The following is a 54,388-nucleotide window of genomic DNA, read 5'->3' on the forward strand; positions in this document are numbered from 1 at the left end:
TCAAGCATGAGCTACCTTCGGAGCGGGATGGAAATCTGGAAGGCTTTCTGTCAGGCATTCTCAGTGCAGGTATTCTGTTCGTGCTGATCTGACTGTACTCTTCCCGCTTTCTATAGCGGGGCATTAGCTATCTTTTAAAAAAAGCCTCACTCATTCTGCCGCTGCTGTATAGTGACCCCAAAAGTCTAACTTTTTGGGGTCACTATACAGGGCTAAACAGGTGCGTGAGGCCTTTTTACTGTGGTGCAAGCTTATAAATATTGGCAATGTTACTTGCTTAGAGTAAGTTTTTCAGTTCGCTGATATTATGAATGATCTTGTCGGCTGCTGATAATTCGCTTCCTTGCCCAAAACCATATGTGCAGCCGACAGCATGCACACCCTCCACTTCTCCTGCTTCGATATCTTGAAAACGGTCGCCCACAATCAGTAACTCTCCTTTGTAGTCGTCTTTAAACAGCTCAACAATCTCTTTTTTGCTTTTCTTGAACGCGTACTGCTCAGAGCAGTAAAAGGCATCAAAATAGTAATTTAGACCAAAGGCTTGCCGGTGGCGTTCCATGTAGCTTACTGAGCAGTTACTCAAGAAAATCAATTGGTAGCCCTTGTCTTTCAAATAGTCGAGGGTCTGTATCGCTTCCGGATATAATGCCGCTTGCCCCTCCTCTATTTTTTCAAGCATAGTCTGGCCGATGATATTAGAAGCCTTTGTCTGAAAAGCTGCTTCCAAGTCCGGCATAAACGCTTCCCACATCTCTTTTTTACTATAACCAAGCCAGCGCGTGATATCCGCTTCTTCCCATTCTTCAGGTTCAGCTTTGCCTGCCTTTACCAGATACTGATAGGCTTTCAGAAAAGCCGGAATGTAAATGCGCCTGCTGTCATGAAGCGTTCCGTCATAGTCAAAAATAACCGTCTGCACTCCATCAAAAGGTGTCATGCTTACAGCTTCTTCATCAGGTTGGCCATTTCGATTGCACCAACAGTGACTTCTGACCCTTTGTTTCCGGCTTTGGTTCCTGCCCGTTCAATCGCCTGTTCAATTGTGTCGACAGTCAGTACACCAAACAGTACCGGTACACCCGTGCTGCTAGCTGCATGAGAGACGCCTTTAGCTACTTCTGCACAGACGTGGTCATAGTGAGACGTCGCTCCACGAATGACCGCTCCCAGAGTCACCACCGCATCGTACTGTCCCGAGGCGGCCATTTTCTGAGCAGCCATTGGGATTTCGAAAGCGCCCGGCACCCAAGCGACAGTAATATCATCTTCATTCATGCCATGACGTTTCAGGGTATCAACTGCCCCGTCCAGTAGGCGCGAGCCAATAAAGTCGTTGAAGCGGGCCACAACGATCCCGATTTTTAAATCCTGTGCAGTTAAGTGTCCTTCAATCATTTTCATTTTATATATCCTCCAATAGATGTTTTTATAGTATTTTATTGCCAAAAATCGGTATTAGTATTCCAGGTAATGTCCCATCTTGTCCTGCTTGGTCTTCAGGTAATCCCTATCCTCAGCGAATAAATCCATCTGGATCGGCAGACGTCTTTCAACCGTCAGTCCGTATTTATCAAGACTGGAAACTTTCAGCGGGTTATTGGTCATCAGGTTCAACCGACTGATACCCAAATCGTCAAACATCTGCTTACACTCATAGTACTCCCTTGAATCGACCGGCAAACCGAGCTTCAGATTGGCTTCGATTGTATCATGCCCCTGATCCTGCAGGGCATAAGCCTTAATTTTATTGACCAGTCCAATCCCACGTCCTTCCTGACGCATGTAAAGCAGTACACCACGGCCCTCTTCAGCAATTTTCTCCATCGCCGCATCCAATTGCTGTCCGCAGTCACACTTTTTGGAGCCAAAGACATCTCCGGTCAGACATTCCGAATGAATCCGGCACAGGACCGGTTCACCGTCTGATACATCTCCCTTGACCAGTGCCACATGATGCTCGCCGGTGAACTTGTGCTCATAGGCGTAAATGTCAAATTCACCAAATTTGGTTGGCAGTTTTGCCTTAGATTCCCTGAAAATAACTTGTTCGTGCGCTTTGCGGTATTCGATCAGTTCACTTATGGTGGCCATTTTCATGTCATGTGTTTTTGCAAAGGCCTCCAGGTCATCACGTCTGGCCATCGACCCGTCATCATTCATGATTTCGCAGCACAGGCCAACGGGCTTGAGTCCGGCCAGGCGCATCAAGTCAACCGTTGCTTCCGTGTGTCCGTTTCTGGACAATACACCCCCATCAACCGCTTCAAGCGGAAACATATGCCCTGGCCGCTTGAAGTCTTCAGGCCGGGTACCTTCCTCAACGGTCTTGATTGCAGTCAGTGAGCGCTCCATGGCTGAGATACCGGTGGTTGTGTCCACATGATCGATTGATACAGTAAAGGCCGTCGTATGCTCGTCTGTATTGTAAAGACTCATCTGAGACAGGCCGAGTTTTTTAGTGTAATCTCTGGTCATCGGAATACAGATCAGTCCCCGGGCATACTTTGCCATGAAGTTGACATTCTCCGGACTGGCAAATTCGGCCGCACAGACAATGTCCCCTTCGTTTTCCCTGTCTTCGTCATCTACAATAATCACATTTTTTCCCTGTTTCAGATCTTCCAGCAGGTCTTCGATTTTGTCAAACATCTTGTCACTCCTCTTGTCATTCACTGTCTGCATCAGGCAAAACCGTTATGTTTCAGGTAAGTCTCAGTCAGTTTTTTCTGGTTGTTTTCTTCACTGGATAAGCCCAGCAGTTTTTCCACATATTTTCCAATCAGGTCACATTCCAGATTGACCCGATCTCCTACCTTGTGCTGAAGCAGGGTTGTTTCATCCGCCGTATGCGGAATAATCGACACCTGGAAATCTCGGCCGGAGACTTTAGCAACCGTCAGGCTGATCCCGTCGATTGCAATCGATCCTTTTTCAATAATGTACTTGAGTAGGGACGGATCGGCCTGAACTGTCACCCAGACGGCATTGTCATCTTTTCTGAAATGACTGATGACTCCCGTTCCGTCAATATGGCCGGAGACCATATGTCCGCCCAACCTAGTTTGCAGATTCAAGGCCCGTTCGAGATTCAGACGGCTGCCGTTTTTTAATGCGCCTAGGGCCGTCCGGTCAAGTGTTTCTGACATGACATCAGCCTTGAACGTCTGGCTGTCCATGTCCGTAATGGTGAGACAGACACCATTGGTCATAATGCTGTCTCCAATATGAGCATCCTCAAGTACCTTCTGAGCCTTTACGGTAAGGACACTGGATTTAGCTCCTTTTTGAATACTGCTGATGGTGCCTATCTCCTCTACAATTCCGGTAAACATATTTGACTCTCCTTTGTTCTTTAGTACAGATTAATAGGCGTCACTGCGCCTCTCTTTTATATAAGCCTCAATAAATACATCTTCTTCAATACGGCTGACTTCCATATTACTAATGCCGTATGCCTCATGCATATGTTGGACCCCTTCACCTCTCACCGGGTACAGAGCTTTGTCACCCCCAAGTAGTTTGGGCGCCAGGTAAATATGAAGCTTGTTGACCACTTTAGCTTTTAGAGCAGATGCATTCAGGGTGCCTCCACCTTCCAGTAGAATACTGTCAATCCCTCTGGTCCCACTCAACTGCAGTACTTTTTGGAGATCAACTTGGCCATCTCTTTCAGCAGTTACGATGACTTCGATTCCCATCGACTGCAGGTGCTGTCGTTTACTTGAATCAGCCTTTTCTGTCGTAAAAATAAGCGTTTTAGCTGTGTCCTGTTCTTTCAAAACGGCCGCATCAAAGGGAATTTGGAGCCTGCTGTCCAGAATCAGACGGGTCGGGCTGCTGTAGTCCTCCAGACGGCAGGTCAGCCTCGGATCGTCTGCGAGCACTGTATTGATTCCGACCATAATGGCTGATAAGGTTCCTCTAAGTTTATGCGCATGGATTCTCGAAGATTCAGAGGAAATCCACTGGGATTCCCCGCTTTTAGTTGCGATTTTTCCGTCCAGCGTCATCGCATATTTCATGACAACATAAGGTCTGCCGGTTGTGATGTAGTGATTGAACACCTCATTCAGCTTCAGGCTTTCGGCTTCCAGGACGCCTGTAGTCACGTCGATGCCAGCCTCCTCGAGGCGCTTAATCCCTCTGCCGGCAACGAGGGGGTTCGGATCTTTAGCCGCAATCACTACACGCTTAAACTGCTCTTTGACCAGCAAGTCGGCACAAGGGGGTGTACGGCCGACATGTGAGCAAGGTTCAAGCGTGACATAAATAGTTGCCCCCTTAACAGACTCCTTAGCTGAGCGGACAGCCAAGACTTCCGCATGCGCTTCCCCGGCTTTGTGATGATAGCCTTCACCAATAATTCGGCCATCCTTAACGATCACAGCCCCGACCAGCGGGTTGGGTGAGGTTTGGCCTCTGGCTTTTTCAGCCAGCTTTAATGCTTTTTTCATGTAATCTGTGTCGGTATACATGCTTTCACCTCTAAAATAACCCTGAATCACAGACGGATTCAGGGCTTGGTTTGTTTGTTCACTGGCACACAAAATAATCGCGGCTTCTGCTCAGCTGCCTTGTCCGTAAAAAAAGCCCTGGAATACAATGATTCCAGGGCTCGAGTCAAGACTGCAGCCGTACTTTAATACACCAGACCCAAAGGTCTGACTGCAGACGGATTTTATCTGTGTGTCTCTTGTCTTCTTTCATCCAGACTGTAACTGTCGGCTTCGGAATCTAACCGAATCTGCCTTGCGGCTCGTGGGCTGTACCACCGGTAGGGACTTGCACCCTGCCCTGAAGACTATTTATATGTGTACTTAAAGGATAAATTGAAATCCGTTTTTTGTCAACTGTTAATCATTCGAATTCAGGATTCTTTACTAGTACAGCAACGCCCATGCCGCCTCCGATACACAATGAGGCCAGTCCGTACTTCAGTTTTCTGGCTTTCATCGCATGCACCAGAGTGACCAGAATCCGGTTGCCGCTGGCACCTACAGGATGTCCAAGCGCAATGGCTCCCCCGTTCAGGTTGGTACGCTTTAGCATGTATTCCTTGCTAACACCGAAAGCTTCCGTGATCTCCTGAATGACCCCCAGACTCTGGCTGGCAAAGGCTTCATTCAGTTCAAAGACATCAATGTCCCTGAACTCAATCCCAGCTCGCTTGACTGCCTGTCTGATAGCGGGCGTTGGTCCCAGCCCCATAACAGCAGGGTCTACACCCCCCTGACCGATACCAACGATTTCAGCCAGTGGCTTGAGACCCTGTTCTTTCATGACTTGCTCGCCGACAATCAACGTGGCGCTGGCACCGTCATTGATCCCGGAGGCATTTCCGGCCGTTACCGATCCGTCTTTCTTGAAAGCCGGCCTCAGGCTGTTCAGCTTTTCTTCTGTCGTTTTTCGGTTCGGGTATTCATCCGTATCTACCGTGACCGTCTCTCTTCTTACCTTGGTCTCAACCGGCACGATTTCTGCCTTAAAGGCTCCGCTGTCCAGGGCTTCAATCGCCCGGCTCTGAGATGTAAAGGCGAAAGTATCCTGCTCTTCTCTTGAAAGTGTGTAGCGCTCCACAATATTCTCAGCCGTCACCCCCATGTGGTAGCCTTCGAAAGCATCTGTCAGGGCATCATCCAGCATATGATCTCCCGTCTGATAGCCACCCATCTTGTGTCCGGTCCGAGTATTTCCGGGAATCAGGTAGGGAGCCTGACTCATTGATTCTGTCCCACCAGCAATGATGGCCTGATATTCCCCTGCTTTAATCCCTAAATAAGCCTGCATCACTGTTTTCAGACCACTCCCACAAACCATATTAAGTGAATAAGCCGGTACTTCGACCTGAATCCCAGCTTTGACCGCTGCCTGCCGGGCAACGCCCTGCCCCTGTCCTGCCGGCAGTACATTCCCCAAAACTACTTCATCAATAGAATCAGGAGCGATACCGCTCTGTTCTAGCACCCCTTTTACGGCCAGACTGCCCAGATCCGAGGCAGATACATCTTTCAATGCCCCTAAGAATGCTCCGATTGGGGTACGCTTGGCTCCTGCTATAAATACTTTTGTCATGTTGTACTTCCTTCCTGTTTAAAAGTAAAAAAAGACCACAATCTCATTATTGACGAAGATTGTGATCAAGTAAAGGCATAGGCTGTAACCTTAGGATTTTCTTAAGGTATTTTAGTCTTCAGCGGGTAATACTGCTCCATCCCAAGTGTCCAGGATATACTCCTGTGTTTCTTCAGAACGTAAGACTTCAACCAGTCTTGCAACCAGCTCGTTATCTTCGTCTTCTGAACGAACAGCAACGATGTTGGCGTATGGCGAGGAGCTGTCTTCCAAAGCGATAGAATCATCGATTGGGCTGATGCCCTGGTCCACTGCAAAGTTGGAGTTGATAAAGAATACATCTCCCTCATCTTGATCATAAAGTGTGGTCATCAGGGCAGCATCATACTCGTATTCAAACTGCAGGTCGCGCTCATTTTCCACGATATCGTCAAAAGTCGCATCAACCAGATCGATGGACTCGTCAATTGTGATCAGTCCGGCTTCCTGAAGAATTCCCAAGATACGGCCGTGGTCAGCAACACTGCTTGAAGCGAGGATTGTTGCGCCTTCTGGCAGATCGTCCAGGGAATCGTGGCGGTTGGAGTAGGCACCCATTGGTTCGATGTGAATACCACCCGCGTTGACAAAGTCATAGTCGTTTTCGGCAATCTGTGATTCAAAGTATGGCACGTGCTGGAAGTAATTGGCATCGATGTCACCGTCCTGCAGAGCCATGTTCGGAATCACATAGTCATTGTAGGTTTCGATCTGCAAGTCGATTCCTTCCTCTTCCAGTGTGGGCTGAACAAATTCAAGGATTTCAGCGTGAGGAACATTGGATGCCCCCACTCTAAGTGTTTGTGTTTCTTCTCCTGCACTGTCATCCCCATTGCCGCAGGCCGAAAGCAGTAAAGCTCCGCTCAAAAGTCCCAATCCAATTGTCTTTTTCATGTTATTTCTCCCCTATTCTTTTTTAGTCTGTTTTTTATAAAGTTTGTTCCTAATTGAAGTATGCTGGTCTGTTCTATTGGGTCAGCGCTTATCGATATAGGCGACCAGTCGGTCTCCGATAAACTGAATCACAAAAACGATCAGCAGAATGACAGCTGTTGCCACGAGTGTGACGTTGGCCCGGCCACGTTGGAAACCTTCAAGATAGGCGAGGTTTCCCAGTCCGCCGGCTCCAATCACACCGGCCATGGCTGTAAAGCCGACGATGCTGATGGTCGTGACGGTGATACCGGCCACAATCGACGGTAGGGTTTCTGGTATATAAACCTTCCAAATCAGTTCCAGTTTGGAAGCCCCCATGGATTTGGCAGCTTCGATCACACCCTTGTCCAGATCGCGTAAGGCCGTTTCGACCATCCGTGCATAGAAGGGCGAGGCTGAAAAGACCAGTGCTGGCAGGCCGGCTGTCGGTCCCGTCATGCTGTCGACGATTGCTGTGGTAAATGGTATCAGCAGGACAATCAGGATGATAAACGGGATCGAACGGAAAACGTTGACCAGAACGGACACCGTCTTATACAGAGCCACCGACCAGATGGTCTGATGCTGGCGCGTTTCGTAAAGCAGCAGGCCGAGGATCAGGCCAAGGACAAAGACTATTGCCACTGACACCCCGGTCATGTACAGCGTTTCTGTTGTCGCATTCCAGACCCGATCCCAGCGGACATCCTCAAATCCGGTATATTCTGATAAAATACCTGTTGCAAGTATCTGTCTGATCATTTAAATCACCTCTACTTCCACTGGATACGTTCGAAACAGCTCCAGTGCTTTGTCTTGTTTAGCTTGGTCTCCAAGGATCTGAACCGTCAAGCTCCCGATTGGTGCATTATGGGTGGAGCGGATGCTTCCATGGATAATATTAATATCGGTATCGACCTGGCGGCTGACCTTGGTAATGATTGGAGCCCCTACGTGATCGCCCTGGAAAAGGATGCGCAGAATCTGTCCTTCTGGATAAGCCACTTTGAGCTCCTTCAGAACCAGCTGCGTTTCTTTTTCATCCACTTCTGTATCCTGCTTGATAAAGCGCCGCGTAATTTCCTGCTGTGGGTCTCTGAAAACCTGGAGTACCGGCCCTTCTTCTACAATTTCACCTTTGCTCATCACAGCCATTCGGTCACAGATTTTACGAACAACTTCCATCTCATGCGTGATCATGACAATGGTGACTTTAAGCTGGTCGTTGATTTTAGCTAGCAGTTCCAGTACCTCATCTGTTGTCTGAGGATCTAAAGCGCTGGTCGCTTCATCGCACAGCAGGACTTTCGGATTATTGGCCAAAGCCCGGGCAATCCCTACCCGCTGCTTTTCGCCTCCGGAAAGCTGGGCCGGATAGGCTTTTTCCTTGTCAGCAAGGCCGACCAGCTTGATCAGTTCTCTCGCCCGTTTAACCCTCTCATCTTTGCTGACACCGGCAATTTCAAGCGGAAAGCAGACATTGTCTATAACCGTCCGGCTCCACAGCAGATTAAAGTGCTGAAAAATCATTCCAATCGACTGGCGTTCTTTCCTGAGCTGTTTGTCACTTAAGGGAGACAGCTCCTGTGAATCAATTTCGATTGTTCCAGATGAAGGACGTTCCAGTCCGTTCAGCAGTCGCAGCAAGGTACTTTTACCTGCTCCGGAGTAGCCGACGATGCCGTATATTTCTCCTTTTTTGATGGTCAGGCTAGTATCCTTGACCGCTTCAAATGATTGCTTGTTATTTAAAAATGTCTTCGTTACATTTTTTAAAGTGATCATGCTTGATCTACTCCTTTCTTTTGTAAAGCAGTTACTATAATGTTGAAGGCAGCAAGCTGCCTTCTTCCTGTTCTGCTTAAGTGACTTGAGATTTCAGCTCTCACGGTTTAATCTTTACCTAAACAGGACTATAATCGGTACTTACGCTGTCTGCTTTGATTCAGCTTTAGTGAAACATTGGCGCTTTAGACCTTGAAAGGCCAGTCTTCAACAGTTTACAGTAAGTTGAATCATTTCCATAAAAAAACGCCCTTTTTCGAGCTTTGCACTCAAAAAAGGGCGAATAGGTCTATTCGCGGTTCCACCTTTGTTTACCACTCCATCACTGAAGTGGCCTCTTCCAGTACTTAGATCGTTCTGTTTGCGGACTGACGATTTTATTGAAAATACGTCAGCCGCTGACAGTTCATCTGCATACTTAGGCACGTTACCGGGTGCAACCGGGATAGGCTTATGTTTCCACTCACCTATCCAGCTCAAAGACCATTTTCCAGGCAGACTGTCATGCTCCTTTCCACCATGTAGGAGCTCTCTGAGATGACTTGCTGTTCTGTACTTATCTTTTCATCGCTTACTTATCTATAGTGTTTACTGTTTCTCTGATTGAATAGAAGTCTATCAGAGGCTGAAGATACTGTCAACATTTTTTTTAACAAAATATACCCGCGAGTCGTCTTGATAGCTGTCTCAGGATACTGAAACAGCTGGAAGTGTATATATGCGTATGTTTAGCAGCTGCTTGACTGGCAGTATAGGCAGCTTAGGCAGTTGTGCAGTGGGGCAAGTTGACTCTCGCGGCTATTTTCGTTTGAGTTGGTACGCTGGAGCAGCAGCGGCACAACTCGCGCACCTGATCCCTTCTCAGTTGGAACACTGGCGCGGCAGCGACACAACTCGCGCGGCTGCTCCCTTCTCAGTTGAACTTCCAATATTTCGCGCTCGATTCTTATCTTTTTGATCATCCATGTACCTAGAAAGCATCTTTTTTTTCTTGCCAGTCGGAAACAAGATGCCTTTACTGTCGTTGTGTCCATCGGCAGAGACGATTCTTTCAATCAATTTCCTTTTTCTGTTCTGCTGCTATTTTAACCGCTCCACATCACGGGCAATCATTACTTCTTCATCTGTCGGTATAAGCAAGATTGATACATCCGAATGTTCTGAAGAAATCAGCTTCTCCACTCCCCGACAATCATTTCGCTCCGGGTCGATAAAAGCATTCAGGTAGCTGAGCCCGTTGATTATATGCTCGCGTGTTTGAATATCGTTCTCACCTATACCCGCAGTGAATACAATGGCATCGACCCCATTCATTAAAGCTGCATAGGCGCCGATATACTTTTTGACCCGGTCCTCGAATATCCTTAATGCCAGTGCGGCCTGGGGATCGTCTGCTTCTTTAGCGTGAAGATCCCGCATGTCACTGGACAGACCGGACACTCCTTTAAGACCGGAATCTCTGTTAAGAATCTCGATCATATCACTGATTGCAGTGATTCCCTCTTTCTCCATCAAAAACGGCAGCAGAGAGACATCGATATCTCCTGCGCGAGTCCCCATGGTCAGTCCCGCCAGTGGTGTGAATCCCATTGATGTGTCTACTGACTTGCCGCCGTCTACTGCACAGACAGATGCCCCATTCCCAAGATGGCAGGAAATGATTTTCAGCTCCTCCAGTGGACGATCCAGCATCTCAGCCGCTCTCTGGCTCACATACTTGTGACTTGTACCATGATAACCGTACTTTCTGACATGGTGTTTTTCGTAGAAAGCATACGGGATGCTATAAAGGTACTGAACCTTGTTCATCGTCTGATGGAAAGATGTGTCAAATACTGCCACACTGACAATATCTGGCAGCAGGTTTTTGAATGCCCGGATACCCATGGCATTAGCTGGATTATGCAAAGGCGCCAGCTCCGCCAGCTTTTCGATCTCTGCGAGCACCTCATCTGTCACGACAACCGAATCGGAAAAAGACTCTCCTCCAGCAGCGACCCGGTGTCCAACGCCTGTAATTTCCTTAAAATCTTTAATAATTTGCTGTTCGATCAGCTGCTTCAGCAGCAGCTGTACCGCTTGGTCATGGTCAGCTATATCAGCTGTTTTTTTCACAGTCTCCCCATCCCCATCCGTCACAGAAAACAGTGATTCTGGCAGTCCGATCCTGTCTACCATGCCGGAAGCCAGAACAGACTCCTCCGGCATTTTGTATAACTTCCACTTCAAACTGGAACTTCCCGCATTGATTGCCATTGTCTTGAACATAAGCGACCCCTCTTTAAATAGTTTAAGTAAACGCCTTCATAAAACCAGTCTAGCACAGTCTAATAGGCAAACAATTAGCAAGTATTTATAGGAGCTATTAGAAAAACTTTAGCCTGTCCCCACAGTTGGATTTTACAGACTCAGTACTGTCCTGTTTCCATTTAATGCACATGGTCTGCAACTGCAAAAAAAAAAAGACCTCCGAAGTAAACTCTGCGGAGATCTTTACGTCTATTTAGAAACGAATTTAATAATGCGGGTGCCGTGAAACTGATCTGCATGGATAAGGCGGCTGGCTTCCAATAGATTGGCATAGTGGATGCCACCGCCCGGCAAGATATGCATTTCAGAACCCGCTGCTTTAATCAGCTGATTGATCCAGTCAGCATGTTCAAGGGCTGTTCCCGACAGGCCTCCTCTAGTCAGTAAGCGGCTGATGCCAGCAGCAGCGAGATTCTTGACTGCCTCCATTTGGACCTCTCTGGAGAGCTGATCAAAAGCCATATGAAAAACGGCCTGTCTGTCTCCTGAAAGAGCAGTCAGCTCTTTAATAAAAGGCCAATCCACATCCCCCTCATTTGTCAGTGCGCCAAAAACAATGCCATCCACACCTGCCTGAAGAGCTTGCCTGGCCTGCTGTTTCATGACTGCTTTTTCAGCATCCGAAAAGATGAAGTCTCCGCCTCTTAGACGAACGATCGAAACGACTTCAACCTGATGCAAGTGAGCAAACCGGGTTACGGTTTCTATTGTTTTTGTTTGGGGGGTGAGTCCACCTAGAGCCAGCTGGTCACACAGTTCAATGCGTCTTGCGCCGCCTGCGATGGCCTGCACCAGGCCTTCACCGTTTTCACAGCAGAATTCCTTTAACAGCTTATTCGTGACCAAGCTTGTTGCCGTTTCTTATGGCATACAGGTAGCCAAAGACACATACCAGTGCAGAGAAAAGAATGAAGACTGGCATGTAGACCGGATTGGAGAACCAGCCGCCGAGAAGAATTGTCAGCGACCCGACTGTTCCCATAATTGGAGCAAAAGCTCCAAGGAACCAGTTGTTAATGACTTTCTTTCTGCCTAGCTGCAGGACTTTTATATACAAAATAATGTAAAGGACATAACTGAAAACAATGGCGATTTCACTGATATCTCCGCCTGCCAAGATATCCCAGCGCTGCGTAATGTAGTGAATGATCAGCCAGAAAACCGTCAATCCGTATGCAGTCAGCGCTGCGTAAGGTGACAGTCCCTTTTCTTCATTACGGACACTGATTTTTGAACTCATCGGCATCATATTTTTAGCGGCCAGCGTATAAGGCAGACGAATGTAGCCCAGACTGATCCCATTAACCACACCCATGATTGAAATCAGCACAAAGCTCAGCAAAATCCGTTCGCCATAAATACCAAACAGAGACTGCCCTGCCTGAGCGATTGCTTGGTCTCCAGCTGACAGAATAAATTCAACGCCTACAATGGCAATCAGGCCGAGAAAGAAGGCTAGATAAACAGCCAAAACAATCAGAGGCCCCACTGTCAATGCAATCGGCATCGTTCGGCGGTGTCTTCTGACTTCTTGCGTGATGGTCGTGGAGACGATCCAGCCGTCAAAAGAAAAGGCCACAGGTACCAGAGCTCCTAGCCAAGCCCAGCCGACATCACTTGACTGGACCAGGCTGACGCCTTCAGGCAATGATGGAGCTGACTGTGTCCAGAAAACACCGGCCAGGCCAATACCAATTAGCGGGATCATTTTCAGAACTGTCGTGATATTTTGAAAGCGTCCGCCAAATTTGTAGGACAAGTAGTTCATCCCAAAGAAAAACGTCATATAGAAAAAGCCAAGTAGGACCTGAAGTTCCAACGTGTTCGGCAAATCAAACAAAATCAGCGTATAGATACCTGAAACCCAACTGACGATCGCTGTAATCGTCGGGAAGTAAATAAATAGCTGGAACCAGCCGAAAGCATTCGCCGCTCTTGGAGATACGAATTCTTCATAATAAGAGACGACCCCTCCTCTCATAGATGATAAACTGGCTAGCTGGGACAGCGTAATGCTCCCGAAAATGACACAGAGTGCACCGATAATAAAAACTAAAATACCTAAACCGACATTTCCTCCGGTAGCAATCAGTATTTCATCAGCCTTGAAAAAGATTCCCGAACCGATACTGATCCCTACAATCATAGAGACGGCAGTGCCCAAACCGTAATGCGTTTTTTCTTTCATCATGATTCCCTCCTTTTTTAGCCCTTAGGCAAATAAAATCACATTACATCACTATAGCAAAGTCGCCTTTTAAAATAAAGACAGAACTCCCCCATTTTTCACTTTGTATAGAAGAGATAATGCTGATCGGATCACAAGCTATCCTGGGCTTTTTTATTTCTACTGTTCATTTGCTCTGTTCATTTAAAAAATAAAACATGTTAAAGCAAACGATAGTAAATTAAGTTATTTATAGTTTAATTTATCTTTTTGACCATAAAGTAATATTTCTCACTTTTATTATTGTCTGTTTTTTTATAGCCCATCTTTTCATACAGGTGAATGGCACGGTTGTTGCCCTTGAGTACAAAAAGTGTCAGCTTCGTCAGTCCCCCATCCTGTTCTAAACGTTCGGCTAGCTGGTTCATAATGAAATGACCGATTCCCTGATTCTGAGAAGCATGGCCGACCGCTATAAAATCGATATAGACCTCTCCTGTTTGAGGGAGATGACTGGTTTCCAGGGCAACTTGCATAAAACACAGAAAAGATTTCAGACCGATATGCTTGATGACTGCCAATGTCTTAGCCAGCAGGCGCAGACTGACTCTATTTTCCTGATGCTTTGTCACTCCGAAGGCTGCTACAATATGGTTATCCTGCCAAACAGTATAGACAGTCATTCCGTACTGCTCAGCTTCCTGGATCCAAAGCAGCTTTAAAATAGTTTGTACCTTGTATTTGCTAAGTTCCGCCTTTACGGTGAGCTTGTCATAAAATGCATCGGTTACGAGCTCGCTGACCTTTTCGATGTCTCTCTCATTCATTCTTTCTATGCGCATAAGCACAGCTCCTCTCCTTTCCGGTCCTCTACTATCTTTGTCTTCAGTTTAGCAAGTCTGCCCACATTTTGCTTTCTTGACAGCTCTAAGGATTTTTTTTGAAGCCTTCCTTGCCTGTGCTATACTGATAGAGAATCAAACACAAGGAGTAGAGATCATGACTGCAGAAACTACCCACTACCGACCGATTGAAAAGAAAGATTTTAAGGCTTTGATAGAACTGATTTGCAAAACCTGGAACTATGAGACCTTAACCACTCCCTTTATTGCCAGCAAACTGGCAGCGGTATTTCTCTTTTCAAGTCTGGCCCATCACAGCTACAGCCAGGTCGCTGTTAAAGACGGACAGATTGTCGGTCTAATCGCCGGACGAGATAACGATGTGCCCTTTGAACACAATGCCTATTACTTGCTCACCGCCTGGAACATCTTTCTCCTGCTCTTCTCAAAAAGTGGCCGTGAAGCTTTTCAGTCCTACAAGCGTTATTTAAATATCAGCGAGTCCTTGCTGAAGCAGACGCATGAATCCTACGACGGCGAGCTACTCATGTTTGCTGTAGGCGATGCGGTCAGAGGTACGGGTATCGGTTCCCGCTTGTTCAGCCTATATCTGGACTTTTTAAGAAATAAAGGAGCACGTACGTTCTCTCTTTTTACAGATACTCAGTGTAACTACAGCTTTTACGAAATGAAAAAGCTCAAGCGGATTGGTGTCGTCAGCCGAAAAATGCCTTTTCTTAACCAGGAAATAATTTTTTTCCTTTATCGTGGCGATCTCAAGACTATCTTACCTTCCACCAATATGGACTAATAGCAAACAGGCGTGCAGCAGCGTCGGCAGTTTTTGAGCACCAGGCTCTTATCTGACGACAGCCGCTGCGCGCCTGTTTTATGATTGTTTATTCAGTTGACTTGCCTGTTTGCCTGTTTGGGCCAAACTTCACCAATCCAAAAATAAGGAATGCCAGAGCAATCACTGACGAAATAATCAGGAAAACTACAGGACCAAACTGGTACATAAAGGGCAGAGAAGCAGCCGTCACTAGTCCCCCTCCGACGAATGGCTCAAATAAGATTTGTTTGTAGCCAAAGCCCATTAAAGCAGGAGTCTGGTACTCTGGGTCTGCAATCTTCATCAGTAACAGACCTGTTGCGGTCATCCCGGTAGCCTGACCGAAGTCTCCGAGACCTCTTTCAAACCAGTATTCAGGTATCATTCTTGGTCCCAGATAAAGGAATGCGAAAACGTTCCAGGCTGTCGCAACAATCGCCAGCAGGATGAAGGGCAGGAAATTGTCGCCGATGACCTGTAGCGACAGAGTCGCCAGGGCCGATACCAGCAGGACGTCCAGTGCAAAACCAGAAATTTTCGAAATCAGACTCTGATCGATATACATATGGATATCCAGCCGGTCAAAGACGACTTGCACAATCACCCCACCGATCATAGCGAGCGGGAAAAGTGGGACATAAGGAAATAGCAGAACGTCGGTCCATGCTCCCCAAGTGCTGGCTTCCAGCAGAATCAGTCCCTGCTGAAGGATGTAGCCGATCATGATCGCTACAGCAATGAGAGACAGGTGCAAGGCAAGCGGTTCAATCGCTTTTGCTTCCTTGACTTCCGGTTCCATTTCAAAACCGTAGGATTCACCCAAACGTTCCTTTTCTTCCTCCGTAAAGTATTCCTTTCCGCCGACATGCTTGGCAAAGCCTTTACGGTAGCCGATATTAATAATCAGAATACCAGCCACGACACCGACCAGGATTCCAATGGTGGCCAGCCCCAGAGCCAGGTCTGCTCCTTCAGAAAATCCAAGACTGTCGAACGTATTCGCTAGTCCAGCAGCAGTCCCGTGACCGCCGACAAAGCTGATCTCAATCAGTGCTCCAGCGAGCGGATTTGTTCCAAAAAGAGGGGTAAGGACCAAAAGTGTCAGCAAAATACCAATCACATACTGTCCCCAAGAAACGGTCTGACCCATAACAATCTGAGGTCCGGCTACACGCCAGATTTTTTTAACACTGGGTACTTTTTTACCTAAAAATAGTGCCGCAAAGACAATATTAATAAACATTCCTGGAAGTGGACGCCACACATCCAGTATAAACTCTGGAATCAGTCCATTATAAAAAAGCGAGCTTTCCGACAGAAACTGAGAAGTCAGCCTTCCCAGCAAGTCCGGTCCAACAATCAACGCAATGAAGCCGGCAATGATTGAACTCGGTAGGAACAGATCACGCAGCCACTTTGTATGTAATCGCACAACCTTCCCTATGATCAAGAAGACCCCAATCATCATAAAGCTAAAACCCACCATATTTGGTGACATAAATCATTCCTCCTATAAATAAACACACATAAATGTAGTCATGTTTTTTTATTATAATCTAATTTTTCAGTGCAGACAACTTTTGTGATTTTGTAAACGAATAAAATAACGGAACAGGTCTTTTGCCGGACACTTTTTGTCCACAAAAAAAGCTAACAAGCTGCTTGGACAGATCCTAAAACAGAGACCTAAAGAGTGCCTTCAGTCTGTCTTTCAAGTTGTCTTCATACAGTTGCCAACTTTATCCGTCAGTACAAAAACTGACTGGTTGTCTGTTTCTGACTATTCTCATTTTGAGTTTTTAGTTCTCAGTTTTTGCTCATATCGTCTTCCCTGAATGAGGCCCGCTCTTCACGCTGTTCTTTTGTCCGCTGCAGTTTCAACTCAGATAGATACTCGATTACTTCTTTTGGTTTTCTAGTATCAAAATTCTCAATTGGTTCAGGCCCGCGCATCGTTTCACGCCGGATTCGAAGGTTACCATTTTCGTCCACTTTCTCTTTCCAGCGGACCAGACGAATCATTCCCTCAGTTAGTTCCAGGGCGGTAATACTAGCCGGATAAATACCACATCCAGTATTAAAATAAGGAATTTCCTTGTTTTTAGGAAATTTAAAACGGTGGGTGTGTCCACAAATCAATACCCGACGGTGCTTCTCAATCCATTTGCTGTAATTCCGTTCGATTTTATGGCGCTTGCTGACATTCTTAACCGGACTGGCAGGATTTTTGATCCCGACACGATGAAAAAAACGCCAGAAATACTTAATAGACAGCATGGTGAAGAACCAGAACTGATCGTTGGGCGCATCTCCCTGATGCCCGTGAATCACAAACAGTTCCTGACTGGTCATCCTGTGCTTGAGCACAACAGATTCCAGCGGCTGAATGCCTTTTAAAAAATCGAAAAATTCCTCATTGTACTCATCATAGTTGATGTAAAGGTTTTTTCGTACATATTTGGGATTATCGAGATAGATATCATGATTGCCAAATATACGTATATAGCGGCCTTTGTCGAAAAACTTTTTAATGACCTTGTACGTATCCACATGGGCATTCTTGATATGTTCCATGTGAGGATACTCCAGCAGCTCCTCTCCATCTCCGACTTCAAAAAAAGTATAATTGTTTTCGTAATACTCGTTTAAAGCATGTGCAAACAAATTGCGACTTTTCAGAAATTCATCTGATGTGCTGCCGTCTCCTCTATGAGCATCGCTCATAAAGACGATTCGAGACTGGTCGTCAAAATACATTTCTTTTGCCTGCTTATAAGCCTCAGTAAGCCTTTTTTGTGTAAACATCTGCCTGCACCTCCACTATTCTTGCTTCCATTCCAGTATACGCTATTATTCTATTAAAAAGAAAATACAATGCGCAGAGATTTACAGAAACCCAATGACAGAATCAAATGAATGTGTTAAGGTGTGTTTGAGCTAAAATGATTGGAGTGGGCCAATGAGAGACAACTTGAATACGTTTAATAAGCATCAGCCAACCAGTAGCATCCAACAAAGACAGTCTGTTTCAACCGAGACAGAGCCGGCAGAAAGCAGAGCAACTTTTCAGTCGACTCAAGGAGACAAACCCTTCCCTCAGTCAAGAACAGTCCGTCCAGTATTTCAGTCTCTTCTTCCCCTCTTAAAACGAAAAGAAAAACCAGCATCAACTAAACCTGATGCTATCGGCTTCACAAAAACTGATCAGGTTCAACAGGAACTGCCGGTGACTCATCCGGCAGAAAAAATGGTCAGGCGATTATTAAAACGCTATCCCATCGATAAAAAACTAGTCAGGAAAACAGTAGTGCTGGAGCAGTACACCTATGACGAGATGAATTTGATTCAGAAAAAAGTCGTATCCTGTCTAGACAGACACGAGCAGTCTATGAGCAAATCCTCACAAACACTCAGACCTGATGAATTTTTTGCCTGTCTAAATGAAGCGGAATCCTCTATCCAAGAAGTTTATGACGCCCTTCAGGCTTATTCTTTTCTTGTAATGAAAGACATTAATGTTGTAGAAGACTACCACAATTTTATGACCGACAAAGACCAGCTCATCAAGCAGTTTGTCCACAGGCATTTTTCTGATTGCATTATGCGGGCCAATGCGTCGGAGATGAACATGGGGAAACATCTGCTTAAGGATGAATATGAGCAGCTGAGTCTTTATTTTGAAGGACTTTCAGAGACTGCTCTGGAATCTATCCAGTCAATCTGGCACTCTGCGTTGTCCAGGTGATATTTATTTTTGGCCCCTATTTTTTAATTCAACACAGCCTAAAAAACAGCCTGGAAGCCTATGAATCTTCCAGGCTGTTATGGTGCTTTCAGCAGAGTATGAAAAAAACGACACTGTTCCATGTTGAATACCCTTGCCTCATCCAGATTAATATTGCAGTGAAAAACATGATGCAAGTGAACATCTTCAGCTGTCCCATATTTCTCAAACCGGACAGCTACACCTTTCTTTCTAAGCATATCAGCCATTGGGTAAGACTCCTGCTTAAGAAAGTCATTTTCTGCAGTCATGATAAAGACCGGCGGGAAACCTTCATCTATATAGCTTACGAAGTCCAGTTCTTCTTTATGGCGCAGCCAGTTTTTTCCCAGGTAATCCTTCAGCAGATAGTTCAACTGCACTTGAGGATCTTTCGGATTAGTACTGACTGCTGAAGAGAGTTTACTGGAAAGATCAAACAAACCACAATTCAGCCCCAGTCCCCTCAATGACAGCTCCTCGGTCACTTCTATACCCAACAGCTGCCGGTATGCAGGTGATTTGAGCAATACCGCCTGCTGCATTGCCAGCTGAGCTCCTACTGAATCTCCTACAAAAAAAATCTTTTCCTTGTCGATAAAGTAAGTTTCATGATTATGAGCGATCCAGTGAAGCACAGCGTTTAACTCTTTCAGCGGCTCTGGATACTTTTTTCTGGGAGCCAATGTGTAGCTACTGTTAACAAAAACAAAGCCCTGTCTAGCCATGTACATGCCGTAGTGCATGTAGTTTTTCTTTGAACCATATACATAGCCACCGCCGTGAAAATTGACAAGCACTGGCAGCTTTTCATTTGTTCCTTTGGGGTAATAAATATCAAGCTGATTATATTTCCGGGATTTACCGTACCGGATATTGTAGTGGGCATTTATTTCCGGATCAACCTTGAGTGTCTTATCCCTTTTCCGATCACTTAAAGCTGACAGCATCCTGAACCCCATTGCCGCAATTGACATAATTTTCCTCCCCCGTTAGACTTGTCTCTTTTGTTTAGTCAGCTTTACTTGTTGGCAACGACTTTAGGAATATCCCAAGGCGTAATGATACCGATCAGATCGTCCTTTCCAGTGATTGATCCCTGTCTGGAAATGAGTAGGGTAAAAGAAAAATGGCCGTCCTTCATCTGCCTTTGAAAAACTTCCTCAATGTCAAAAATAGAGGTTTCCTGTGAAATAACCCTATAAAAGTCCCGGTCATCTTCAAGCATTAATATTTGCCTCACTGTCGTGTTCATCAAATTTCCCATCTCCTGACCTTTAGCTCTCGCAATATATTTTGTAATGCCGACGGATGACAGCATACCCGCGAGTTCTGCTCCATCAAATACAGGAAACTGGGTATAACGAACCCGGCTCACCGTATTTAGCACTTTGTCCAAAGGATCGTCAATATTGAATGTCCGAACTCTTTTAAGAAACAGATCTTTCACTTTTTTGCTGTATTTGATTTGCTGGGTGACCCATTCAACCTCTCTGATCAGCGCATCACTCGGGTAGGCAGCAACTTCCCCCTCAAGCGAATGATGTATCAGCAAGTTTCTCAATTCTCTGTAAAAGTCAATTTCTGTAGTATAAGCCTTAACCACTTTATCTTTCTTTTTGTTTGCCAATCCCATCAGCTCACCAAAATGTGTTTCCCGGCGACGATTGACTCTGTAAGCAATAACCGTATGCAGTTCATTAAAAGCATGCATGAACCTCTGATAATTATCCTTCATCCGACTCCCCCCACACTCAGGATTTTAAATAGTTCATAACACTGTGTTTGTTGACAGACGTTCTTTGTACAGAACTTGGCCGATTGCGTTGCCTTCCAAAGTAGTTTTAATTGAAAAAGTGCAATCTTTTCTTTCACATCTGCTGCTTCTCCATTGATTGGAACTTCCCGACTCACTACAGTGCGCATTAGGTGCCGGACATTCCATTTCAATTCAATTCCGACGGTCGTTTCATTGTTTAAGCCTGCTTTTCATTGACGCCATGGCGGTGTTTTTCATACAGGTGATCATGGATGGTGTCGGCGGATCCCTAGATTCAACAGTTGATGCTGTTTCCTCCGATATGGCGGTAAAGACACGCTTCAGCAGGTCAGAAAGCTGTCTTCTTCCCTATTTTACTCAATGAGAAAAAGACTCCAGGCAATTAACCTGGAGTCTTGATTACCTACTTGGCTTGCAACTTTCTTATAGGCCGACCTTCATTGTCATAGACATAGTTTCTTAACTTAGTGGAGTCTGCCATTGCCTGAATCAGTCTATCCTGATACGGCTCAGCCAGCTCTTCAAACAGATAGGCTTCTTCATGCAGATTGTGTCTGGAGCGCAGTGCCTCGATTTCACCCTTTTTACGCAGCTTATATTTCTGACTAGGCAACGGCTTATCAATGGTCCGCTTTTCTATCCGATAAAAATGGTCATCGTCCTGATAAATGATTTCCAAAGCGCCTGAATTGGTTCGCTTATATTCAGCATGAGGGTAATCTTCTTTATGAAGTTCCCACCAGGCTTTGATCCCGTTGATTGCTTCCTCTTCATTTGAATAGCTGCCGTGTTCTTTTTTCACGTTACTTAGTCGGTTTTGCCAGTAATTGGTATACACTGTCTGTTCCATTCACTTCACTCCTTTAAATAACTTATCATTAGTTTACTCCTTATATGAAAAATTTCAAATGATATCGTATTCAAATAAAAACAGACTCACCGGATTCAGTTCGTGTTCCTAGATGCTAGACAAAAAAGACCGCTTGTCCGATTGTTCAACAACCGGGCAAACGGTCTCTTGCTATACTGCCTATTGTGTTACGGTTTAGCTTCTAACCGATTGAAGCCCTCTGCTCCAGTTTACTGTCGTATCCAATACGGCTTGAATCGTTGGGTTGTGTACATCAGACGGCCTAAAAGTAGACATCTCTTCAAAATCTGTAAAAAGATTGAAGCCTCCTGTCGGTCCAACTGTAGCAACGTTGGCATTGGACAAAATCGTACGCAAGCTTAAAGAAGCAGCTACACCCATAGTAGATCCATAAGCAACAATTCCTGCCGCCTTATTGGACCATTCTGAAGCCAGGTGGTCGATTGCATTTTTTAATGAAGGCGTAATCGATTTATTGTACTCTGGTGTCACAAAAATAAATCCATCCAGTCCATCAACTTTAGCGGACCAGTGATTTGTCGCTTCCTTGTCATATACTTTGTTAGCCATAGCAGGCGGGACCGTTTCATTGAACATTGGCAGGTCATAATCTTTGATATCTACAATTTCAAACTGGGCACCATCAATCATTTTTGATTTTTCCAGAATATATTCTGCAACCTGCAAGTTGACGCGGGCATCCCGTGTGCTTCCTGTAATAATTCCTATTTTCACCATACTTGATCGTCTCCTTCTCTTTTCTTCTATATCATATTGCTGACTTTTTGTAAGTCAGCTACTCAATCATTATAGGATATATTGACTTCGAAATAAACCAACAGTATAGTAAAAGTGTTGCTTACTTGCCTATAACCCTGACCGGATTAAGCATTTGACATTTAGAAAGGACGATATCCAAACGCCATGGAACAAGTAAATACTGACCCGCGTGTCACCCGTACCCGTAAACTGATCATGGAATCATTTCTTGCCCTTTCACGCAGCAAAGATTTTTCATCTATTACCGTTACAGATATTGCTGAAGCAGCTACAATCAACAGAGCAACATTCTACAGTCACTTTATGGACAAGTATGATCTTCTCGAAAAAGTCGTAAACGATAAGCTTCAGCTCAACCTGGGCTGTGAACAGGTAAAAGCGACTCTTTCGCTTGAGATGACTGTTACACAGCTGTTCATTTCCTTGACATGCTTTGAATCTAATATTAACCCATACAGCACAGGATATGAGGAAATTGAAACGATTGATTCGGTCGTGCACCGGCAGCTTAATCGTATCCTGTTTGAGAAAATCAAAGCAGTGAAAGCTAACCTGAAAGACCCTACAACAACTAAGCTGGCCCGTTTGATGACGCATGCCCTGATAGGCATGAGTAGGGACTATAAAGAGGTCCAGGCCAGTGAACCGCCAGCAGACTATATAGCCCCGCTGCTTCCCTATATTCTTTACGGCTTTGATCATTCAGCCGATCAATAAACAATAAACCAGGCCAATGGGAACGTGACTGTTCCGTTGGCCTGGTTTATTGTTTTCTCCTAAGATAGCCCCTTTTCCATCATTGCAAACAGACCATTCAGCTGATAGACTGCTCCCTCTTTTCTGGCTGAATGAAGCCGACTATCTGTGTACGTCGATGCTCTTTCGACTTCCATATGCTCTTTTCTTATTCCTGCTTCGAGTAAACTGCTCACATTGGCATCCAACATACTCAGTCTGTACTTATCTCCATCGGGCTCAAAGAAATCATCCCTTTTACTGAAGTTAGCAAAAGCCGCATACACTTCTGGCCCTACCTGATAGTTGTCCTGGTCAATAGACGGCCCTACATAGACAATCAGATCCTCTACTTTAGACCCGAAGGTTCTGCACATTTTTTCTACCGCCCGGACAGCTATACGCTGTGTTGTTCCTCGCCAACCCGAGTGGACATTAGCCAACACACCATTTGCCGGATCAAAGATAATCACTGGCGTGCAGTCCGCGTATTTGATCAGCAAGCCCACCCCTTTCTGATCAGTCAGTAAGCCGTCCGTATTCTCGAATATGCGTCCAGACACAAAGGTTTCCCCATTGTTGCCGTTGCAGTAGGCTACATTGGCTGAATGGGTCTGCTGGGCAGTATAGATGACTTCAGGTTCTACCCCCATTTCGCTGGTCAGTCGGGACATCTCTTCTGCGATTCTTTCGCCCATTAGCTGATATCGGAAATTATAATCCGAGCCGGCAACTTTTGTGGTTACTCCGTATCTCTGTAATAGTTTTGAATGCATCCTGTTTTCCACCTCTGAATCGGTATAGTTGAATGCCCCTAGTATATCACAGTGCCGCCAGCACAAACATCTTACTGCTGTTTCCTCAAAAAAAAAATCCGGCAGTCTTTAAAGGACCACCGGAATCAATACTTTTGGACTTTATTTTTACTGTATTTAGCTGATTATGGATTTGCTGTTCTGGCTGAATATGCTACGGGTATGTTTAACTGCCGCGATGCGCTCTTCAGCCAGGATATCCGCTGCCTGATAAGTTGGAATAGCATCCCGTTCGGCTATAGCAAATACTTTTTCAATCTGATTGTATATATTGTCAATCAGTTTCTGAGCTCTTACCGGATTATAGCCCCCATTGAATTCATCAGCTACCTGAATAACCCCGCCTGAATTAAGAATATAGTCAGGCGCATAAACGATACCCAGTTCATCGAGCAAATCACCATGACGTGCTTCCTCCAGTTGATTATTGGCTGCTCCGGCTACAACCCAGATACCGGCAGCCTGCATATGTCTGATGCTGTCATCATTGACTGTTGCACCCAATGCACAAGGTGCATAGATGTCCGCCTTAATTGAAAACAGATCATCGGCATCAACGATTTGACACCCTAGAGCTCTCGCCCGTTCTCTAGGTTCCTCAAATAAGTCAGCAGCAATCACTTGCCCGCCTTCTCCCAGAATTTTCTCAGCCAGGATATACCCGACTTTCCCGACTCCTTCTATCAGAACACGGCGTCCATTTAGTGAGTCTGAACCAAAGGCTTTTTTTGCGGCAGCTTTCATTCCCACATATACACCATGAGCGGTCGATGGAGAGGGATTCCCTGATGTTCCAGGCTTCAAGCCCGTCCCGGCTACATACTGCGTTTCTTGAAAGACGTAATCCATTTCTCTTTCCGTAGTCCCTACATCTGCGGCGGTGATGTACCTGCCATTGAGACCTTCTACAAAACGTCCAAAAGCTCTGAAGACTGCCTCTTTATTCACTTCCCGATTGGGATCCTTGATGATGACTGTTTTGGCTCCGCCAATAGGGAGTCCACTGGCTGCATTTTTGTATGTCATTCCTTTAGCTAGTCGTAATGCATCCTTTATTGCATCATCTTCACTGGCGTAGGTCCAGTAACGTGTTCCTCCCAGTCCCGGTCCCAGCGTGGTGTCGTGAATACAGGTGATTGCTTTCAGTCCAGTCTCCTCATCATGCATAAAGACTATCTGCTCATAATCATGTTCTGCCAGTGCTTTAAAAATTTCCATCTCTTCTGCTCCCTTCCCTTACCGTTTTGTTTTACCCGTGAGCGGCCTGCTGACTGACCAAGCCAGTCACATCGACTTCACTGAAATGCTTCTTGATCATGAAAACAGTATAGCGGACTAAGACACTGCTGATCAGTACAAATCTTCCTCACTTGAATAACGGTTCAGGTTATCTTTAACCGTCTGGAGAAAGCGTCCAGCCTGTAAGCCGTCGATGATACGGTGATCAATCGACAGACACAAATTGACCATGTCTGCAGCTTTAAAGCCGCCGTCAGCTGTCGGCACAAAACGCTTACTGATACTTTCAACCTGGAGGATGGCTGCCTGAGGATGATTGATAATGCCCATCGACTGAATAGAACCGAAACTTCCTGTGTTATTAAGCGTCATTGTTCCTCCCTGCATATCAGCTGATGTCAACTTTCCCCGACGGGCAAGTTCTGCCAGCCGACTGATTTCCCTTGATAACCCACTAATGGAGTAGCCATCAGCTTTCTTTATGACAGGTACAAACAAATGCTCATCCGTTGCAACAGCTATGGAAAGATTGATCTCACCATGATAGATGATACTGCCCTCTTTCCATGACGTATTAATGACAGGATGTTTTTTCAACGCCTGAACAACCGCTTTGACGAAAAACGGGAAGTAAGACAGAGATACCCCTTCTTGCTCTCTGAACTGATCTTTTGTCTTCTCCCTCAGCGCAACAATATTGCTGACATCCGCTTCCACCATCATCCAGGCATGTGGAATTTCCGTAGTACTTTGAACCATTTTTTTGGCTATAGCCTTGCGTATGCCGTCGGCCGGCACACTATATTCAGTTGCTTGGAATCCTTTGTGTGCATGTTCCTGCTCTGCAGGCATTCTGTCAGGCTGGTCATTCTGCTTTCGCTTTGCTACTGTATCTGCTACTTTTGTATTCATACCCGCTTCAGGCTTGGCTGCCGGATTGAACTGCAATACATCTTTGCGAGTTATCCGCCCGTGCTTGCCTGTTCCTTCGACTTCAGACAAATCGATGCCTCTTTCCTGAGAAATTCGCATGACTGCCGGTGAATAACGGGGGCTGTGACCTTTTTCTTTATCAGAGTGGAGAGCAGACTCCCGGTTGACCGACTCTGTTGTCCGTTCAATCGGCTGACTGCCAGCCTTGTCGATTTCTTCATTTAGATGATCGATAAATTCTTCCGTCTGCATTTTCGCTGCTTTGCCGTTGCCGTTTTCAGAAGGACTTTTGCCTGCGTCTGCTGTTTCGATTGTCATGATGGGAGTGCCGATAGCCACATCCATATCTGTATCAATCAGCAAGTCTTTTACGACCCCTGTATAGTTGGATGGTATCTCAGTTGTCACCTTGTCCGAGACAGCCTCAGCAATCGGATCGTATTTATTTATCTGATCCCCTGCTTTAACGATCCAAAGAGACAGCGAAGCTTCTGTCACGCTTTCCCCGAGATGGGGCATTTTTATGGTTTCAATACTCATCTGTATGTCCTCCTCAAAACTCTGCCAGTTCCCTCATGGCAGTCCTTACTTTATCCTCATCGACCAGAAATGCCCTTTCAAGAGCTATCGCATACGGCATGCTCGGAGAATCCGGCCCAGCTAGCCGACGGATTGGGGCATCCAGATCAAAGAGCGCTTCTTCTGCAATGACGGCAGAAATTTCACTCATAATGCTGCCTTCCAGATTGTCTTCTGTGACCAATAAAACTTTCCCGGTTTTTTTGGCTGCCTTGACCAGTGTCTCTTTATCCAGCGGATAAAGAGAGCGGACATCGACAATTTCAGCTTCTATCCCTTCTTCGCTAAGGGTTTCTGCTGCCTTGAGTGCATGATTGAGGACCATGCCGTAAGCGATGACGGTCAGATCCTCTCCTTCACGAACCACATTTGCTTTATCCAGAGGAACGGTGTAGTCTTCTTCCGGTACGTCCTCTTTAAGTAACCGGTACAGGCGTTTGTGTTCATAAAATAAGACAGGGTCATCACAGCGGATTGCAGCCTTGATCAGGCCTTTCGCATCATGGGGAGAAGACGGTGTGACGATCCGCAGACCTGGTTGTCCGAACAGCACTTTTTCAGTGGACTGAGAATGGTAGAGCCCCCCTCTGACCCCTCCGCCGTAAGGAGCACGGTAAACGACCGGTGCAGTCCAGTCTCCTTTAGTCCGGTAACGCATGCGGGACGCTTCAGAAATAAGCTGGTTGACGGCCGGCAAAATATAATCGGCAAACTGAAACTCTCCAATCGGACGGTAGCCCACCAGACCCAGCCCAACTGCCAGTCCTCCAATCTGTCCCTCAGTCAGCGGGGTGTTAAAGCAGCGTTCCTCTCCAAACTTCTCGGCCAGCCCTTTTGTCACTCCGAACACACCCCCTTTGACGCCCCCGACATCCTCTCCGAATATAACCACTCGCTCATCCCGGGCCATTTCTTCTTCAATCCCTTTTTTGATGGCTTCCAAATATGTCATCATTGCCATAGTCATTACACTTCCTTTTCGCTTTATCAGTCTGCATATACCTGGTCGAGGATTGAATCTGCTGTGGGATCCGGCATTCTTTCTGCCGCTTCAGTTGCCTGATCGATTTCTTTTCTCAGGTCACTGTCGATTGCCTTCAGCTCTTCTTGGCTTAGGTATCCTTCTTCAATCAGCTGTTTTTCAAACAGGGTCAGACCATCCTTTTCCCTCAGGCCGGCCAAATCTTCCTTTGTTCGGTAAATACTGTGGTCATCATCTGCTGAATGAGAAGTCAGCCGGGTTACCATCAGCTCAATAAGCGTCGGCCCTTTGCCGCTACGGGCATTGTCAGCCGCTTTCTTGAAAGCCAGATAAGTTTCCGCAAAGTCATTTCCATTGACCTGGATACCAGGAAAGCCATAAGCTGGCCCCCGGTCTGACATCTTTTCATTCGCGTACTGTTCATCTACTCCGACAGAAATAGCATAGCCGTTGTTTTCGATCACAAAAACCATCGGCAGTTTTTTGACGCCGGCAAAGTTCATGGCTTCCTGTACTTCTCCCTGATTGGCTGCCCCTTCACCAGTGGCTGTCAAGGTAACGTAGTCGGCTTTTTTCAGCTGTGCTCCGTAAGCTACACCGGTAGCCAGCGGAAATTGCGTGCTCACTGTAGAAGAATGAGAAACGATATTATGCTCCTTGGAGCCATAATGGTTTGGCATCTGCCGTCCGTGTGAGGAAGGGTCGTCCTCTTTTCCGAGTGACCCCAAAAGGATATCTTTAGGCGTCATTCCCCATACGAGACAGGCACTCATGTCCCGGTAGTAGGGCAGAAAGTAGTCCTTTTCAGGCTGAAAAGCCATCGCCATCGCTACTTGACCAACCTCATGTCCCTGCCCGGAAATATTGAAGGAGGTCTTGCCGATCCGAGTCAGCTGCCATAGGCGTTCATCCAGTCTTCTGCCCAACAGGATAGTTCGGTAAGCCTGTATGATTTCTTCTGTTGTCAAACCCGATGCTTCCAATTTCTTCATAGTCTGTCCACTCACTTTCCTATTTGTGAATCGCTGATTTATAAGTATCAAGAGCCGCTTCCTGTATGGCTTCCGATAAAGTCGGGTGAGGATGGATGGCCTCTCCCAACTCAATTGGACTGGCATCCATATAGATTGCTGTACTGACCTCCGAGATGAGCTCGGTCGCATGGGGGCCGATGACTGAGACACCAAGCAAGTCATCGGATGTTTCATCCCTGATGATTTCCACAAGGCCTTCAGCATTGCCATTGATAAGGGCTTTGCCATTTGAACCGAAACTGAACGTCCCGATTTTGACCCTTCTCCCTTCTGGTACAGTTTCTCTAATATAACCCACACTGGCTATTTCAGGCGAGGTATATGTGCACCGGGGAACATTATGATAGGCCAGCGGTTCGCTCGTGTTCTTCACTATATGCTCAACTGCCAGTTCTCCTTCCTTCATTGCTACATGAGCGAGTTGCATAGTGTCGATACAGTCTCCTATAGCATAAATATGGCTTTCACTCGTCTGATAATGACTGTTGACAACTATCCCTTTTTCAGTGTATTTCACTGATGTGTTCTGCAGTCCAAGGCCGTCCACAACCGGTCTGCGCCCAATGGCAGTCAGTACTTTATCCACTGTTAGAACTTCTTCTGCTTCTTCTAAAGAGAGCAGCACTTTGCCATTTTTCATTTCTGCTTTTTTGACTGGCTGATTCAGCTCGATGTTGATTCCACGTTTGATAAACTGCCTGTAAAGTTCTTTGGAAACAGCTTCGCTCTCGTTGATGACTAGACGGTCCAGTGCCTCAATTACTGTCACTTTTACTCCCAGACTGTTGAGCATAGAAGCCCATTCGACTCCAATCACTCCGCCTCCTATGATCGCCATGGAATCGGGCAATGCCTCCAACTGAAACATACCATTAGAAGACAATATGACTTCCTCATCAACCGGCAGGGTTGGCAAGCTGTTAGGAACCGCTCCGGTTGCAATAATCAGCTTTTTGGGCACATAAATCTCTTCCTCTCTGTCAGGATCGTCAAAGGTAACTGCGACAGCTCCTGAAACTGGTGAGAATATAGAGGGCCCGAGAACTGCCCCTTTTCCTTTGAGATACGTAATCTTGTTCTTGCTGATCAACCCTTTTACCCCCTGATGCAGGGTATCTACAATCTCATTTTTACGACTAACCACCTTGCCGTAGTTGACTTCACCTTTTTCTTTCAGATCAATGCCGTAACTTTCAGCGTCTCTGAGAGTGTCCATTACTTCTGCGCTTCTTAAATAAGCTTTGGTTGGTATACATCCCCGGTGCAGGCAAGTTCCACCCAGTTTATCCTTTTCTACAAGAACAACTTTCATTCCTTGCTGAGCGGCACGAATGGCCGCAACGTAGCCACCGGTTCCTCCCCCAAGGATCAATAAATCTGTTTCAATTGCCATATGTCAACCTCCTCCTTATCCATATAATCTTACCGGTAATGTCTGACTGCTTCAGACCCGTTCAGTACTCTACTGACCCCTTCGAAAAGAGCTTCCATCTCCATTTCTCCCGCCATGATTTCAACCGGAGCAATCCAGCCTACCCGCCGGATAATAGGGTCGACTAAAGCAGTGGAATAGGCAGCGCCTCCGGTCAAAATAATCCGGTCTACCCGGCCTTCCAGCACCGTCGCCATTTCTCCAATTGCTTTTGCCACCTGATAGGTCATCGCGTCAAGGTAGAGTTTTGCCTCTTTATCTCCTGACTGACATTTGCCAATAATTTTTCTTAAGTCAGTTTCCTGAAGGTAAGAGTACATTCCACCTTGTCCAGCCAGCTTTGCCTTGACTGCTTGTAGACTCCAGCCATTTGTCAGGATCATTGCGGCAAAATCGTGCAGAGGCAAGCCACCGGTTCGTTCAGGAGTAAACGGCCCTTCACCATCGAGTCCATTCACTACATCAATCATTTTCCCCCGACGATGTGCCGCAATACTTGAGCCACCGCCCATGTGCGCAACAATAACTGAGCAGTCTGTATAGTTTTTCCCGTCTTTCTTCAATACTGCTCTTGCCACTGCTTTTTGATTCAGTGCATGTACCACACTGCGGCGCTCTATTCCTTTTAGGCCGGAAATTCTGGCAACATCTTCAAACTCATCTACCACTACCGGATCAACGATATAGGCTTCTACGCCTGCTTCTTGTGCCATACCGTAAGCCAGAACAGCTCCGAGGTTGGATGCATGGGTGCCATACCGTTCTTCTGTCAAGTCATCCAGCATGTCTTTTCCCACTAGATAAGTTCCTCCAGGAATCGGCTTAAGCAGACCTCCCCTACCGACGACCGCCTGCAGTTCTGCTTGCAAGACCTGATTCTTTTTTAAAAACCCCTTTATCAGTTCTTTCCTGAATGCTTTCTGCTCCATGACTCCGTTAAAAGAGTTCAGCTCTTCTGCTGTATGGCGAATCGTCTGGGCGGTCTGGTTTCCTTGACCATCAAAGAGGGAAACTTTGGTTGATGTTGAACCTGGATTGATTGCTAAAATATACTGTCTCATCTGTCTTCTCCTGCAAAGGTGTGTTCTGTTTGACTACTCAACTGCATCAAGGCAAAATCGAGTGCATACCGCTTATTTTCGACAGTGTCGCTCCGTGATGTCAGAACAATCGGGACCCTTGTTCCGACAATCGTTCCGCCAATTTTCGCTTCGCCAAACAGCAGAAGGGACTTGTACAATACGTTGCCGGCATCAATTCCTGGGACAACCAGCACATCTGCATCCCCTCGAACGGGTCCTTCAAAGCGCTTCAGTTCAGCTGAATCTTTCGACAAAGCAAGATCTAACGATAGTGGACCGTAAATAATAGCCCGGCGGTCACTTCTGAACTGATCTGTGAGTTTTTGTGCGGTGATGGAGGACGGCATTTTAGGATTAATATTTTCTGCTGCACTTAAAATCGCAAGCTTGGGCCGGCTCATCCCCATCGCTTGCGTCACATCCAGCACATTGTCAATAATGGCACTCATCTGCTCTGTACTTGGCGAAATATTCATTCCCGCGTCAGTGAGCAATATCGGCCGCTGAAATGAAGGAAGGCTGATCAGCGCCACGTGAGACAGCAGTTTTTTCTGTTTAAGATTATGTTCTGCTCTTAAAACTTCTTTCAATAAGCTGTGCGTCTGAATCCCTCCCTTGAGGAGAATATCGGCTTCGCCGGAAGCTGCGCACGCAACCGTTTTTCGAACCATCTCTTCCAAGCTGCTGCATGCTCGGTAATCCCAAACATCTCGGGAAGCAAGATTGGCTTCCGTGTCAAATACAATAAACTTAACTTCTTCAGAAAGCGTAGACTTACTCAGTCTAACCAGCTCAAGTATTTCCTTTCTGGATCCTCCTGCTACAGCGACTGTTGGCATATAACCATCCCTTTCATTATGTAAACGCTTTATTCAAGTTTACCTCATATTTAAAATTGTGCAAATTTTTTTTTGCTTTGTCTCATTAATTTCAGCTCATTTGTCTCATTATAATTTAAGGCTTCCTATTTTATCCTTCTGTACAGACTGCTTTATGTATTAGCAGTTTTAATTCAGCCATTTTTTTACTCATGACAAAGACAGACAGATGACTGACCCAGCCCTATCATACCATTGCCAAAACACTCTGAACGGCCTTAAGTTAAAAAAATTTACTGATTGACACCTTGCAACCTTTTACAAAGACATTCAATATTAAATAAGCAAATATAATGAATATATGATGAGAGAAGCATTTCAATAGCTTAATCGATAATGTATACTGTTCAGATGTCATTATGATAAAAAGGAGAGTTATTTCAATGGTAGAAAAAAGAGAACAGTGGGGTTCGCGTTGGGGATTCATCCTAGCCACAATGGGCTCTGCAGTAGGACTTGGAAATATTTGGCGGTTTTCATTCGCCATGGGGTCAAATGGAGGATCAGCTTTCCTGATTATTTATCTGGTCAGTGTCCTGCTTTTGGGCTTTCCTGTCATGCTGATAGAGTTCTCTATCGGACGACGGTCACAAGCAGATGCAGTTCAGGCATTCAGTAAGCTTGCACCTAAAAAACCCTGGTTTTTAGCCGGAGGACTGGGTGTACTGGCCGCTTTTCTGATTCTGTCCTTTTACGGCGTCATCGGCGGCTGGTCCTTGCGCTATACCTTTGACTACATGACCGGTGGAATCTCCGGCGATCCTTCAGACTACTTTAGTCAATTTATCGGCAGTGCAGCTCAGCCCGTTGCCTGGCAGTTTTTGTTTATGGCTCTCAGTATCGGGATTGTTTATGTCGGCGTTCAAAAAGGAATCGAACTGACAAGTAAAGTCATGATGCCCCTACTCAGTATTCTGGTAGTCGGACTGGCGGTTTACAGCATGACACTGGGTGGGACCCGTGAGGCTCTGGCCTTTATGTTCAGTCCGGAGTGGAGCGCTTTTACTGATCCCAATATTTACCTTGCAGCCATGGGTCAGGCGTTTTTCACACTCAGTCTGGGAATGGGTATCATGCTCACCTATAGTAGTTATCTGGATCCTGAATCCAGCCTGCCTTCCTCGGCAGCAATCATTATTGTACTGGATACCTTGTTTGCTATTATTTCAGGCTTGATCATTTTCCCGGCGCTTTTTGCCTTCGGTCTTGATCCGTCGGAAGGTGCAGGCCTTGTTTTTATCGTCCTTCCAACCATTTTTGAAGGTCTGGGTGGAATCGGAACACTTGTGGGTCTGATCTTCTTTATTCTGTTTTCATTGGCAGCACTGTCTTCTGCGATTTCTCTTTTGGAAGTTTCCGTGGCCTACTTCATGCGCCGGTTCAATCTGTCCCGCAAAACGACTACACTACTGTCCGGCATTGTCATTTCTTTAATCGGTATTCTTTCGTCGCTTAGTCAAGGAGCTGTGGATATTGAAGTTTTTGGAGACAGTTTCCTCGACTTTGTCGACGCCTTTACCGGCAATCTACTGTTGCCTTTGAGTGCACTGATTTCCGTTTTATTCGTGACCTGGTCATGGAGCACGGAAGATATCCTGCACCATACTGACATTCATGGCAAGGCTTGGGCTGAACCTCTTATTTTCACAGCAAAATTTATCGCCCCGATAGCCATACTGATTGTTTTAGCCATAGGTATTATCAACTGGTGAGCCAGTTGACGCGCATACAGTATGAGGAAATTGGCTTTTTATAAAAGCGAGCCTTAACTGCAAACAAAATGCATCCTCCTTCTCACGCCTGTTATCAGGTCAAGAAGGTTGGATGCATTTTGTTTTTTTATGGTGAATGTAGCACTTGCTTATTCTTTTATAAATACCTGAGTACTTCTGACCGTATCAATATGACGGACCTGTGCTTCGATAGCTTCTCTATCCCTTTCTAAAAACGGAGGAAGAGACAACTTTTCTCCTAGTGTTTCATAAGGCTCATCCCCCATAAATCCTGGACCGTCTGTAGCCAGTTCGACCAGTATGCCTCGGGTAATACGGGCATACAGAGATTTAAAATAAAAACGGTCAACAAAACCGGAATTGGGTAACTGGAACTGACGGTACCGCTCAATCCACTGATCGATGGCTTTTTTGTCTTTCAGTCTAAAAGCCACATGGTGGACGGTACCGGCTCCTTCTTGGTGCGGAGGCAGCGACTTGTCAATTTCAACAATGATTTGAGCTCCGTTTCCTCCTTCACCCATTTCAAACAAGTAACGCTCGCCCTCCTGGGCAATTTCTTGCATACCGTAGACTTGCTCCAAAACCGCCTTGATATAGTCATAGTCTGAATAAGTTAGAGTCACTGGTCCTAAACCGGTAATGGCATGAGCCAATGGTACTGGGCCTTTTTCCCAGGGTGTTCCGGATGCAACGCCCTCATTTCCCTCATCAGACATCAGCTGATACTGCTGACCATCAAAGTCAACAAATGGCAGCACTTGCTTGCCAAAGACGGTCTGAATTTCTTCATGATGGACGTCATACTTGTCAAAACGCTCGAGCCAGTAGTTCAAAGCTTCATTGTCAGGCACTCGAAAAGCTGTACGTGATACTTCATCGTTCCCGTGTCTGCCTTTGGGTACGTTGGGGAAATCAAAAAAGGTCATATCTGTCCCCGCACTTCCTTTATCATCGGCAAAAAACAGATGGTAGGTATGAATATCATCCTGATTGACCGTTTTCTTGACTAGACGCATGCCTAAAATATGCGTAAAAAATTCATATATCTTTTCTGCACTGCTAGTGATTGCTGTGACATGGTGTATTCCCGAAACTGGTTCCATATATGTTCCTCCTAATATATACTCATTATCCTTTAGCTGACTTTTTAGTCTTATGCTTAATTCGAAACAGGAATAAATGCTACCCCACCAACTATACTACTACTCACGAGGGGATAAATAACTTTTATCTCGAATTAGAGATTATTATACCCTACTCTCCTTTCCCTTGTCAAACTATTGCATTTTTATGAAAAATAAATCATTTCTGTAATATTTATTAATATTGATTGCTAACTGCAAAAGAATCTTTTATACTTCATATTATAGAAAGCGTGGGATAATAATGAAATTAGGTGAACTAATCAAGACTAGGCGTAAAGAACTTGGTCTGACCCAACAGGACCTGGCCAAAGATATATGTGCCCAGGCACTGATCAGCCGGGTTGAAAAGGGTGACATCGTTCCAAAAAAATCGATTTTAAACAAACTTGAAATACGCCTGGAGCTCGAGGAAAACCAGCTCCTGAAAGCGGAACAAGACAACAACAAGAAAAATGAACTTGATGATGTACAGAAAACCATTCGTGAATATTTAACATCTCGGGACTACAAGACAATTGAGCTGCTGTTGGATCACCACAAAGAGCTGATCAACAATGCACGAGACGTCAACGACAAAGTATTCTTTTCCATGGTCGAAGCCTCTTTAAAGTATCACTTGTACAGCGAACCAGATGCGGCTCTTGATATTTTGAACGATATGTATTTAGGTGATGTCAACAAGTCTTTAGCTGTTGAGATTTACAACACGCGTGGTATAATTTACTACAGCAAAGAGATGCATCAGGAAGCCATGGCTATGTATAAAAAAGGAATCGACCTGATCGATGAATCAATCGATTATGAAATTCGTTCTAAAATCATCCTGAATTATGCACTTACTTTGGAGCAGCAAGATCATAACAAAGAGGCGCTGTCTTATGTATCTGAAGGCATCGATATGCTGGTCAAAAATAACTCCCTTTACTCGTTAGGCGACTACTATCACACTAAAGGGCATATCTTCTTTAAACTGGGTAACCTGGACAATTCACGTGAGTGTTTTGAACTGTCGTCCAGCATTTTCAAAATCCAAAATAATAACAAACTTTTATCCTTTTCTCAGTTGGCGCTGACGGAGATTGAAAACAGGTTGTCTTCTAACTAAGGAGGAGTCCACTATGAAGCAGAGCAGAAAAGTTCTCTCATATGTATTAACAGGTTTGCTGGTCATTACGTTTATTGTTACCCCATTGTCTATCCCAAGAATTCCGCCATTGCAAGGTCGTGCAGAAGTCCCAGTAGAACGTACATTGGTTTAACACTGTAATTGCCAACTGTTAAAGATAAAAGACTTCCCGAATCCCCTAAAAAGGACGGCCAGAGGTGCTGCATGCCTCTGACCGTCCTCTTTTCTATTGCTGCTTATTTTTATGCTTTTTGATCTTCAGGCAGTTAGAGCCCCTTGACATCCATGCTTTTCCAGTTTGCCTCATTACTTTACAGCGTCTTTAAAACAGCTTTGGTTCACAGCACGCTTTAATGCTGTCATTTCTTCTAAAAGTAAAACAGTCAGTATTCTGTGCTGCCTGTTTTTTAGTATTCCACCCTGATCCCTGTCATAACAGACCTCAACAGTCCGCTCGCCGGAATAGACAAAATCATATTTACTGTATAAACTGGCTAAGCAGGTTCTTTTCAGTAGACCAAAGTAGCATCACTGCTCTTACTGAATGCCTCACGGTCTTCTTCTGCCTTTGACTATGTAACTGTCAAAACTATTCCAGCAGCTGTCAGTCACGGTGAAACCTGCTCATATTTTTCCACTCACTTCTCAGCAGGCCGTAAATCATCATGTTGTGGCTACGGCCATTGATGCGCTCATTGGCTCGCCGCATGCCTTCCAGGACAAATCCTAGTCTCTCAGGAATACTTCGGCTTCTGACATTTTCTTCCGCTGCCCAGATTTCTATTTTATTCAGTTTGTAGTATTCAAAACCATAATCAGTCAGTGCCTGAGCAGTTTGGCTCATGACTCCTTTTCCCTCATGAGCCGGCGAGATCCAGTAACCGATTTCCGCACTTCTGACATCCCAGTCAAAATACTTTAAGCTAGCAGATCCAATGATCTTCCCCCGAAAAACAATCAGGCAGTGCATGCCCTTTTGTTTGGATAGTTCAATTAAATTCTGTTCAATACTGTCTTGGACGTCCTGCTGACTTTTTATCTGATGAACCCAGCTCATCCATTCACCTATGTGTGCTCTGGACACCTCAATCAGTTCAAACAGTTCAGCACTGTCTTTTGGCATTGTTAATTTTAGTGACAACTCCTGGTCTATTTTGTATTCAAACATCAGGCTTTCTCTCCTCTGCAAAATAAAACTACCCGCTACTGGTTTCTCTTATATGAATCCTGAAGCTATCCCTTAAGCTGATACTGTTGCTTAATCTTTAGTCATAGCCCAAAGATCAAATAAAGGAACTTCCGGCCTTCACCTTTTTTAGCGGTGCTCTTCCTTGGCGGCTCTTCTTATGTTGTTTCGGTGCATATCAATCATGCCGTCAAAGAAAAGAAAACGCTCGCGGCATTCTTTTTCTAGCGCATCCACATCACGGTTTAAACGGTCAAGGTAATCCTGGGTAAAGGCAAGCCGAGCAATCATTTCATTTTTATCTTCAGTTACATTCCCGTGACCCGGAACATGACAGCGAATATCATGCTCTTCCATAATGGCCCCGGCCTTCTTTGCAGTCTGCTTGTACTTTTTCCAGTTGTAGCTGATAAATGGGCACTCAACATCAGATAGATAGTCACCTGAAAGAAGAATGCCATATGGCTCGATGACCGTAAAGAGCCCATCGGCGGTATGGCCGGGAGCCAGATAAAAGTGCAAGGTCATATCCCCCAGTTTGAGAGCGTCCCCATCCATGGTGATCATCCGGTCCACATGGGGATAGACGTGTGTGTAATCGCGCTCTATATAATGCTTGCTATCAAAAGCTTTGGCTTCCTCCAGACATGCACGCTTGCCTGGATTGTTGTGAAAAGCTTTAGATGCGATGACAAAAGCTTTCGGGAAAGCTCCCGCACCTATAATGTGATCGAAATCACTGTGGGTATAGATCAGGTACAGCATCCGATTTCCCAGTCGGTCATCCACAAATTGCTTGATCTCTCTCACTTCTTCAGGCAGCCAGTTCGGATCAGTAATGATCATGGCCTGTTCTGTCTCAACAACGGCAGTTGTTGTCTGATACAATGCACTTTGAAATACAGTCAACTGGTCTTTATGAAAATGCAGCATATGATCCCCTCCAGCAAAAACCCTCTTTATTGTGTTTAATATATCATAGATATCAGCATACTGATGCTTAGACAGCTGCTCTTTTTTCGCAACATCCAAACAGCCTATTGCTTGAATCCTCTTTTTTGAACCGGTAGCGCTGTACAGATGTATTCTTCACTTCTACGGTACGTGCAATAAAATCACCGTAACCAGTATAACTGTCAGCAATCCCCCTAAAGGCACTAGCCTTTTGAATGCCGTTTTCTGTGTTTTATGTCGAAATTTGGACATAGCCACCATGGAACCGACTCCTCCACCAACCAGTGTGATAAACAGCAGCTTTCTTTCTGAAATTCGGTATTTATTTCTCCTAGCACGCTGTTTATCCAAGAAAAACAAGAGATAACTGTAGAGGTTAAGACCCACGATTCCTGTCAGGCTGATTATTTGAAAGTAAGACAACTGCTCAAACATATGATTCTCTCCCTTTATGCCAGGATAGCAGGCATACCTGCTTTTCACTGTGCTCGTTTACTTTATTATACCGCAGTTTTTTACCCCTGCAGAAGTTTACACTGAACCCCTTGCGTTTGAGAAAGTGTGCAGATACATACAATTCTTTTCAAACAGACGGCCTGCTCTCCTTCCTGGACCGGCAGAGAAGTTTATTTTGCTGAACAATGATTCCTGGTCCAGATGCAGCTGAGTGCCACTATTTTCAAAATAAAAGTGTCCGTCTGCACTGGCTTACAAACGGACACTGCTTATTCCTGCTGCTTTTCTGCCAGTCAATTCAGTCCTTGATTTCATCAGTTTTAATCCGAATGATCAGAACTAAATGTTGTACGGGTCATCTCACCCCAGACTTTGCTTTTTTTCTTGTACGTAAAGAAGGCACTGAATCGCCACCAGGCTGTCAACTGCCGGTAGCCAAAATTTTCGGCTACACTGTAGAGCATCAGTAGCAGATACTCCTTGACGTCTGAGTACTTGGAAAAGTTGTACTCATCCAGTAGAATCGCTGAACTGGACAAAAAGATTCCATACAATATGGATACGGCCAAGAAGAGAAGAAAGAACTGGATATTGATTATACCCAGCCAGAAAGACAAAACGAACGACGCATAGCCTAAAATCTCGACTGTTGCTCCCAACATTTCTACAAAAAAGTAGTACGGCATGGCCAGCATACCTACTGAACCGTATTTTGGATTGAACATCATCTTCAGATGCTTCAGCATGCTGTCCATCAAGCCAATATGCCAGCGTTTACGTTGACTTTTGAGTACCTTGAGCTGTTCAGGAACCTGGGTCCAGCAGACGGGATCAGGTACAAACACGATTTTGTAGTCTCTATTTGCCTCTTTCATCATACGGTGGATCTTGACAATCAGCTCCATGTCTTCTCCAATCGTGTCTTCTGTGTAGCCTCCTGCCTCAATCACAGTACTTTTTTTAAACACTCCAAAAGCTCCTGAAACAATTAGCAAGGCATTTAAATTGCCGAGACCGAGTCGCCCAAACAGAAAGGCTCGCAGATATTCAACCGTCTGAAAACGCGCTATACTGCTTTTAGCCAGGCGGATAGATTCAATGAATCCCTTGTCAACCGTACAGTCATTTACTGGCCTTACCACTCCACCTGAAACGACTACAGTCGGGTCTTCCACGAACGGACGGATCACCTTGATCAGCGAATCTCTCTCAATGATTGAATCGGCATCGATGGAGGTAATGACTGGATACTTGGCCATGTTGATCCCGGCATTCAAGGCATCCGCCTTCCCCCCGTTTTCCTTGTCAACGACCGTGATGGTACTGAAAAGGGAGGACAGATAAAGGCCTCTAACGTTCTGTGTCTGAATTTTTTTTTGATACGGCATATCTACTTTCACCAGATCAAACTCCTCAATCAGTCGGTCAATCGTCTTGTCCTTGGAGCCGTCATTAACCACAACCAGTTCAAATTCATTATACTCTAGACTTAAAAGAGCCTTGACGTTATCTACCACTGTGGCTTCCTCATTGTAACAGGGAACAACAATCGACAAAGGAGGCGTGTAGGCTGAACTAGCCATTTCTTCATAAGACCAGTAACGTTTTTTTCTCCTGTCGATATATAGTGCCCGGACCGACACGATAAAAAGAAAAGCGTAGAACGTGTTGATTGTCAGGACATAATACAAGACAAAATAATTAAAGATGATGATACTTTGAATAATAAAATCAACAATGGCAGTCATGTGTTCCTCCTTTATTAGTCCCTTCTGCTGGCCCGCACAACTGCCAACTTTCTCTGGACAGTCAGACGCGCTTGTTTAAGGCTTCTTTCTGCAGCACCGCCCGGGCAGCATCTCTTGCAAAAGGATCATCGGCATCAAGAAGAGCCGATAAAGCGCTCTTGCCTTTTTCACCCTGAAAAAGTAGAGATTCTGCAGCATTATGCCGCACATACCAATTTTGGTCAGTAACAAAAGTCTGCAGGACCTCTATCGAACGCTCAAGCCGAATTTTTCTTAAGTACTTGGCCAAAAACGCCCGTACTTCCCACTCAGGATCTTGACTGACTGAAAAAACAGCAGCAAGAAAATCCTCATCTCCCATATCTCCGACACTGTAGGCTGCTTTTAGAGCCGATACTCTTAGCTCTTTCTGTTCATGCATCAGAAAAAATCGAATCCATTCGATGCTCTTTGCATAGTGACGCTTCCCTGCTTCTTCTAGGGCAACCGTCTGCAGTGAACAGTTCTCTGAATGGATAGCTTCGCTCAGAAAATCACTGATATCACTCTTTACACTTTCCAGAAGCGTCCGGACCTGCTTGCGGTCCAAACGATTCGTCAAATTGGCTTGAAATAAAATTCTGTTCAAGTGCCTGGCATCTCCCAGTCGGATCAGACTTCTTGCGGTGACAAATAGCAATTCATCATTAGTTGTATCCAACTGTACAAGTAACTGATCAGTCATTTCATCCAATTTATACTCACCGGCTAAATAAGTGCCTATCTTTTGCTTTGAGCTGCTATTGCTGGACAAATAGCGGGACACTTTGTGACTGACTGCAGCGGTCTGAGCAGCTTCTGCCAGCACATCACGCTTACTATCTGTCATATAGTCGCTGTATTCCAGAATTATCTCACGGAGGACCTTTTTCTCAAGAAGGGTCTCGGGCCTCAGTGACAGCTCAGTATCATTTAAACTGATAAACTGAATGACACTCTCTTCGTAAGCCTTCCGAATGTCTGCCTTCTTCTTAGCCAGAATTTTCATTCCTATTTTTTTGACCAGAACAAAGATAAAAATCCCACTGTTGATCAGGAGCAAGGCTAGAATCACTCTCCATATATAAGCTTCTGCCATCTTTTACCCTTCTTTCATGAGGTCAATATTTTTTTGATTTTGTGTTCAAGAACTTCCAATGAAAATGGTTTTTCAAAGAAATCATCCGCGCCCAGTCTTAGACATTCCATCACAGAGGCCTCGCTGTGCTTGCCGGATATCATCATAACTTTGGCCCGATCGTTTAATTTACGGTCCTTCATGTGTTTCAGCACTTCTATGCCCGTGACCTTGGGCAGCATGATATCAAGAAGAACCAGGTCATACTGACCCAGCGATAGTTTATCCAGCGCTTCCTGCCCATCTTTGGCGTGTTCAACGGTATAGCCAAGATATCCCAAACGGGTTTTGATGATATTGGCGAGAAGCGTTTCATCATCAACGACCAGGATATTATTTCCAGGAACCTCTTCAGATTCTCCTTCCAGAACGGTTTGATTTTTACCTTTTTCTTTGGCGATATACAGTGACTGGTCTGCTTTTTCCAAAAGCTGAGTCTTGCTTGAGACCTGCTCACTGAATTCAGCTATTCCTGCGCTGAAACGAATCCCCATCTGCTCGGAGCCATCCTTCAGCATGAGTGGTCTGCTGTTTATGGTCTCACGGATATTCTCGACTACTTCCTTAGCCTGCTCACCCTTTAGACCCGGAAACAGGACTAGAAACTCGTCTCCGCCAAAGCGGAACACTTCTGATCCGTCTGTCAAGTGGGTTCTTATACCGTCGACAAAACGCTTGAGAACTTGGTCACCAAAAAGATGTCCCTGAGTATCATTAATCGTTTTGAAATAATCCAGATCCATAAAGGCTACACTAAACGGTGTCCCTCTTTCATCAAACCGGTGTTTTTCCTGTGCAAAAGAACGAAGAAACTGTTTGCGGGTAAAGGCTTGAGTCAGCTCGTCCCGATTCTGCCGGCTGTCGTTTATTTTTTTCTTGTTGATTAAACCACTGATTCGAGCAATCAGCGCTTTTGGATCGACTGGTTTCTGTATATAAAATTCGGCCCCCTGGTTCAAGGCTTCCAATCTTACATCCCGGCTATTCAGACCCGTCATGAAAATAATCGGCATTCGGCTGTTTATTTTCAGTATTTCCTGGTAAATGTCCAACCCAGATTTCTCAGGCATCACCACATCTACTAAAGCCAGGTCGATATCCCCATTTTTTAAATAGTCAAGCGCTTCGTCTGGACTGCTCGTCAAGTACACTTCAAACCCCTGATGCTTGAGAACTTCCTCTAGGTAGTTGAGCATGGATACATCGTCGTCCACAACAAGCAATTTCCCAGAGTAAAGACGCGTTTCTCCCTGCACACTTTCTTCATGCAGTGTTTGAGTGACCTCCATCAGAACTTCGCTTAGTCTGTACTCGATCAATTCAAGCAGTTTGCCCGTACCTTTGACAAGCGTACAAATATGGGCGTATTCTTCAGTCAAACTTTCTTTTTCTGTCAGCATCAGTTCTTCTATTTTTCCGGCCACTTCTTCGATATCTTTTAAGCCGAGTGTCCCGGATGTCCCTCTGATTCGATGATAAAACTGGTAGAGGACCTCGTAGTCCTCTTCTTCTCCCTTGTTAATATAAGCAATTAAATTACGGCTGGTGTGAGTGATTTGCTCATTATTTTCAACCAGAAACTGTCGCTGGCTTTTTTTGATAATGTCTTGTAGCTTCTCCTTATTCAAACTAACCCTCCTGAGTGAGTGCACTGACTATTCTTCTACAGTATTGCTGTATGCTGACTGCTTGTGTGTTCAAACCAGCTTCAGCATGATGTCGGACAGTTTCTTCGGCGAGTAAGGCTTGACCAGGTAGTCATGCACACTGTACTCTTCTATTTTGTCCAAAGACTTGTCTATGGCTGAAGAAATAACAATCGGAATATGCTGGGTAGCGCTGCTTTGGCGTATGGAATGAATTAGATCCCATCCTGTCAGGCCATCTTCCAGCACCAGATCTACAACAATGCCGACCAGCGGCTGTTCAGTTGCAATATCAACGACATTCTGACTACTCAAGTAATGGATGACATTAAAGCCATTAGACTTTAATGATTCTGAAAGCATGGTTGCCAGACTGATATCATCCTCCACTAGCAAAACACTCCCCTTGAGTACCTGATCGGTCTCATCCAGATTATACGCATGCTTGTCTTCCTGCATTTCATTGACAAGTGGAAGAGAGAAGCTGACAGTGGTTCCGTTATTTTCCTTGGATTTGATCCAGATATCCCCTTCATGAGCCTTGACAATCCCTTTACTGATTGCCAGACCTAGTCCAGTTCCGCCTATTTTTTTGCTGGAGCTGTTATCGACTCGCTTGAACTTCGTGAACATCGTTTTTAAGTCAGCTTCCGGTATGCCGATGCCCCGATCTTTGATGCTGACAATCAGCTGGTTATTGGCATTTTTAATTTTCAAACTCACCTTGCCGCCTGCCGGCGAAAACTTGACAGCATTACTGATCAGATTTGTCAGCAGCTGGACCATCCGGTCTTTGTCCGCATGCACTTTGGTATGTGCGGCTGAATCCTCCAGATAAATAAGATGATTTTCTCCGTGTTTAAAGGTATCAATCACTTCCATAATGACCTCATTCAGATTGATGTCTGCCATCTGATACTGCTGTTTGCCGGATTCGATCCGCTGGATATCCAGGAAGTCGTTGATCAGGTTCGTTAATCGTCTGGCTTCCTTATAGATTGTTTCCAGATACCGTTTCTGCTTCTCAGGCTTCAGTTCCTTCATCAATAGCATTTCCGTGAAGCCCAGCACACTAGACAGAGGGGTCCGCAGTTCATGGCTGACGGTGCTGACCAGTTCAGATTTCATTGTATCTACTTCAAATTCTTTTGTAATATCTCGGTACATAAAGATTGTTCCCGTCTTGTCACCCTTAATGAATACCGGTGACGTATAAATCTGCATGTGTCTGCCTTCTTCATCATTCATCTGGCAGCGGATAGACGAGATCGCTGTATAATCCTTGCCAATAGCTTTTCGGAAGAAGGCTTCTGTCTTAGTCTGGTCGATGCATCTTGCAGTAAAATCACTGATCCACTGTTCCTGATCAATCACCTTACGGCTGCGGTAAGTGTCGATATCGATAAGTTCCAGCAGTTTTTCATTTGACTGAACCAGATCTCCATTTAAATTGACCAGTTGCAGGCCTTCGGTCACATTTTGAACGATGCTTTCATTCAAGCTTCGCTCATGCTGGACAGCCTCGTATATATCAATCCGGCTGGAAGCGACCCCCAACTGACCCATCAGTACAGAAATGTCATTCATTTCTTCCGGAGTAAAATCATGTCCGATACGTGTCAGGGCCAATACTAAATCCACCTGATCCGGATTGCCTATGGAGGCATAGAGATCATAGGCAAATACCTCTTCTTCAGCAATTCCCGCCTCATGTGCCTGGGTGCTGCGCTTAATCCTGAAAATGCTTTCTTTTTTCAATCGTTCAACAATATCCTGATTATATGTATTTGTCAGGAACTGCTGTACCCGAACGCTGCACAGTCCTTTCATTTCGTACTCTTTCTGTTCCATGCTGACCAGTATCCCTTTATCGAAGGCAAACGTGTCTTTAAAGTAACCAAATACCTGATTCAAAAATTCTCTTCGCTCTACTGTAGCTGTCAGGGCTTTATTTAAATTACTGTAACGCTCGGTTTTTTCCTTGGCCGTCTGAGTCTCTTCAAGCAAGTCTCTGAGCTCAAGTTCGTATTGCTTGTTCTCGGAGACATCGATTCCAATGAGAATATAACGGTAAGGCTTACCGTGCTTATCAAGAAAGGGAACAATGGTAGAGTCCAGCCAGTAAGCTGAACCGTCCTTTGCTTCATTCTTAATTTTTCCAGTCCATATCTTCCCTTTAGTAATTGTCTGCCACAGCTTGTCATAAAACTCTGGACTATGGTGGCCACTTTTTAATATACGGATGGGGGTGTCCACCAGCTCATCTGGTGCATACTGAGAGACCTGGCAGAACATTTCGTTTACTTTCAGCATGATCCCTTTTGGATCCGTGATACACATCAAAGCCGACTGATCGAGCGCCTTATTAATATGCTCGATTTCTGTCAGATGTCTCTGGAGCTGGTCCTGATTCTCCTCCAGAGCTTCATGCTGGGCAATCAGCTCTTCGTTTTGTGCGGTCAGCTCCTCCTCTTTCTCATTAACTTCTAAAGCCATAGCATTGAAAGAGTTCGCCAGTGTACTCAGTTCCTTTAACTGATAGTCTTCTTCCAGATACGCCTTATGCCCGTCTTTAAGATTGTCAGTGGCTACGATAAGGTTGTTCAGCGGTGTAATGATATCTTTGAGCATACTGCCGATGACGAGTACAAAGAGTCCAAAACTGGCAATACCCAGAAAAATAAAGCCGGTCGTAAAGACGTCAATCAAAGCCATTGAATCAGCATAAATCTGGTCTCGTTGCTCCTGATTGGCTTCTCTGAATTCATTCGTATAATCAATGAATTCATTGACTATTTGATTTGTCCCTCCACTTGCCAACGCTCTTAGGGATTCATAGTCATCTTCCCGGACAAAGCCTAAGGCTTGGGGAAGGATATTCTGCCTGTAGTTTACAAAAAACTCAGATAAGGTCTCCTCAAGGGTTTCTTCTGTCTCATTTAAAGGTAATGAGGCAAAGGTAGCTAAATCATCATCTACTTGGTCCAGATTCTCATAGAGCAGTTCAAGTTCACGTTCATCCTGAAAGGCATAATAGCCTCTTGCTCTGAAAAATACCTGATTGACACTTTCAGCCAGATTATTAATTGAGTCGTATTTTAAAGTATTGCTTTCAAAGCGCTGGTTTAATTGCTCTTGCTCTCTCAAAACCGTAAAAATACCGATGGACATGATCATCAGAAATACAGACAAAAGTAAGGCTGACATTTTGTAGAACTTTTGTCGGATTGAGAGAGACTGTTTCAGACGTTCAGCCATTGGTCAGCTCCTCTACCAGGTGATACAGCTCAATTGGACTGAAGGGTTTTTTCATAAATATGTCTACCCCGGCTTCATCTGCCCGCTGCTGATCTTTGTCCTGTGTCTTGGCCGTAAGCATGACCACAGAGGTATTCTCCAGACTTTTATCTACTTTTTCAAGTAAATCGATACCGGTCATTCCCGGCATCATATAGTCCAGCAAGATGACATCATAGTCTACTGTGTTGATTAAATCGAGTGCATCAAAGCCATTGTCGGCTTCATCAATGGGATGTCCCAGGTCCTCCAGACTGTCCACAATCAGCATGCGCAACACAGCCTCGTCGTCCACTACCAGTATTTTTTTCATCGATTATTCCACTCCTTTTTCTCTATGCATATAATCTCTAATAATCTCATAGGAATCTTTTAGCCGTTCGGTATAGTCCGGCTGACCCCAGTTTTCCCATTCATAAACAAGCCAGTCTTCAGTTGCCGGCAGCTTTTCAATCTCCTGATTGGTTTGTACGGCTGCCAGAGAAAGATGAATCCCTTCAATTTGCTCTGAAGCAGTCATGCCGTCTTCCCATAAATTTCCTAAAATTTCTTTTTGACTAGGGTCTTTCACATTAATCAGCAGCCAGGGGAGACGGACTTCCAAGATTCCTTCTTCCTTATTGAATAGGTAATCCGCCAGGGAGTCATAGGCGTCGGAAGTTGGATTTCCTACTCCCTCTCTCAGATGACCGGTTTCATAAAAGTCAAAGGGTATCTCTTCCCCTGTTGAAGGAATGGTCATCGGTTTGGATAAGGCATATCGAATCGGATTGAACTGACCATCATCGGGTTGAATTGCACTGTTTTCTTCCAGATAATTCAATTCATATCCATACTGAAAATAAAAAGGGTCATAATGACTGTCGACCAGTACCCGGCTTTCCTCTTTGGACCACTCGACGACAAAATCCACACCTGCTTCAAAATATTGGTCACCTAAAGCAGGCACACGTGTATTGCCCTCATTTTCTCTCGTGTTCAACAGCAGAAGCAGTTCCGTCTCCTCTTCCCATTCATTCGGTTCCATCTCAATCATGAAATATAAATAAGCTTCGTCGTGTGCGACAGACAGGCTGCGCAGAAGCCCTTCATCTTTTTCAGCCAGCTGTTCTGACGGATCCCATTTAGTTGGGTCACCATCAAGAGGTTTGCTGAGCGTTTCAAAAGCCAGCAGTCCAAAGCGCTGTTCATTCGTCTGAACATTGGACCAGTAGGGTCTCTGATCAGGATTGTCCAGCTCCATCGTATTCCAGGTCCGCTTAAACCATTCATCTTGCCAGGTGAAGACCAGACCGCCCGCTGCCCCCTGTTCAAACAAATCTTCAAATAAACGGACAACCGTTTCACCCTGCTCGACTTCAGACATAAATCCCTGATTCCAGCCAAAAGGATTACGGTGCGTCATGCCTCGGGATGCAGGAATACCAAACTCCGCAACAACTAGCGGCATCCGGTGGGCTTCGATCAGTTCATTAAGATAGCCTGCGTAGTTATTTGGCTCGCCCCGGTGATCGATGAAATGAATGTAGTCTTCTTCATAATTCAAAAAGTCCGGATAGTAGGGATACACATGATAACTCGCAAAATATCCGGCTTTCAGCTGTTTCGTCTCTACTATTGTATTGGGATCGATACTGACCAAGTCTTCTTCAACAGACGGTTCTGCCGGGTGCTCCAGCAGATCCGTTGTCGGCCAGTTTGTAAAACTGACCGGCCGCATGGCCTGGTACTGCTCTGCTTCGTATGCAACAACATATTCCATTCTCTCGGCCAGCCAGATTTCAAACGCATGGGCATTCACTGTTTCAAAATAAGTGCCCGAAAAATCAGGCAGATCCGGGTAGTTCTCTTTCGTCTGTTCAACCATGCGTGGGTACCACTCTACCCCGAGGATATAGCCCATCACATAAGGAGAAACATCATAAGTATAGCGTCCGGATGCATGTCCCGGATTATCCGGCAGGTCCGCATTTCCGTGCAGAACGTCAATTACGTCGCTGATTTCACTTTCAAAGCCTTCAATGATTTCTGGTAAAAAAGCATCCAGCTCAGATTCCAGAGCCTCTTCTTCAATCCAGACTCCATGCATGACATAGAGCGGTTCTTCGGCCTGCTGATTATGCTCAAAAAGGGCCTGGTAAAACGCCGGTGGATGAATGGTATAGACTCTAAGAACATTGGCGCCCATGTCAGCAATCTGCTCCAGCCACCTCACGTACTCTTCCATGGAAATAGCCGCTTCGCCCGGCCAGCTTCCCGGCTTGGCCATTCCCATATTAACCCCTTTAATGTCGACAGCCCGCCACTGACCGTCTTCATAGACTTCAAACCCTTCAGAAATGACCCGGCTGCTGAACGTGATTCCGTCTTCTTCGTAAGATTCCCGTTTGGAACGCTGGATCTGATCCTGAGTGTCTTCTGAGTGTGAGGCAGTTGGATTTTCAGCCATGCTGTTTACCTGTTTATATGTAGCCTCTAAGATAGTACTTATCATGGGAAGATAAGCCCGATAATAAAATGCCTGCTCGCCACTAAACTGCAGCCGGCTGAGCCAACGGTTCACCCGGTCCAGACCGCTGTACTGGTAAAACGATGGGGTCGTTTCCAGATCAGCATAGTCTCCGGCAAAATAGTAAAGAGGGACCTCTGCTTTCTGGACTTTTGTTACAGCTGGAAGGTTTGATGGAATACCATACTCACTCATGTGCTCGCTTCCTTCCACAGTCAGTTCCAGTTCATAGTGGGCCAGAACCCCGGCCTCTTCAGCTTCGATTACATCAAACCAGTAATCGTACTGGGACGCCAAATCAGTTCCGAAATAATCCGCTCCTGCATCCGTGAAACGGAAAGTCACTCCGCTGCTGTCAAAATCCAAGCCTTCTTCTAGCACTACAATATAATCGTCTTCTTTGACAAATACTAGGCCACCACCTGTAAAGTTCCAGCCGAATCCGGTTTGCTCTTCATAATTGTCGATCATCCAGGCTGGGATCTCATCATTCGTTTCGCCATCCAGTTCATCAAAGTAGCGGCCAATCCAACCATTCCACTCCAGACCAAGCAGGGAAGTGAAGCGGTCTCTCGCTTCCTGATCAGTCGGGCTGGCAAAGCTGTTGAATTCCGCTATGACCGGTGTCCCCTCCTCCTCTACCCGCCTTTCGATTTCCGTAACATCCTCTTCTGTGAGTCCACCGTATATCAAATCAGAACGGTCACCAGACTGGTTGTCACCGTAAAATTCAGCTTCATATACTCCGTATGTATCTGCAACATAAATTAAATCATAGGATGACTCAGACTGATCAGCCAGTGTGGACCATTCATACTCGGTTTCATTTACGGGACGGAACCCGATATAATCCTCAGTCAGATTGTACGCTTCTCCCTCTTCATTTAAGTATTTATAATGGTTCAGAGCCCAGGTGATTCCCTTGTGCTCCCGATAAGTCTGATCAGGTACGGTTTTATCAAGAATCAGCACCTCCAGCTTTCGGCCGGCATTCACCTGCCAGGTAATCAGCGGCAACAACAGTAGCAGCAAAGCCAAAAAGACAGTGATTATTATTGTTTTTCTTTTCATTCATCGTATTCCTCTCTCGTTCAATATGGGAATGAATCAGGCTGTATATTTATGCTGGTCTGTTCTGCCTGTCACCCTCTGCTTGTGACTCTATTCGCCTTTTGCAAAGTATAAAATCAATCAATTTATTTATTGTATATTGTACCATAACTATAAAGATTAATAATATTGGAATAAACTTTTTTACACTTGACTATTTCTTTATAATGTGACGTTCAGACACATTTATCTGCAGCAGCCTGTTCAATCTGCCCGGTCAAGCGGACATCACAATATTACTGTTACGGGATAAACTCTAATCGATCTGGCAGCCTGTATCAGTTCCCATTTGATTAATTGTCTAACGCGTCTTTCAGCTGGGCATACAAGCCACTAGGTACTCTATTTTGAGATCAAGACAGGAATACACTCTTTTTACTAGATAAAATTCCTTATTTGAAAGACAAATCCATCTTTTACTTCTGATTGACTACTGATTCAATACGCTTTATAAAAGAGCATAATTTTTACAAAGCAGCCCAGATATGAGAAAATAGGTGTGTATTCTTCTTTACTTCCCCTTCGTACCCCACTCGCTCTTACCTTTGTCCCCCTTAGCATGCTTGCACTGAATCAGCATGTTTTTACTTGCCTTTCCTATATGAGTATGTAGTCTGCCATTTTTTTTGATTTTACTTCCAGGAGGGAGTGCGATGAAAAAAGACCTTTCCTTATTCCTTTTAAGCCTTATTTTTCTTTTCTCATGCGCTGATTTTGACCGGGATCCAACTGCAGTAACGAATGACGGTTCAATAGAAACTCTTGCAGACGACGAAGAGAACCGTATGCAGTTACCAGACCTGACAGATCAAAGCGATCGTAAGGCAATTAGCCCTGTTCAGCCTAACCTGTCGCCCTCTCTGTATTCAGACTCTATTCTTCAGGAACTTGACCAGGAGCCTGGCCGGATAAACTGGGACAAGGTTCATCTGACCCCCACTCAGTTTGCAGATTTAGTTTATGCCTACCAGAATCTAACGATTAGCCACTACCTCGATTTGGAAGCTGTCAGCCTTTACATCGCTCATGTAGACTACTCAGCTGAGCAAATCACTGTAGTCATCAGTTCTGACGGCAGGTATGTTTCTTTGAGAGAGCAGACGGCATTTGCTGAAGAAGTGGCTTTTTACTACCAGCATCTGCACATGAACTCCGATCTATCAACCAATAGTCGTGGACTGCGCCTGTTGTTTACCGATGAAGATGAGCACATCATACTTGACCGTCAGTCTTTCTGAAAAAAATCCCGCCTCTGCCTATTTGAGCAGTTGCGGGATTTTTCTTGGTATTCAATTAATTTATTTTTGTCCGTTCAGTCAGCCAGCCTTATTAAGAAAGTACTCTAGTACACTCATATCATCGGTCAGCTCCGGATGATAGGCAGTCACCAGCACGTTATCCTGTTCAGCTGCAACGATTTTGCCCTCGAGTTCTGAAAGAATCGAAACAGCCGGGCCCACCGACTTTATATAGGGAGCCCGAATAAATACAGATTCTACTGGATGATCAATGCCTTTAAAATCAAGCAGCATTTCAAAACTGTCGACCTGCCTACCGAAGCCATTGCGTTCAACTTCCATATCAATAAATCCCAGTCGCAGATCCTCTGTAGGGTGACTGGCATCCGTGCTGCACAAAATCAGCCCCGCGCACGTCCCAAAAATCGCCTTGCCCTCCTGATGAAAAGCACGCAGACGGTCTTCGAGCTGATGCTCACGGATCAGTCTGCCAATCGCCGTCGACTCTCCCCCTGGTATGATCAGGCCATCTAGGTCATCAAAGTCATTTGCTTTTTTGACGGCTACTGCATCAGCTCCCAGTTTTTTTAAGGACAGAATATGCTCACGCACTGCTCCTTGCAAGTTCAGCACCCCTATTTTCTTCGGCACGCTTACCACCCGCGTTCCTGCATCCGCTCAGCCTGCTGGATGGTATTGATTTCGATTCCCTTCATTGGTTCACCCAGGTCTTTAGACAGTTCTGCCAGTAAAGCGTAATCTTCATAGTTGGTCGTGGCGCGAACGATCGCTCGTGCAAATTTTTCCGGCGTATCGGACTTGAAGATACCAGAGCCGACAAAAACGCCATCCGCACCGAGACTCATCATCAGCGCCGCATCAGCTGGAGTAGCTACCCCACCGGCAGCGAAATTGACAACCGGCAGTCTACCCAAATCTTTGACTTCCTTGACCAGTTCATAAGGAGCACCCAAATCCCGGGCAAAAGTCATCAGCTCAGCATTCGACATGGTTTTCAATATATTGACTTGTCCATTGACCTTGCGGATATGACGGACAGCTTCCACGATGTTTCCCGTACCCGGTTCCCCTTTAGTTCGAAGCATGGATGCGCCTTCGCCAATCCGGCGTAGCGCTTCTCCCAGGTCACGGCAGCCGCAGACAAAAGGAACCACATAGTCTGATTTCAGCAAGTGAAACTCTTCGTCGGCGGGTGTCAGTACTTCACTTTCATCAATATAATCAACGCCCATGGATTCAAGAATACGGGCTTCCGAGATGTGTCCAATACGGGCTTTCGCCATCACTGGAATACTGACCGCATTCATAACTTCTTCAACGATTTTAGGGTCAGCCATGCGTGCGACGCCACCTTCCTTACGAATATCAGACGGTACACGCTCCAGTGCCATTACAGCTACTGCCCCTGCCGCTTCTGCAATTCTGGCTTCTTCAGCGTTCACTACGTCCATGATGACGCCGCCTTTTTGCATTTCGGCCATTCCCCGTTTAACTTTAGCACTTCCAATAATCTTGTCGCTCATCTCAATTCCTCCTGCTAACTATTTTTCACTGCCATCAGTGTAGCTGAAAAAATAAGTGGACAACACATCCAATTGGATTGTAATTTACCCATCCAATTTGTGTTATACTGAATAAAAGTTAGGAGGATCCTGTATGAACTGGACATTAAATCAAAAAAGTACACTGCCTCTTTATCAGCAAATCATGCTGCTCATTGAGGAAAAAGTAAAAGCGGGCGAATTAAGTCCGGGGACACGTCTGCCATCTGAACGAAAATTAGCTGAGACGCTGGGTGTCAACCGGTCGACCGTTATCCGGTCGCTGGAAGAGCTGGCGGTTCAAGGTCTGCTGATCAGGAAAACCGGAAGCGGTACTTACGTCAATCCTGATAAATGGGGACTACAGACCAAGCCGGTAATTAACTGGGGGAGCCCGCTAATTGAAGAACCGCGCGGGACTCACAGTCCTTATGAACAGGCCGCCCAAGCCCTTCAGGAGTCTCAAAAAACAAAGGTCATTGATTTATCCAAGGGGATCCTCCCACCTGATTTGTTGCCGGAACTGCATTCTCCGGATCTGTCCTGGAAGGAACTGGTGGATCAGGAAAAAGAGCAAGCCACTTCTCACACAGGTATCTCATCCTTAAAACAAAGTGTCCAAACCTTTCTTCAGGAAACCTACCAGATGGAGGTGCCTTTGGACGAAATCATGATTACCTCAGGCACTCAAAATGCGCTTTTTCTGATCAGCCAGGGGCTTTTAAAGCCTGGTGATGCTGTAGGCATTGAAGCCCCTTCCTATTTTTATTCACTTAGACTTTTTCAGGCAGCCGGGCTCCGGATTGTTCCCATACCCATGGATGCAGAAGGTATGACCGTCAAGGGGCTTCAGGAAGCCTCTCTTAAACATCCGCTTAAAATGATTTTCTTGAATCCTGTTTTCCAGAATCCGACCGGCCTGGTCATGAGCACCAGACGCAAGCAGGAAATTTTGGATTATTGCCTGATGAAACGTATTCCTGTTGTAGAAGACGATGCCTATAGTGGCCTGAGCTTTGATGAGTCCCTAGATACTCGACCGTTGAAAATGATTGATCAGAACCAGCAAGTCATCTACCTAGGGACTTTGTCCAAACTCGCAGGACGTCATTTGCGTATTGGCTGGATGATCGGACCGCAACCTGTACTTGAAAACCTGGCAGATATTCGGGTACAGATCGATTCAGACTTGAGCTTTCTGCCTCAATTTATGGCCGACCATTTTTTACGTACAGAAATAAACAGTTATCAAAAGCAGGTGCGCACTATTTTGAAAAAACGCGCTCGAAGGCTGGAAGCGTGGCTCAAAGAGCTATATGGTGAACACATCGCATTCCAAGAGGCCCTAGGGGGCTTTCACCTCTACTGCCGTTTTCCGGATAAATCAGCTGAGGAAGTGGATACTTTACTGTCAGAACTTCTGGATAAACATGTCATCGTGGCTCCGGGAGAACGATTTGGGGATCAATCCCATGGCTTCCGGCTCAGCTTTGTGAACTTTCGGACCTCGGACTACTTGCTGACCCGTGACATAAAATCCAGCTGACTCAAACGCTGCATAAATTCAGTAGCAGGCTGTTTGCTTGGCCAAACGGACTACTAGGCCTGTAAGTAGAGAAATCAGTGCATAAAAAAGAGGCTGGGACAAAAG

General features: G+C 45.4%; 47 protein-coding genes, 1 pseudogene, 1 riboswitch and 1 other annotated feature (1 of these 50 running past the window's edge). Of the genes and pseudogenes, 8 read left to right on the top strand and 40 right to left on the bottom strand.

Annotated features, from left to right (window positions below):
• On the top strand, positions 1-92 hold the 3' portion of the coding sequence (locus ADIAL_RS06590; protein WP_034301598.1) for a hypothetical protein. The gene continues 631 nt to the left of window position 1, outside the view; the window shows 92 of its 723 coding nt (coding positions 632-723); its start codon lies off the left edge, out of view; its stop codon occupies positions 90-92.
• Positions 93-277: 185 nt separating this feature from the next.
• Here the strand turns inward: ADIAL_RS06590 and ADIAL_RS06595 are convergent, their stop codons facing one another.
• The 13 genes from ADIAL_RS06595 to ADIAL_RS11095 all read right to left on the bottom strand — a co-directional run bounded on the left by ADIAL_RS06595 (position 278) and on the right by ADIAL_RS11095 (position 14,133).
• The gene (locus tag ADIAL_RS06595; RefSeq protein ID WP_034301601.1) at positions 278-940 is read right to left on the bottom strand and encodes an HAD family hydrolase; all 663 of its coding nucleotides are present in this window, start codon (positions 938-940) and stop codon (positions 278-280) included.
• Between the two features lie 2 nt (positions 941-942).
• The gene (gene ribH / locus ADIAL_RS06600) at positions 943-1,404 is read right to left on the bottom strand and encodes a 6,7-dimethyl-8-ribityllumazine synthase (protein WP_034301604.1); all 462 of its coding nucleotides are present in this window, start codon (positions 1,402-1,404) and stop codon (positions 943-945) included.
• 54 nt (positions 1,405-1,458) lie between these two features.
• Positions 1,459-2,685, bottom strand: coding sequence for a bifunctional 3,4-dihydroxy-2-butanone-4-phosphate synthase/GTP cyclohydrolase II (locus tag ADIAL_RS06605; RefSeq protein WP_269317676.1), 1,227 nt, complete (start codon positions 2,683-2,685; stop codon positions 1,459-1,461).
• Positions 2,685-3,335: a riboflavin synthase gene (locus ADIAL_RS06610; protein WP_034301611.1), complete on the bottom strand. Its 651-nt coding sequence runs from the start codon at positions 3,333-3,335 to the stop codon at positions 2,685-2,687. Before ADIAL_RS06610 ends, ADIAL_RS06605 begins: the two co-directional genes overlap by 1 nt.
• 30 nt (positions 3,336-3,365) lie before the next feature.
• Positions 3,366-4,478, bottom strand: a complete 1,113-nt coding sequence (gene ribD, locus ADIAL_RS06615) for a bifunctional diaminohydroxyphosphoribosylaminopyrimidine deaminase/5-amino-6-(5-phosphoribosylamino)uracil reductase RibD (protein WP_034301615.1) — start codon at positions 4,476-4,478, stop codon at positions 3,366-3,368.
• Between the two features lie 216 nt (positions 4,479-4,694).
• Positions 4,695-4,809: riboswitch (FMN riboswitch) on the bottom strand.
• 51 nt (positions 4,810-4,860) lie between these two features.
• On the bottom strand, positions 4,861-6,075 hold the full coding sequence (locus ADIAL_RS06620) for an acetyl-CoA C-acetyltransferase (protein ID WP_034301618.1): 1,215 nt from the start codon (positions 6,073-6,075) through the stop codon (positions 4,861-4,863).
• Between the two features lie 111 nt (positions 6,076-6,186).
• Positions 6,187-7,008 carry a MetQ/NlpA family ABC transporter substrate-binding protein gene (locus ADIAL_RS06625; RefSeq protein WP_034301621.1) on the bottom strand — a complete coding sequence of 274 codons (822 nt, stop codon included), beginning with the start codon at positions 7,006-7,008 and terminating at the stop codon, positions 6,187-6,189.
• An 81-nt stretch (positions 7,009-7,089) separates the two neighbouring features.
• On the bottom strand, positions 7,090-7,791 hold the full coding sequence (locus tag ADIAL_RS06630; protein ID WP_155849196.1) for a methionine ABC transporter permease: 702 nt from the start codon (positions 7,789-7,791) through the stop codon (positions 7,090-7,092).
• Positions 7,792-8,814 (bottom strand): methionine ABC transporter ATP-binding protein, encoded by a 1,023-nt coding sequence (locus tag ADIAL_RS06635; protein WP_034301624.1) that lies wholly within the window; start codon positions 8,812-8,814, stop codon positions 7,792-7,794. It lies immediately after the preceding gene.
• 272 nt (positions 8,815-9,086) lie between these two features.
• Positions 9,087-9,391 (bottom strand) — a binding site (T-box leader).
• A 503-nt stretch (positions 9,392-9,894) separates the two neighbouring features.
• On the bottom strand, positions 9,895-11,082 hold the full coding sequence (locus ADIAL_RS06645; RefSeq protein WP_034301629.1) for an acetate/propionate family kinase: 1,188 nt from the start codon (positions 11,080-11,082) through the stop codon (positions 9,895-9,897).
• 231 nt (positions 11,083-11,313) lie between these two features.
• Positions 11,314-11,970, bottom strand: a complete 657-nt coding sequence (locus ADIAL_RS06650) for a copper homeostasis protein CutC (protein ID WP_051503782.1) — start codon at positions 11,968-11,970, stop codon at positions 11,314-11,316.
• The gene (locus tag ADIAL_RS06655) at positions 11,957-13,315 is read right to left on the bottom strand and encodes an APC family permease (RefSeq protein WP_081757726.1); all 1,359 of its coding nucleotides are present in this window, start codon (positions 13,313-13,315) and stop codon (positions 11,957-11,959) included. Before ADIAL_RS06655 ends, ADIAL_RS06650 begins: the two co-directional genes overlap by 14 nt.
• Positions 13,316-13,548: 233 nt before the next feature.
• Positions 13,549-14,133, bottom strand: coding sequence for a GNAT family N-acetyltransferase (locus tag ADIAL_RS11095; protein ID WP_051503783.1), 585 nt, complete (start codon positions 14,131-14,133; stop codon positions 13,549-13,551).
• 157 nt (positions 14,134-14,290) lie between these two features.
• Here ADIAL_RS11095 and ADIAL_RS06665 point away from each other — a divergent pair, with 157 nt between their 5' ends.
• On the top strand, positions 14,291-14,944 hold the full coding sequence (locus ADIAL_RS06665; RefSeq protein WP_034301635.1) for a GNAT family N-acetyltransferase: 654 nt from the start codon (positions 14,291-14,293) through the stop codon (positions 14,942-14,944).
• An 88-nt stretch (positions 14,945-15,032) separates the two neighbouring features.
• Here ADIAL_RS06665 and ADIAL_RS06670 read toward each other — a convergent pair whose 3' ends face one another.
• Positions 15,033-16,463: a sodium/glutamate symporter gene (locus tag ADIAL_RS06670; RefSeq protein WP_034301638.1), complete on the bottom strand. Its 1,431-nt coding sequence runs from the start codon at positions 16,461-16,463 to the stop codon at positions 15,033-15,035.
• A 308-nt stretch (positions 16,464-16,771) separates the two neighbouring features.
• Positions 16,772-17,770, bottom strand: coding sequence for a metallophosphoesterase (locus tag ADIAL_RS06675; RefSeq protein ID WP_051503784.1), 999 nt, complete (start codon positions 17,768-17,770; stop codon positions 16,772-16,774).
• A gap of 154 nt (positions 17,771-17,924) precedes the next feature.
• On the opposite strand from ADIAL_RS06675, the gene ADIAL_RS06680 reads away from it, so the two are divergent.
• Complete coding sequence (locus ADIAL_RS06680; RefSeq protein WP_034301641.1) at positions 17,925-18,710, top strand: hypothetical protein; 786 nt, start codon at positions 17,925-17,927, stop codon at positions 18,708-18,710.
• Positions 18,711-18,787: 77 nt separating this feature from the next.
• Here the strand turns inward: ADIAL_RS06680 and ADIAL_RS06685 are convergent, their stop codons facing one another.
• The 4 genes from ADIAL_RS06685 to ADIAL_RS06705 form a co-directional block, all read right to left on the bottom strand.
• Entirely contained in the window at positions 18,788-19,705 is a 918-nt protein-coding gene (locus ADIAL_RS06685) for an alpha/beta hydrolase (protein ID WP_034301643.1), read from the bottom strand.
• A 44-nt stretch (positions 19,706-19,749) separates the two neighbouring features.
• Positions 19,750-20,466, bottom strand: a complete 717-nt coding sequence (locus ADIAL_RS06690) for a CBS domain-containing protein (RefSeq protein WP_034301646.1) — start codon at positions 20,464-20,466, stop codon at positions 19,750-19,752.
• 445 nt (positions 20,467-20,911) lie between these two features.
• Positions 20,912-21,358 (bottom strand): hypothetical protein, encoded by a 447-nt coding sequence (locus ADIAL_RS06700; RefSeq protein ID WP_034301653.1) that lies wholly within the window; start codon positions 21,356-21,358, stop codon positions 20,912-20,914.
• Positions 21,359-21,553: 195 nt separating this feature from the next.
• Positions 21,554-22,117, bottom strand: a complete 564-nt coding sequence (locus ADIAL_RS06705; protein WP_034301656.1) for an NADPH-dependent FMN reductase — start codon at positions 22,115-22,117, stop codon at positions 21,554-21,556.
• Positions 22,118-22,303: 186 nt separating this feature from the next.
• On the opposite strand from ADIAL_RS06705, the gene ADIAL_RS06710 reads away from it, so the two are divergent.
• Positions 22,304-22,876 (top strand): TetR family transcriptional regulator, encoded by a 573-nt coding sequence (locus ADIAL_RS06710; RefSeq protein WP_034301659.1) that lies wholly within the window; start codon positions 22,304-22,306, stop codon positions 22,874-22,876.
• A 59-nt stretch (positions 22,877-22,935) separates the two neighbouring features.
• On the opposite strand, the gene pgeF is transcribed toward ADIAL_RS06710, so the two are convergent.
• From pgeF to ADIAL_RS06750, 9 genes and pseudogenes are all read right to left on the bottom strand, one after another.
• Positions 22,936-23,670: a peptidoglycan editing factor PgeF gene (gene pgeF / locus ADIAL_RS06715; RefSeq protein ID WP_034301662.1), complete on the bottom strand. Its 735-nt coding sequence runs from the start codon at positions 23,668-23,670 to the stop codon at positions 22,936-22,938.
• A 156-nt stretch (positions 23,671-23,826) separates the two neighbouring features.
• Positions 23,827-24,927 (bottom strand): Glu/Leu/Phe/Val family dehydrogenase, encoded by a 1,101-nt coding sequence (locus ADIAL_RS06720; RefSeq protein ID WP_034301665.1) that lies wholly within the window; start codon positions 24,925-24,927, stop codon positions 23,827-23,829.
• A gap of 132 nt (positions 24,928-25,059) precedes the next feature.
• On the bottom strand, positions 25,060-25,860 hold the full coding sequence (locus ADIAL_RS11700) for a dihydrolipoamide acetyltransferase family protein (RefSeq protein WP_442853026.1): 801 nt from the start codon (positions 25,858-25,860) through the stop codon (positions 25,060-25,062).
• Between the two features lie 20 nt (positions 25,861-25,880).
• A pseudogene (locus ADIAL_RS11705) lies at positions 25,881-26,421 on the bottom strand (biotin/lipoyl-containing protein); the annotation flags it as partial.
• 13 nt (positions 26,422-26,434) lie between these two features.
• On the bottom strand, positions 26,435-27,421 hold the full coding sequence (locus ADIAL_RS06730; protein ID WP_034301671.1) for an alpha-ketoacid dehydrogenase subunit beta: 987 nt from the start codon (positions 27,419-27,421) through the stop codon (positions 26,435-26,437).
• A 26-nt stretch (positions 27,422-27,447) separates the two neighbouring features.
• Positions 27,448-28,434, bottom strand: coding sequence for a thiamine pyrophosphate-dependent dehydrogenase E1 component subunit alpha (locus ADIAL_RS06735; RefSeq protein ID WP_034301674.1), 987 nt, complete (start codon positions 28,432-28,434; stop codon positions 27,448-27,450).
• A 19-nt stretch (positions 28,435-28,453) separates the two neighbouring features.
• Complete coding sequence (gene lpdA, locus ADIAL_RS06740; protein ID WP_034301677.1) at positions 28,454-29,869, bottom strand: dihydrolipoyl dehydrogenase; 1,416 nt, start codon at positions 29,867-29,869, stop codon at positions 28,454-28,456.
• Positions 29,870-29,898: 29 nt separating this feature from the next.
• The gene (gene buk, locus ADIAL_RS06745; protein ID WP_034301679.1) at positions 29,899-30,969 is read right to left on the bottom strand and encodes a butyrate kinase; all 1,071 of its coding nucleotides are present in this window, start codon (positions 30,967-30,969) and stop codon (positions 29,899-29,901) included.
• The gene (locus ADIAL_RS06750; RefSeq protein ID WP_051503785.1) at positions 30,966-31,829 is read right to left on the bottom strand and encodes a phosphate acyltransferase; all 864 of its coding nucleotides are present in this window, start codon (positions 31,827-31,829) and stop codon (positions 30,966-30,968) included. Before ADIAL_RS06750 ends, buk begins: the two co-directional genes overlap by 4 nt.
• 422 nt (positions 31,830-32,251) lie before the next feature.
• Here ADIAL_RS06750 and ADIAL_RS06755 point away from each other — a divergent pair, with 422 nt between their 5' ends.
• A complete protein-coding gene (locus tag ADIAL_RS06755; protein WP_034301683.1) occupies positions 32,252-33,580 on the top strand; it encodes a sodium-dependent transporter in 1,329 nt (442 codons plus the stop codon).
• 149 nt (positions 33,581-33,729) lie between these two features.
• On the opposite strand, the gene ADIAL_RS06760 is transcribed toward ADIAL_RS06755, so the two are convergent.
• The gene (locus ADIAL_RS06760) at positions 33,730-34,707 is read right to left on the bottom strand and encodes a ring-cleaving dioxygenase (protein ID WP_034301687.1); all 978 of its coding nucleotides are present in this window, start codon (positions 34,705-34,707) and stop codon (positions 33,730-33,732) included.
• Between the two features lie 283 nt (positions 34,708-34,990).
• Here ADIAL_RS06760 and ADIAL_RS06765 point away from each other — a divergent pair, with 283 nt between their 5' ends.
• Positions 34,991-35,854 carry a helix-turn-helix domain-containing protein gene (locus ADIAL_RS06765; protein ID WP_051503786.1) on the top strand — a complete coding sequence of 288 codons (864 nt, stop codon included), beginning with the start codon at positions 34,991-34,993 and terminating at the stop codon, positions 35,852-35,854.
• A gap of 625 nt (positions 35,855-36,479) precedes the next feature.
• Here ADIAL_RS06765 and ADIAL_RS06770 read toward each other — a convergent pair.
• The 9 genes from ADIAL_RS06770 to ADIAL_RS06810 all read right to left on the bottom strand — a co-directional run bounded on the left by ADIAL_RS06770 (position 36,480) and on the right by ADIAL_RS06810 (position 49,898).
• Positions 36,480-37,043 (bottom strand): GNAT family N-acetyltransferase, encoded by a 564-nt coding sequence (locus ADIAL_RS06770; RefSeq protein WP_034301692.1) that lies wholly within the window; start codon positions 37,041-37,043, stop codon positions 36,480-36,482.
• Positions 37,044-37,190: 147 nt separating this feature from the next.
• Complete coding sequence (locus ADIAL_RS06775) at positions 37,191-37,994, bottom strand: MBL fold metallo-hydrolase (RefSeq protein WP_034301760.1); 804 nt, start codon at positions 37,992-37,994, stop codon at positions 37,191-37,193.
• Between the two features lie 162 nt (positions 37,995-38,156).
• Complete coding sequence (locus ADIAL_RS06780; protein ID WP_051503787.1) at positions 38,157-38,450, bottom strand: DUF1294 domain-containing protein; 294 nt, start codon at positions 38,448-38,450, stop codon at positions 38,157-38,159.
• A gap of 341 nt (positions 38,451-38,791) precedes the next feature.
• Complete coding sequence (locus ADIAL_RS06785; protein ID WP_034301695.1) at positions 38,792-40,219, bottom strand: glycosyltransferase family 2 protein; 1,428 nt, start codon at positions 40,217-40,219, stop codon at positions 38,792-38,794.
• Between the two features lie 61 nt (positions 40,220-40,280).
• Positions 40,281-41,336: a HEAT repeat domain-containing protein gene (locus ADIAL_RS06790; protein ID WP_034301697.1), complete on the bottom strand. Its 1,056-nt coding sequence runs from the start codon at positions 41,334-41,336 to the stop codon at positions 40,281-40,283.
• Between the two features lie 14 nt (positions 41,337-41,350).
• The gene (locus tag ADIAL_RS11100) at positions 41,351-43,003 is read right to left on the bottom strand and encodes a response regulator (protein ID WP_051503788.1); all 1,653 of its coding nucleotides are present in this window, start codon (positions 43,001-43,003) and stop codon (positions 41,351-41,353) included.
• 69 nt (positions 43,004-43,072) lie between these two features.
• Positions 43,073-46,279 (bottom strand): ATP-binding protein, encoded by a 3,207-nt coding sequence (locus tag ADIAL_RS11105; RefSeq protein WP_051503789.1) that lies wholly within the window; start codon positions 46,277-46,279, stop codon positions 43,073-43,075.
• Positions 46,272-46,631: a response regulator transcription factor gene (locus tag ADIAL_RS06805; protein WP_034301700.1), complete on the bottom strand. Its 360-nt coding sequence runs from the start codon at positions 46,629-46,631 to the stop codon at positions 46,272-46,274. The genes ADIAL_RS11105 and ADIAL_RS06805 overlap by 8 nt, the downstream gene beginning before the upstream one ends.
• Before the next feature lie 3 nt (positions 46,632-46,634).
• Positions 46,635-49,898 carry a hypothetical protein gene (locus tag ADIAL_RS06810; protein WP_034301703.1) on the bottom strand — a complete coding sequence of 1,088 codons (3,264 nt, stop codon included), beginning with the start codon at positions 49,896-49,898 and terminating at the stop codon, positions 46,635-46,637.
• 692 nt (positions 49,899-50,590) lie between these two features.
• Between ADIAL_RS06810 and ADIAL_RS06815 the strand changes: the two genes are divergently transcribed.
• The gene (locus tag ADIAL_RS06815; RefSeq protein WP_034301706.1) at positions 50,591-51,175 is read left to right on the top strand and encodes a hypothetical protein; all 585 of its coding nucleotides are present in this window, start codon (positions 50,591-50,593) and stop codon (positions 51,173-51,175) included.
• Positions 51,176-51,253: 78 nt separating this feature from the next.
• On the opposite strand, the gene pdxT is transcribed toward ADIAL_RS06815, so the two are convergent.
• Entirely contained in the window at positions 51,254-51,826 is a 573-nt protein-coding gene (gene pdxT, locus ADIAL_RS06820; RefSeq protein ID WP_034301709.1) for a pyridoxal 5'-phosphate synthase glutaminase subunit PdxT, read from the bottom strand.
• Between the two features lie 2 nt (positions 51,827-51,828).
• The gene (gene pdxS, locus ADIAL_RS06825) at positions 51,829-52,719 is read right to left on the bottom strand and encodes a pyridoxal 5'-phosphate synthase lyase subunit PdxS (protein WP_034301711.1); all 891 of its coding nucleotides are present in this window, start codon (positions 52,717-52,719) and stop codon (positions 51,829-51,831) included.
• A gap of 133 nt (positions 52,720-52,852) precedes the next feature.
• Between pdxS and ADIAL_RS06830 the strand changes: the two genes are divergently transcribed.
• Positions 52,853-54,283 (top strand): aminotransferase-like domain-containing protein, encoded by a 1,431-nt coding sequence (locus ADIAL_RS06830; protein ID WP_034301714.1) that lies wholly within the window; start codon positions 52,853-52,855, stop codon positions 54,281-54,283.
• The last annotated feature ends 105 nt before the right edge of the window (positions 54,284-54,388 follow it).

This window comes from Alkalibacterium sp. AK22, assembly GCF_000585255.1.
In the GTDB taxonomy this organism is placed as follows: domain Bacteria; phylum Bacillota; class Bacilli; order Lactobacillales; family Carnobacteriaceae_A; genus Alkalibacterium.

Excerpts from the sequence above, each read along its gene's own strand:
- ADIAL_RS06595 (WP_034301601.1), bottom strand. The coding sequence starts at position 940 with ATGACACCTTTTGATGGAGTGCAGACGGTTATTTTTGACTATGACGGA.
- ribH (WP_034301604.1), bottom strand. The coding sequence starts at position 1,404 with ATGAAAATGATTGAAGGACACTTAACTGCACAGGATTTAAAAATCGGG.
- ADIAL_RS06605 (WP_269317676.1), bottom strand. The coding sequence starts at position 2,685 with ATGCAGACAGTGAATGACAAGAGGAGTGACAAGATGTTTGACAAAATC.
- ADIAL_RS06610 (WP_034301611.1), bottom strand. The coding sequence starts at position 3,335 with ATGTTTACCGGAATTGTAGAGGAGATAGGCACCATCAGCAGTATTCAA.
- ribD (WP_034301615.1), bottom strand. The coding sequence starts at position 4,478 with ATGTATACCGACACAGATTACATGAAAAAAGCATTAAAGCTGGCTGAA.
- ADIAL_RS06620 (WP_034301618.1), bottom strand. The coding sequence starts at position 6,075 with ATGACAAAAGTATTTATAGCAGGAGCCAAGCGTACCCCAATCGGAGCA.
- ADIAL_RS06625 (WP_034301621.1), bottom strand. The coding sequence starts at position 7,008 with ATGAAAAAGACAATTGGATTGGGACTTTTGAGCGGAGCTTTACTGCTT.
- ADIAL_RS06630 (WP_155849196.1), bottom strand. The coding sequence starts at position 7,791 with ATGATCAGACAGATACTTGCAACAGGTATTTTATCAGAATATACCGGA.
- ADIAL_RS06635 (WP_034301624.1), bottom strand. The coding sequence starts at position 8,814 with ATGATCACTTTAAAAAATGTAACGAAGACATTTTTAAATAACAAGCAA.
- ADIAL_RS06645 (WP_034301629.1), bottom strand. The coding sequence starts at position 11,082 with ATGTTCAAGACAATGGCAATCAATGCGGGAAGTTCCAGTTTGAAGTGG.
- ADIAL_RS06655 (WP_081757726.1), bottom strand. The coding sequence starts at position 13,315 with ATGATGAAAGAAAAAACGCATTACGGTTTGGGCACTGCCGTCTCTATG.
- ADIAL_RS11095 (WP_051503783.1), bottom strand. The coding sequence starts at position 14,133 with ATGCGCATAGAAAGAATGAATGAGAGAGACATCGAAAAGGTCAGCGAG.
- ADIAL_RS06665 (WP_034301635.1), top strand. The coding sequence starts at position 14,291 with ATGACTGCAGAAACTACCCACTACCGACCGATTGAAAAGAAAGATTTT.
- ADIAL_RS06670 (WP_034301638.1), bottom strand. The coding sequence starts at position 16,463 with ATGTCACCAAATATGGTGGGTTTTAGCTTTATGATGATTGGGGTCTTC.
- ADIAL_RS06675 (WP_051503784.1), bottom strand. The coding sequence starts at position 17,770 with ATGTTTACACAAAAAAGGCTTACTGAGGCTTATAAGCAGGCAAAAGAA.
- ADIAL_RS06680 (WP_034301641.1), top strand. The coding sequence starts at position 17,925 with ATGAGAGACAACTTGAATACGTTTAATAAGCATCAGCCAACCAGTAGC.
- ADIAL_RS06685 (WP_034301643.1), bottom strand. The coding sequence starts at position 19,705 with ATGTCAATTGCGGCAATGGGGTTCAGGATGCTGTCAGCTTTAAGTGAT.
- ADIAL_RS06690 (WP_034301646.1), bottom strand. The coding sequence starts at position 20,466 with ATGAAGGATAATTATCAGAGGTTCATGCATGCTTTTAATGAACTGCAT.
- ADIAL_RS06700 (WP_034301653.1), bottom strand. The coding sequence starts at position 21,358 with ATGGAACAGACAGTGTATACCAATTACTGGCAAAACCGACTAAGTAAC.
- ADIAL_RS06705 (WP_034301656.1), bottom strand. The coding sequence starts at position 22,117 with ATGGTGAAAATAGGAATTATTACAGGAAGCACACGGGATGCCCGCGTC.
- ADIAL_RS06710 (WP_034301659.1), top strand. The coding sequence starts at position 22,304 with ATGGAACAAGTAAATACTGACCCGCGTGTCACCCGTACCCGTAAACTG.
- pgeF (WP_034301662.1), bottom strand. The coding sequence starts at position 23,670 with ATGCATTCAAAACTATTACAGAGATACGGAGTAACCACAAAAGTTGCC.
- ADIAL_RS06720 (WP_034301665.1), bottom strand. The coding sequence starts at position 24,927 with ATGGAAATTTTTAAAGCACTGGCAGAACATGATTATGAGCAGATAGTC.
- ADIAL_RS11700 (WP_442853026.1), bottom strand. The coding sequence starts at position 25,860 with ATGAATACAAAAGTAGCAGATACAGTAGCAAAGCGAAAGCAGAATGAC.
- ADIAL_RS06730 (WP_034301671.1), bottom strand. The coding sequence starts at position 27,421 with ATGGCAATGATGACATATTTGGAAGCCATCAAAAAAGGGATTGAAGAA.
- ADIAL_RS06735 (WP_034301674.1), bottom strand. The coding sequence starts at position 28,434 with ATGAAGAAATTGGAAGCATCGGGTTTGACAACAGAAGAAATCATACAG.
- lpdA (WP_034301677.1), bottom strand. The coding sequence starts at position 29,869 with ATGGCAATTGAAACAGATTTATTGATCCTTGGGGGAGGAACCGGTGGC.
- buk (WP_034301679.1), bottom strand. The coding sequence starts at position 30,969 with ATGAGACAGTATATTTTAGCAATCAATCCAGGTTCAACATCAACCAAA.
- ADIAL_RS06750 (WP_051503785.1), bottom strand. The coding sequence starts at position 31,829 with ATGCCAACAGTCGCTGTAGCAGGAGGATCCAGAAAGGAAATACTTGAG.
- ADIAL_RS06755 (WP_034301683.1), top strand. The coding sequence starts at position 32,252 with ATGGTAGAAAAAAGAGAACAGTGGGGTTCGCGTTGGGGATTCATCCTA.
- ADIAL_RS06760 (WP_034301687.1), bottom strand. The coding sequence starts at position 34,707 with ATGGAACCAGTTTCGGGAATACACCATGTCACAGCAATCACTAGCAGT.
- ADIAL_RS06765 (WP_051503786.1), top strand. The coding sequence starts at position 34,991 with ATGAAATTAGGTGAACTAATCAAGACTAGGCGTAAAGAACTTGGTCTG.
- ADIAL_RS06770 (WP_034301692.1), bottom strand. The coding sequence starts at position 37,043 with ATGTTTGAATACAAAATAGACCAGGAGTTGTCACTAAAATTAACAATG.
- ADIAL_RS06775 (WP_034301760.1), bottom strand. The coding sequence starts at position 37,994 with ATGCTGCATTTTCATAAAGACCAGTTGACTGTATTTCAAAGTGCATTG.
- ADIAL_RS06780 (WP_051503787.1), bottom strand. The coding sequence starts at position 38,450 with ATGTTTGAGCAGTTGTCTTACTTTCAAATAATCAGCCTGACAGGAATC.
- ADIAL_RS06785 (WP_034301695.1), bottom strand. The coding sequence starts at position 40,219 with ATGACTGCCATTGTTGATTTTATTATTCAAAGTATCATCATCTTTAAT.
- ADIAL_RS06790 (WP_034301697.1), bottom strand. The coding sequence starts at position 41,336 with ATGGCAGAAGCTTATATATGGAGAGTGATTCTAGCCTTGCTCCTGATC.
- ADIAL_RS11105 (WP_051503789.1), bottom strand. The coding sequence starts at position 46,279 with ATGGCTGAACGTCTGAAACAGTCTCTCTCAATCCGACAAAAGTTCTAC.
- ADIAL_RS06805 (WP_034301700.1), bottom strand. The coding sequence starts at position 46,631 with ATGAAAAAAATACTGGTAGTGGACGACGAGGCTGTGTTGCGCATGCTG.
- ADIAL_RS06810 (WP_034301703.1), bottom strand. The coding sequence starts at position 49,898 with ATGAAAAGAAAAACAATAATAATCACTGTCTTTTTGGCTTTGCTGCTA.
- ADIAL_RS06815 (WP_034301706.1), top strand. The coding sequence starts at position 50,591 with ATGAAAAAAGACCTTTCCTTATTCCTTTTAAGCCTTATTTTTCTTTTC.
- pdxS (WP_034301711.1), bottom strand. The coding sequence starts at position 52,719 with ATGAGCGACAAGATTATTGGAAGTGCTAAAGTTAAACGGGGAATGGCC.
- ADIAL_RS06830 (WP_034301714.1), top strand. The coding sequence starts at position 52,853 with ATGAACTGGACATTAAATCAAAAAAGTACACTGCCTCTTTATCAGCAA.